General features: G+C 56.8%; 45 protein-coding genes, 1 tRNA gene and 1 pseudogene (1 of these 47 running past the window's edge). 26 read left to right on the top strand and 21 right to left on the bottom strand.

The features are described from left to right. The 3 genes in view from xylF to ACQY47_RS27165 are tightly spaced (at most 5 nt apart) and all read left to right on the top strand, a layout consistent with a single transcriptional unit that may run on beyond the window. Window positions 1-655, top strand: partial view of a D-xylose ABC transporter substrate-binding protein gene (gene xylF, locus ACQY47_RS27175; protein ID WP_428553482.1) — the 3' portion only. Its footprint begins 347 nt before the window's first position; the window shows 655 of its 1,002 coding nt (coding positions 348-1,002); the start codon falls outside the window, past its left edge; its stop codon occupies window positions 653-655. Between the two features lie 5 nt (window positions 656-660). Then, on the top strand, window positions 661-2,205 hold the full coding sequence (xylG, locus tag ACQY47_RS27170; RefSeq protein ID WP_428553479.1) for a D-xylose ABC transporter ATP-binding protein: 1,545 nt from the start codon (window positions 661-663) through the stop codon (window positions 2,203-2,205). Then, entirely contained in the window at window positions 2,206-3,342 is a 1,137-nt protein-coding gene (locus ACQY47_RS27165; protein ID WP_428553476.1) for a sugar ABC transporter permease, read from the top strand. A 197-nt stretch (window positions 3,343-3,539) separates the two neighbouring features. On the opposite strand, the gene ACQY47_RS27160 is transcribed toward ACQY47_RS27165, so the two are convergent. Next, the gene (locus tag ACQY47_RS27160; protein WP_186617603.1) at window positions 3,540-6,104 is read right to left on the bottom strand and encodes a hypothetical protein; all 2,565 of its coding nucleotides are present in this window, start codon (window positions 6,102-6,104) and stop codon (window positions 3,540-3,542) included. Between the two features lie 337 nt (window positions 6,105-6,441). On the opposite strand from ACQY47_RS27160, the gene ACQY47_RS27155 reads away from it, so the two are divergent. Continuing rightward, entirely contained in the window at window positions 6,442-6,753 is a 312-nt protein-coding gene (locus ACQY47_RS27155) for a DUF6124 family protein (protein WP_428553472.1), read from the top strand. A 123-nt stretch (window positions 6,754-6,876) separates the two neighbouring features. Here the strand turns inward: ACQY47_RS27155 and ACQY47_RS27150 are convergent, their stop codons facing one another. After that, window positions 6,877-8,376 (bottom strand): CoA-acylating methylmalonate-semialdehyde dehydrogenase, encoded by a 1,500-nt coding sequence (locus ACQY47_RS27150; RefSeq protein ID WP_428553469.1) that lies wholly within the window; start codon window positions 8,374-8,376, stop codon window positions 6,877-6,879. A gap of 109 nt (window positions 8,377-8,485) precedes the next feature. Here ACQY47_RS27150 and ACQY47_RS27145 point away from each other — a divergent pair, with 109 nt between their 5' ends. The 16 genes and pseudogenes from ACQY47_RS27145 (at window position 8,486) to ACQY47_RS27070 (ending at window position 26,898) form a co-directional block, all read left to right on the top strand. Next, entirely contained in the window at window positions 8,486-9,424 is a 939-nt protein-coding gene (locus ACQY47_RS27145; protein WP_428553466.1) for a LysR family transcriptional regulator, read from the top strand. Between the two features lie 152 nt (window positions 9,425-9,576). Further along, window positions 9,577-9,843: an acyl-CoA-binding protein gene (locus tag ACQY47_RS27140; RefSeq protein ID WP_428553463.1), complete on the top strand. Its 267-nt coding sequence runs from the start codon at window positions 9,577-9,579 to the stop codon at window positions 9,841-9,843. Between the two features lie 3 nt (window positions 9,844-9,846). Then, a pseudogene (locus ACQY47_RS27135) lies at window positions 9,847-9,990 on the top strand (DUF6124 family protein); the annotation flags it as partial. A gap of 461 nt (window positions 9,991-10,451) precedes the next feature. After that, window positions 10,452-10,760 carry a DUF6124 family protein gene (locus tag ACQY47_RS27130; RefSeq protein ID WP_056861838.1) on the top strand — a complete coding sequence of 103 codons (309 nt, stop codon included), beginning with the start codon at window positions 10,452-10,454 and terminating at the stop codon, window positions 10,758-10,760. Window positions 10,761-11,271: 511 nt separating this feature from the next. Continuing rightward, entirely contained in the window at window positions 11,272-13,137 is a 1,866-nt protein-coding gene (locus ACQY47_RS27125) for a 3-dehydroquinate synthase (protein WP_428553460.1), read from the top strand. Window positions 13,138-13,142: 5 nt separating this feature from the next. Further along, window positions 13,143-14,012 (top strand): UbiA family prenyltransferase, encoded by an 870-nt coding sequence (locus ACQY47_RS27120; RefSeq protein WP_186617701.1) that lies wholly within the window; start codon window positions 13,143-13,145, stop codon window positions 14,010-14,012. Further along, window positions 14,009-14,692: an EboA domain-containing protein gene (locus tag ACQY47_RS27115; protein ID WP_428553457.1), complete on the top strand. Its 684-nt coding sequence runs from the start codon at window positions 14,009-14,011 to the stop codon at window positions 14,690-14,692. The genes ACQY47_RS27120 and ACQY47_RS27115 overlap by 4 nt, the downstream gene beginning before the upstream one ends. 32 nt (window positions 14,693-14,724) lie before the next feature. After that, window positions 14,725-15,609 (top strand): TatD family hydrolase, encoded by an 885-nt coding sequence (locus tag ACQY47_RS27110; RefSeq protein ID WP_099547919.1) that lies wholly within the window; start codon window positions 14,725-14,727, stop codon window positions 15,607-15,609. Further along, window positions 15,606-16,826 carry a metabolite traffic protein EboE gene (gene eboE / locus ACQY47_RS27105; RefSeq protein ID WP_428553453.1) on the top strand — a complete coding sequence of 407 codons (1,221 nt, stop codon included), beginning with the start codon at window positions 15,606-15,608 and terminating at the stop codon, window positions 16,824-16,826. Before ACQY47_RS27110 ends, eboE begins: the two co-directional genes overlap by 4 nt. Beyond that, a complete protein-coding gene (locus ACQY47_RS27100) occupies window positions 16,816-18,252 on the top strand; it encodes an alkaline phosphatase family protein (RefSeq protein WP_428557398.1) in 1,437 nt (478 codons plus the stop codon). Before eboE ends, ACQY47_RS27100 begins: the two co-directional genes overlap by 11 nt. Continuing rightward, window positions 18,231-19,370, top strand: a complete 1,140-nt coding sequence (locus ACQY47_RS27095) for a hypothetical protein (RefSeq protein ID WP_428553450.1) — start codon at window positions 18,231-18,233, stop codon at window positions 19,368-19,370. Before ACQY47_RS27100 ends, ACQY47_RS27095 begins: the two co-directional genes overlap by 22 nt. Window positions 19,371-19,380: 10 nt before the next feature. Further along, the gene (locus ACQY47_RS27090; RefSeq protein ID WP_428553447.1) at window positions 19,381-21,744 is read left to right on the top strand and encodes a hypothetical protein; all 2,364 of its coding nucleotides are present in this window, start codon (window positions 19,381-19,383) and stop codon (window positions 21,742-21,744) included. Window positions 21,745-21,803: 59 nt separating this feature from the next. Beyond that, window positions 21,804-22,727, top strand: a complete 924-nt coding sequence (locus tag ACQY47_RS27085) for a hypothetical protein (protein WP_017136544.1) — start codon at window positions 21,804-21,806, stop codon at window positions 22,725-22,727. An 11-nt stretch (window positions 22,728-22,738) separates the two neighbouring features. Next, entirely contained in the window at window positions 22,739-24,025 is a 1,287-nt protein-coding gene (locus ACQY47_RS27080; protein ID WP_428553444.1) for a hypothetical protein, read from the top strand. A 3-nt stretch (window positions 24,026-24,028) separates the two neighbouring features. After that, the gene (locus tag ACQY47_RS27075; protein ID WP_428553441.1) at window positions 24,029-25,837 is read left to right on the top strand and encodes a hypothetical protein; all 1,809 of its coding nucleotides are present in this window, start codon (window positions 24,029-24,031) and stop codon (window positions 25,835-25,837) included. Between the two features lie 11 nt (window positions 25,838-25,848). Further along, entirely contained in the window at window positions 25,849-26,898 is a 1,050-nt protein-coding gene (locus tag ACQY47_RS27070) for a hypothetical protein (protein WP_428553438.1), read from the top strand. A gap of 260 nt (window positions 26,899-27,158) precedes the next feature. On the opposite strand, the gene ACQY47_RS27065 is transcribed toward ACQY47_RS27070, so the two are convergent. Further along, the gene (locus tag ACQY47_RS27065; protein ID WP_428553435.1) at window positions 27,159-27,455 is read right to left on the bottom strand and encodes a putative quinol monooxygenase; all 297 of its coding nucleotides are present in this window, start codon (window positions 27,453-27,455) and stop codon (window positions 27,159-27,161) included. Between the two features lie 547 nt (window positions 27,456-28,002). Between ACQY47_RS27065 and ACQY47_RS27060 the strand changes: the two genes are divergently transcribed. After that, window positions 28,003-28,527: a hypothetical protein gene (locus ACQY47_RS27060; protein ID WP_428553433.1), complete on the top strand. Its 525-nt coding sequence runs from the start codon at window positions 28,003-28,005 to the stop codon at window positions 28,525-28,527. 49 nt (window positions 28,528-28,576) lie between these two features. Here ACQY47_RS27060 and ACQY47_RS27055 read toward each other — a convergent pair whose 3' ends face one another. The 10 genes from ACQY47_RS27055 to ACQY47_RS27010 all read right to left on the bottom strand — a co-directional run bounded on the left by ACQY47_RS27055 (window position 28,577) and on the right by ACQY47_RS27010 (window position 46,071). After that, on the bottom strand, window positions 28,577-29,851 hold the full coding sequence (locus ACQY47_RS27055) for a histidine--tRNA ligase (protein WP_428553430.1): 1,275 nt from the start codon (window positions 29,849-29,851) through the stop codon (window positions 28,577-28,579). 3 nt (window positions 29,852-29,854) lie between these two features. After that, window positions 29,855-30,202 (bottom strand): DUF1330 domain-containing protein, encoded by a 348-nt coding sequence (locus ACQY47_RS27050; protein ID WP_428553427.1) that lies wholly within the window; start codon window positions 30,200-30,202, stop codon window positions 29,855-29,857. A 76-nt stretch (window positions 30,203-30,278) separates the two neighbouring features. Next, a complete protein-coding gene (locus tag ACQY47_RS27045; protein WP_428553424.1) occupies window positions 30,279-30,938 on the bottom strand; it encodes an RraA family protein in 660 nt (219 codons plus the stop codon). Between the two features lie 62 nt (window positions 30,939-31,000). Continuing rightward, window positions 31,001-33,640: an amino acid adenylation domain-containing protein gene (locus tag ACQY47_RS27040; RefSeq protein WP_428553421.1), complete on the bottom strand. Its 2,640-nt coding sequence runs from the start codon at window positions 33,638-33,640 to the stop codon at window positions 31,001-31,003. A gap of 16 nt (window positions 33,641-33,656) precedes the next feature. Next, window positions 33,657-38,246, bottom strand: coding sequence for an amino acid adenylation domain-containing protein (locus ACQY47_RS27035; RefSeq protein ID WP_428553418.1), 4,590 nt, complete (start codon window positions 38,244-38,246; stop codon window positions 33,657-33,659). Between the two features lie 56 nt (window positions 38,247-38,302). Beyond that, entirely contained in the window at window positions 38,303-40,636 is a 2,334-nt protein-coding gene (locus tag ACQY47_RS27030) for a non-ribosomal peptide synthetase (RefSeq protein ID WP_428553415.1), read from the bottom strand. A gap of 26 nt (window positions 40,637-40,662) precedes the next feature. Beyond that, entirely contained in the window at window positions 40,663-41,883 is a 1,221-nt protein-coding gene (locus tag ACQY47_RS27025; RefSeq protein WP_428553412.1) for an MFS transporter, read from the bottom strand. 39 nt (window positions 41,884-41,922) lie between these two features. Continuing rightward, entirely contained in the window at window positions 41,923-43,506 is a 1,584-nt protein-coding gene (locus ACQY47_RS27020) for an MBL fold metallo-hydrolase (RefSeq protein ID WP_428553409.1), read from the bottom strand. Between the two features lie 78 nt (window positions 43,507-43,584). After that, window positions 43,585-43,776 (bottom strand): MbtH family protein, encoded by a 192-nt coding sequence (locus ACQY47_RS27015; RefSeq protein ID WP_428553406.1) that lies wholly within the window; start codon window positions 43,774-43,776, stop codon window positions 43,585-43,587. A 9-nt stretch (window positions 43,777-43,785) separates the two neighbouring features. Next, window positions 43,786-46,071, bottom strand: coding sequence for a PhpK family radical SAM P-methyltransferase (locus ACQY47_RS27010; protein WP_428553403.1), 2,286 nt, complete (start codon window positions 46,069-46,071; stop codon window positions 43,786-43,788). A 424-nt stretch (window positions 46,072-46,495) separates the two neighbouring features. On the opposite strand from ACQY47_RS27010, the gene ACQY47_RS27005 reads away from it, so the two are divergent. From ACQY47_RS27005 to ACQY47_RS26990, 4 genes are all read left to right on the top strand, one after another. Beyond that, window positions 46,496-47,482: an NADPH:quinone reductase gene (locus tag ACQY47_RS27005; protein WP_428553400.1), complete on the top strand. Its 987-nt coding sequence runs from the start codon at window positions 46,496-46,498 to the stop codon at window positions 47,480-47,482. Window positions 47,483-48,259: 777 nt separating this feature from the next. Further along, complete coding sequence (locus tag ACQY47_RS27000) at window positions 48,260-49,705, top strand: serralysin family metalloprotease (RefSeq protein WP_428553397.1); 1,446 nt, start codon at window positions 48,260-48,262, stop codon at window positions 49,703-49,705. A gap of 1,008 nt (window positions 49,706-50,713) precedes the next feature. After that, on the top strand, window positions 50,714-51,145 hold the full coding sequence (locus tag ACQY47_RS26995) for a hypothetical protein (protein ID WP_428553394.1): 432 nt from the start codon (window positions 50,714-50,716) through the stop codon (window positions 51,143-51,145). Window positions 51,146-51,493: 348 nt separating this feature from the next. Continuing rightward, the gene (locus ACQY47_RS26990) at window positions 51,494-51,904 is read left to right on the top strand and encodes a VOC family protein (protein ID WP_428553391.1); all 411 of its coding nucleotides are present in this window, start codon (window positions 51,494-51,496) and stop codon (window positions 51,902-51,904) included. Between the two features lie 197 nt (window positions 51,905-52,101). Here the strand turns inward: ACQY47_RS26990 and ACQY47_RS26985 are convergent. Then, window positions 52,102-52,192: transfer RNA gene (locus tag ACQY47_RS26985), tRNA-Ser, on the bottom strand. Window positions 52,193-52,344: 152 nt separating this feature from the next. On the opposite strand from ACQY47_RS26985, the gene ACQY47_RS26980 reads away from it, so the two are divergent. Next, window positions 52,345-53,016, top strand: coding sequence for a Bax inhibitor-1/YccA family protein (locus tag ACQY47_RS26980; protein ID WP_058419884.1), 672 nt, complete (start codon window positions 52,345-52,347; stop codon window positions 53,014-53,016). A gap of 72 nt (window positions 53,017-53,088) precedes the next feature. Here ACQY47_RS26980 and murB read toward each other — a convergent pair whose 3' ends face one another. The 7 genes from murB to ACQY47_RS26945 are packed head-to-tail and all read right to left on the bottom strand — an operon-like array spanning window position 53,089 to window position 57,609. Then, window positions 53,089-54,108, bottom strand: coding sequence for a UDP-N-acetylmuramate dehydrogenase (murB, locus tag ACQY47_RS26975; protein ID WP_428553387.1), 1,020 nt, complete (start codon window positions 54,106-54,108; stop codon window positions 53,089-53,091). Further along, entirely contained in the window at window positions 54,105-54,569 is a 465-nt protein-coding gene (locus tag ACQY47_RS26970) for a low molecular weight protein-tyrosine-phosphatase (protein ID WP_428553384.1), read from the bottom strand. The genes murB and ACQY47_RS26970 overlap by 4 nt, the downstream gene beginning before the upstream one ends. Continuing rightward, complete coding sequence (kdsB, locus tag ACQY47_RS26965; RefSeq protein ID WP_200431806.1) at window positions 54,569-55,333, bottom strand: 3-deoxy-manno-octulosonate cytidylyltransferase; 765 nt, start codon at window positions 55,331-55,333, stop codon at window positions 54,569-54,571. The genes ACQY47_RS26970 and kdsB overlap by 1 nt, the downstream gene beginning before the upstream one ends. Continuing rightward, a complete protein-coding gene (locus tag ACQY47_RS26960; RefSeq protein ID WP_003174668.1) occupies window positions 55,330-55,515 on the bottom strand; it encodes a Trm112 family protein in 186 nt (61 codons plus the stop codon). Before ACQY47_RS26960 ends, kdsB begins: the two co-directional genes overlap by 4 nt. Window positions 55,516-55,538: 23 nt before the next feature. Continuing rightward, a complete protein-coding gene (lpxK, locus tag ACQY47_RS26955; protein ID WP_099548010.1) occupies window positions 55,539-56,549 on the bottom strand; it encodes a tetraacyldisaccharide 4'-kinase in 1,011 nt (336 codons plus the stop codon). Then, complete coding sequence (locus tag ACQY47_RS26950) at window positions 56,549-56,977, bottom strand: ExbD/TolR family protein (protein WP_017136564.1); 429 nt, start codon at window positions 56,975-56,977, stop codon at window positions 56,549-56,551. The genes lpxK and ACQY47_RS26950 overlap by 1 nt, the downstream gene beginning before the upstream one ends. Further along, the gene (locus ACQY47_RS26945; protein ID WP_016969293.1) at window positions 56,974-57,609 is read right to left on the bottom strand and encodes a MotA/TolQ/ExbB proton channel family protein; all 636 of its coding nucleotides are present in this window, start codon (window positions 57,607-57,609) and stop codon (window positions 56,974-56,976) included. The genes ACQY47_RS26950 and ACQY47_RS26945 overlap by 4 nt, the downstream gene beginning before the upstream one ends. Window positions 57,610-57,671 lie beyond the last annotated feature (62 nt).

Here is a 57,671-nt window from a genome sequence, read left to right as displayed (position 1 = left end):
GATCCTCAACGCCGACATTGACGCCTACATTTCCTTCGATAACGAAAAAGTCGGCGAGATGCAGGCCAACGGCGTGCTGCAAGCGGCGCCCAAGGGCAACTACTTTTTGCTCGGCGGCGCGCCCACCGACAACAACGCCAAGGTGCTGCGCGAAGGCCAGATGAAGGTGCTGCAACCGGCCATCGACAAGGGCGATATCAAGATTGTCGGCCAGCAATGGGTCAAGGAATGGAACCCCACCGAAGCCCTGAGCATCGTCGAAAACGCCCTGACCCGAAACGACAATAAGATCGATGCCATTGTGGCCTCCAACGACGCCACCGCCGGCGGCGCGATCCAGGCCCTGGCCGCGCAGAAGCTGGCGGGCAAGGTGCCGATTTCCGGCCAGGACGCCGACCTCGCCGCCGTCAAGCGCGTGATCGACGGCACTCAGACCATGACCGTGTACAAGCCTCTCAAGCTGATCGCCACCGAAGCCGCCAAGCTCTCGGTACAGCTTGCGCGTAATGAAAAACCTACCTACAGCTCGCAATACGATAATGGCAGCAAAAAAGTCGACACCATCCTGCTCACGCCAACCCCGCTGACCAAGGCCAATATCGACCTGTTGGAGAAGGACGGTTTCTATACCAAAGAGCAGATTGCCGGGCAGTGACTGCCATGGCCGACTACTTGCTGCAAATGAACGGCATCGTCAAAACGTTTGGCGGTGTCAACGCTCTGAACGGCATCGATATCAAGGTACGGCCGGGGGAATGCGTCGGCCTGTGCGGTGAAAACGGTGCCGGCAAATCCACCTTGATGAAGGTGCTGTCGGCGGTCTACCCGTATGGCACCTGGGAAGGGGAAATACTCTGGGACGGGCAGCCGCTTAAAGCCCATTCCATCAGCGAAACCGAGGCCGCCGGCATCGTTATCATTCACCAGGAACTGACCCTGGTGCCGGACTTGTCGGTGGCCGAAAACATCTTCATGGGCCACGAATTGACCCTGCCCGGCGGGCGCATGAACTACCCGGCCATGCTGCAGCGCGCCGAAGCGCTGATGCGCGAACTCAAGGTGCCGGACATGAATGTGGCGCTGCCGGTGTCGCAGTATGGCGGCGGTTACCAGCAACTGGTGGAAATCGCCAAGGCGCTGAACAAACAGGCGCGACTGTTGATTCTTGACGAGCCCTCCTCGGCACTGACTCGTTCGGAAATCGAGGTACTGCTCGACATTATCCGAGGCCTCAAGGCCAAGGGCGTGGCCTGCGTATACATCTCCCACAAGCTCGATGAAGTGGCGGCCGTGTGCGACACCATCGCAGTGATTCGCGATGGCAAGCACATCGCGACCACGGCCATGGCCGACATGGATATCGCGCAGATCATCACGCAGATGGTCGGCCGCGAGATGAGCAACCTTTACCCCACCGAGCCCCATGCAGTTGGCGAGGTGATTTTCGAGGCACGCAACGTCACTTGCTATGACGTCGACAACCCCAAGCGCAAACGCGTGGACGATGTTTCTTTCGTGCTCAAGCGCGGGGAAATTCTCGGCATTGCCGGGCTGGTCGGTGCCGGGCGCACGGAACTGGTGTCGGCCTTGTTCGGCGCCTACCCCGGCCGCTACAGCGCCGAGGTGTGGCTGAACGGCCAACTGATCGACACGCGCACGCCGCTCAAATCGATCCGCGCCGGGCTGTGCATGGTGCCCGAGGACCGCAAGCGCCAAGGCATCATCCCCGACTTCGGCGTGGGCCAGAACATCACCCTGGCGGTGCTCGACCGCTACGCGCATATGACCCGCATCGACGCCGAGGCCGAGCTTGGCAGCATCGACCAGCAAATCGCGCGCCTGCACCTCAAGACCGCCAGCCCGTTTTTGCCGATCACCAGCCTGTCCGGTGGCAACCAGCAAAAGGCCGTGCTGGCGAAAATGCTCATGGCCAAGCCACGGGTGCTGATCCTCGACGAGCCCACACGCGGCGTGGATGTGGGCGCCAAGTATGAGATCTACAAACTGATGGGCGCGCTGGCCGCCGAGGGTGTATCGATCATCATGGTCTCCTCGGAACTGGCCGAAGTGCTGGGGGTTTCCAACCGCGTGCTGGTGATTGGCGACGGCCAGTTGCGTGGAGACTTCATCAACCAGGGGCTCACCCAGGAACAGGTGCTCGCCGCTGCGCTCAGCCAACACAATAAGAATGGGAAAACCGCGTAGATGAACCAGGTCAAACACCTTTTTACCCGCTACAAAATGCTCGCCCTGGTGATCGCAGTGGCGATCATCTGGGTGTTTTTCAGTTGGCAGACCGAAGGCGGCTTTCTCACGCCGCGCAACCTGTCCAACCTGCTGCGGCAGATGTCGATCACCGGGATCCTGGCGTGCGGCATGGTGCTGGTGATCATCAGCGGCGAGATCGATTTGTCGGTGGGTTCACTGCTGGGGTTACTGGGCGGGCTGGCGGCGATTCTGGACGTGGTCTACCACATTCCGCTGCTCGCCAACCTCAGCCTGGTGGCGCTGTGCGGTTTGATGATCGGCCTGGCCAACGGCTACATGACCGCCTACCTGCGCATCCCCTCGTTCATTGTCGGCCTGGGCGGTATGTTGGCGTTTCGCGGGATTTTGCTCGGCATTACCGGCGGCACCACCATTGCGCCGGTGTCGCCGTCGCTGGTGTATGTGGGCCAGGGGTATTTGCCGCATGCCGTCGGTGTGGGGCTGGGCGTGTTGCTGTTCGCGCTGACCTTGTTGCTGACCTGGAAACAACGGCGCAACCGTGCACTGCATGGCCTGGCGGCGCATTCGTTGGTGCGTGACCTGTTACGCGTGGCTGTGATCGGCGCAGTGCTGGCCGGGTTCGTCACCACCCTCAACAGCTACGACGGCATCCCCGTGCCGGTGTTGCTGTTGCTGGTGCTGCTCGGCGTGTTCAGCTACGTCACCAGCCAGACCGTGTTCGGCCGCCGCGTGTACGCAGTGGGCAGCAATATGGAAGCCACACGCCTGTCGGGCATCAATGTGCAGGCGGTAAAGCTGTGGATCTTCGGCATCATGGGCGTGATGTGCGCCCTCGCCGGCCTCGTCAACACCGCGCGCCTGGCTGCGGGTTCCCCGTCGGCGGGCAATATGGGCGAACTGGATGCGATTGCCGCGTGTTTTATCGGCGGCACCTCCATGCGCGGCGGCTCAGGCACGGTGTATGGCGCGTTGCTCGGCGCGCTGGTGATTACCAGCCTGGATAACGGCATGTCGATGCTGGACGTGGACAGCTACTGGCAGATGATTGTGAAGGGCAGCATTCTGGTGCTGGCGGTGTGGGTGGATGTGAGTACGCGGGCGGGGCGCCGCTGAGGGGCTCGCAAGTACGGGCAAACGCCAATGTGGGAGCTGGCTTGCCTGCGATGGCGGTGTAAAAGTGCCAGCCAGTTAGCTGACACTCCGCTATCGCAAGCAAGCCAGTGACCTTTATGGATCGACGGCTTACTTGAGTGACGTGAACACAGGCACCGACGCCGCCGCAGTGTGCGTGGCTACTGCGCTGTTAGCGTTCAAGCAATGCTGCTCCCGTCAAAAAGGCTATACGTATACTCGGGAACCTTCGAGGGCTTGGACAGGTAGACAAATAACTTATTGTCCGCCTCTTGGACAGCCAGGACTTGCATAGGCTCACCTGGTGCTACGGCGACATGGTCAGGCAAAAAGCTGGTGGATAAGTTCTTTTTGGGTAGCGACTCATCAAACACATACACAACCTGTTGAGTGGCGTTACCGCGCTCCTCTGCTTCCTCCGTGGCCCAACTTTCCCATTCAGTGGCATTACGGACGGTCGCCGAAGCAGACTGTACACCCGAGTCTTTAAACACCTGACCTACGCCATTCTTGATCTTTTCAGCGCCCTCTGGCGTGACGAAAGCAGAACGATAGGCTTTGCCTTCGAAACTGTTTAACTCATCGAATTCTTCAAGGAACATATCCAGCTCAACGGTGCGTTCACCCGTTCGCAACGATTCATTGATAGCATTGCTATCCTTATCTATATATTCCCCCACCTCGTCATAATCTTCTGCGTTACTTTCGCTAATGAGCTTCGTCAGTGTGTCTGCAAAGGTTTGGCGTTGTGCTTGGGTAACGGGTGCTGCTGCGTTGCTTTGCTCAGTAATAACAGCGTCCAGCGCTTCACTTGCCTGGGCATATTCCAATGGAATGAACGCTGACTCGACGCCACCACCCACAACGCTCCTGAGTTGCCAAACGCCCGCCTCATCGGGCTTCGCGATAATGCCACTGCTCACCCACTTCGATGGATCAACCGGGTCTGGATTACGCAACAAATAATGCACGCCATCCCCACCATCAGGCGTGTCAGCGACAAAGTACTTTTGCCCTCTAAACTCAATTTCGCGCATCTGCGCAAAGGTTGCAGGTGCGTCAGTAGTTGGGTTTACTGTCGGCGGTGATTCAACAACTACTTCAGCGGTATTTTGCGAAGCGCTGGGGGTTCGCATCAGTTCCAAGTCGCTTTCCGAAGAGTCCGGACTCCATGTGTAATTTTTGCCGGGCGCTGAGACCTCAGAGACGTTGGCTACCCCACGCAGTCCCTCACTCAGCGCAACCTCGTGCGCCAGTTGTAAGCTTGAAATCACCGCTGCGGCAGTGCCGCCAAGGCGATCGGATGACGTCTTGCCATAGATGGAGTCATGGATACCAAAGACGATATTGCCCGCGTTACCGACACCAGGCAGATAACCGAAGGTATTGCCCCAAAGGTCTTTTGCGGCCTTCCAGTTTTGCTGCGAGGAACCAAACACTTGAGTTTGGTCGGACCACACCGCGTTTTTAGCATTCACCTCCTGGTAGTGAGCGGCAATACCGGTATCCAGGTTGCCGTATTTCAACCGATATCCGCTGTCGCGCGACTCGGTGTAATTAAATGTCTCCCACACGGGCACAGCCTCATCTTTAACGAGGCTTCGATAGCCAGGGTAGGTGGCATGGTTGCCTGCAATTAAATTATCCAGCACATCGCCCGCCTTGGGCCAATGCGCATCTTGGGTGCCTTGCCTGTCGCCGGCATTGAAACTGCGCAGCAAATGATTACGGTTTTTTTTAGCCCAACCGGCAAAGTCCCGATCGTCCCATATTTCGGTGACCCCGCCATTCTTCAAATCGATCATCACACCCTTATGGGGTCTGCTTTCCACATTGCCTTTAAACTCTAAGAATGGAACAAAGGCATACCCTGCCAATGGGTAGCCATAAATATTCGGCACAATGACCTGCCCGTTCCTGCGTAACGTGCGCCCCACGGCCGTTTGAGCGGCTTCGCTTAACTGCTCGAAACCTTCCTTGTCATTGGCCAGGCTTTGCAAGGTGCCCCGTACGGCATAGGCGTCAGCTTTGCCTGAACGCTGCGCCAATGCTCCCGTCGTGTCGCGCATGGGCTGGGATATCTCAAGCTCCCAATGACGCTGAAGTTTGTTGCCCATCGACTCCAGATCCGCGACCTTGCTTCTGTCCTGGGGCTCAATATGCATAGATTGGACGTTGACCGTGCCGCCTCGCTCGACTTTATCGTGCGCAAGCGCACCGGCGGCAATTTCCCACGCAAAGTAGGTACGTATATTTTGATTGGTCACATGGGAGGCCCCGTTAAGCTCCCTTACTGACGAGGTGAACGTTACGTTGATTTTTTCATGAGGGTCATAGCCTGCGGCCAGCAACCCACCACTGAAGTAGCCCGCCGGTTCGAGAAATTGGCGAGCCTGCTGGAATTTGACGTTGCGTTCGCCATCGCTGCCATTTTCTATATTGTTGATCGCCGCAACGACACGATCAGCATAGGCATCGATTCGCCGCATACGCTCAGGTAGCTTATAGGCCGCAGTGGGCGCAGTGGGCGCAGTAACGTGGGTTGCACCATAAATGAGCGACTTGTTAAAAATATCTTGTGACAGGGGAGCAGCGGTCGTTTCTGGCTTAAAACTGAGAGAGATACCAATGCCGCCTGCTGTGAAACCAACTGTTTGAACATTACCAGAGCCCTGCGTACCGGCCTCTGGTTCAAGAGCAACCGTTATCGCAGATTGTATAAGTGGAAACATATTTAAACTCATATCAGGATACTCCTTTCAGAATATTTACCCCCCCCAAAACATTGAGCATGAACGTGAATTAAACAACTATCACTCTCTGTTCAAATCATATGAAGTTGGGAGCCAGTCCCGGGTGTACTTTTGCCCCTTTGGCATTATTTCCACACCAGCAATCAGATGAGTCGTACCGAAGAATGAACGAGTTCCTTCGATAGAAGTCACGTTTGTTACCTGCTGTTTTTGCACCGCACAGCTTGGAAGTTGAACAGGACAGGCTATCGGTGCACTTGACTGTTGAACGCTCGGTGGGTGGCCTGTCGTCATGCTTTGTAAAGGGCCAGCAAGACGTGTCGGTTCCTTGATCAGACAGGTACTAAACGATGAAAAAATTGTCCCCGACCCACCTGACAATTCCGCCAAAGACCGCGCCGCCTTCAACCGCGCCATCGACCATTACCTACCCACCCCCGGCGTTCGCAGTGTTATCGAAGACCTGAGCTTCGAAGATGCCCTGCTCGACAGCGCTTCGGCCACCACGCTCAATTGCAGTGAAATGCTCGCCAGCCCCGAACGGGCGAAGATTCTGGCGGTGTGGCATTTGCTCGAGCTGGCGAGGACTACGGTGGATCGCTCCATTGAGTGCCTGAAGCCCGCCAAGGCTATGGCTTAAATGCGGTAAAAAAATGTGGGAGCTGGCTTGCCAGCGATGGCGGTGTATCAGCCAGACCATCTGGTGCTGATATCGCTATCGCAGGCAAGCCAGCTCCCACATGTGAACTACGGTGTATTTAAGTTACTTGGACACCGGCATCGCAAACTCCGCGCCTTGCTCGATGCTCTCCGACCAGCGCTGCATGATCGACTTCTGCTTGGTGTAAAAACGCACACCTTCCGTGCCGTAGGCATGCATGTCGCCAAACAGACTCTTCTTCCAGCCACCAAAGCCGTGCCAGGCCATCGGCACCGGAATCGGCACGTTGATGCCGACCATGCCCACTTCGATGCGCCGGGCGAATTCGCGGGCGATGTTGCCGTCGCGGGTAAAGCAGCTGACGCCGTTGCCGAATTCGTGGTCGTTGACCAGCTTGATCGCCTCGGCAAAGTCATTCACGCGCACGCAGGCCAGCACCGGGCCGAAGATTTCCTCGCGGTAGATGCTCATGTCTTTCGTCACGTGGTCGAACAAGGTCGCGCCGAGCCAGAAGCCGTTTTCCAAGCCTGCCTCGGTTGGCACGTAATCACGCCCGTCGAGCAGCAATTGCGCGCCGGCTTGCACGCCTTGTTCGATGTAGCCACTGATACGCTCCAGCGCAGCACGCGACACGATCGGGCCCATTTCAGCCTTCAAATCGCGGCCGTCGGTGATGCGCAATTGCTTGGCACGCTCGGTCAAGGAAGCGATGACTTTGTCACCCACATCGCCTACCAACACGGCGACGGAAATCGCCATGCAGCGCTCGCCGGCACTGCCGTAGGCGGCACCCATCAGCGCATCCACGGTTTTTTCGATATCGGCGTCGGGCATCACCACCATGTGGTTTTTCGCGCCGCCCAGGCCTTGTACGCGCTTGCCGTTGCGCGCGCCGGTTTCGTAGATGTATTGCGCAATCGGCGTGGAGCCGACAAAGCTCACGGCCCTGACGTCCGGGTGTTCGAGCAGTGCATCCACCGATTCTTTATCGCCCTGCACCACGTTGAACACGCCTTTGGGCAGGCCGGCTTCACGCAGCAACTCGGCCATGAACAGCGAGGCGCTCGGGTCGGTCGGGCTTGGCTTGAGGATAAAGGTGTTGCCCGCCGCAATGGCAATCGGGTACATCCACATCGGCACCATCACCGGGAAGTTAAACGGCGTGACGCCCGCTACAACACCCAAGGGTTGGCGCATCGTCCAGTTGTCCATACCACGGGAAACCTGGTCGGAATGCTCGCCCTTGAGCAGGTTGGGAATGCCGCAGGCGAATTCCAGAATATCGATGCCACGGTCAACTTCACCCTGGGCATCGGTGAAGACTTTGCCGTGCTCGGCGACGATGATGCGCGCCAGGTCGTCCTTGCGTTCACGCAGCAAGTGCAGGTACTCGAACAAGACGCGAGCGCGGCGGATCGGCGGTGTGTCGGCCCAACTGGCGAACGCGGCCTGGGCAGCGGCGACGGCTTCACCGACGGTCTGGCGGCTGGCCAGGGCGACGCGGCCGGTGATTTCGCCGGTGGCTGGGTTGTAGACGTCTTGATAGCGATCATCGCGGCTCGCGCGTTGGTCGTTGATGTAGTGCTCGATCGTACTGGTCATGGCAGGTGATCCCAGGTGGGTAGCGTTGAGGCACACGATAGGCTTTCAGTTTGTTCCAAACCAGAGCAGAATCCTGAACTTATTGTCCTTTTGAGCGAACAATAGAACCATGGAAAAATCCGAGATCGAAGGGCTGTGGACCCATATTCACTGGTTGTCGGTGCTCGAAGAGCAAGGCACCTACACCGCCGCCGCCGCGCGTCTGGGGGTGAGCAAGTCGGCGGTCAGCCAGCGCATCTCGGACCTGGAAAAGGCCACCGGCACCCGCCTGGTCACCCGCACCACGCGCAGTGTGCGGCTTACCGATGCGGGGCTGTCGTTGACCCGCGAAGTGCGCAGCGCCTACGAACATATCGCCCGCAGTTTCTCGTCGGTGCGCGACTCGGCCGGAGAGATTCGCGGGCTGGTGCGCCTCACCGCGCCGGTGGCGTTTGCCCGGCAGCAGTTGGTGCCGCATCTGTCGGAATTCCTGCAGCAATACCCGCAAGTGCGTATTCAACTGGACGTGTCGGATGCCCTGAGTTCACTGACAGCCGAAGGTTACGACCTGGCGGTGCGCCACGGTTTCCAGGTGCCAGAAACCCACGTGGCCTGGAAGTTGTGCGACACCGGCTCGGTGCTGGTCGCCACCCAGGACTACCTGCAGCGTCATGGCGAACCCCGCGAGCCCAACGACCTCAGTGCCCACAACTGCCTCTACTACCCACGCGGCGCCGACCAGCCGGCCTGGACATTCGAGCGCGGCGGCAAAAAAGTCGAACGCGTCACCGTGCCCATCGCCGGCAGTTTTTCCACCAACAACAGCGAAGCCCTGCGCGACTCTGCGCTCAACCACCTGGGCATCGCCCTGCTCCCGGATTTCAGCGCACAAGCGGCGCTGGCCAGCGGCACGTTGGTGCAAGTGCTCAAGGGCTGGACACTCAAGGGCGCATTTGCCGATGAGATCTACTTGATCCGCCCGTATTCACCGCATGTGCCGAAGTCAGTGAGTGCGTTGGTAGGGTACCTGAAGGACAAACTGTCGGATGGGTTTAGGTTTGTGGGATGAGGCGAGGTTGCGCGAATAAATCAGCGCCATTAAGCGTGGCGCTTATAGCCAACAGGTATTGATAACTGTGAATTATACCAGGCGTATTGTTTATGCCTGGCACTTACTATTTGTAGCGCACACCTAACCCGGTTTAATACCTTGAAGGCACCATGAGCATTATAGATTTCGACTCAGCAGTGGAAGGGGTCAAACAATTATTAAATCGTCCAGCCAACGATGAACTTCTTGAACTGTATGGGTTATACAAACAATCCACAGCGGGTGACAATGACTCTACAAGGCCTGGCTTCACTGATTTTGCAGGAAAAGCTAAATGGGATGCTTGGAACAAACTAAAAGGTACCCCACAACGTGAGGCCCAAGAAAAGTATATCGAATTAGCGAATAGCCTGATCAACCGAGAGCGCACCTCATAAGGGTCGGCCACCACGCTCAATTGCAGTGAAATGCTCACCAACCCCGAACGGGCGAAGATCCTGGCGGTGTGGCATTTGCTGGAGCTGGCCCGCACCACGATGGATCGCTCTATCGAGTGCCTGAAACCCGCAAAAGCAATGGCTTAAACACGGTCAAAAATGTGGGAGCTGGCTTGCCTGCGATGGCGGTATATCTGTACCTGATTTTCTAACTGATACACCGTTATCGCAGGCAAGCCAGCTCCCACATTAGATCTGTGGCTGCTGCTCCAGGTGGCTGATCAGTCGGTGGCCTTTCGACATGGTTTGTAAAGGGCCAGCAAGGCGCGTCCCTTTTAATTGCAGGACGTTTCCTAGACAATCCCTGCCGCCTTGTGCCTGTTGGAATCGATGGCTAGTCTGCGATCCGTCACTGCTCATCAGTGATCGGGTTTAGTCGCCCGGTTTCAGAACAGGCGCATCGTCCTCCGAAGTTTATGGTGGCTGTGCGCAGGGCGCCTTCGGGCGCGCCGGGTTCCTGTTCTGACCGGTCGACTAACCTGCGTACAGCCGCCACCCTCGTTTAGTCGCGAAGCGTGTCGGCTCCTTGACCAGACAGGTACTAAACGATGAAGAAAATTGTTCCCGACCCACCCCGCAATTGCGCCAAAGACCGCGCCGCCTTCAACCGCGCCCTCGACCATTACCTGCCCACCCCCGGCGTTCACAGCGTGATCGAAGACCTGAGCTTTGAAGACGCCTTGCTCTACACCGCCAGCCTGCTCGACAGCGCTTCGGCCACCACGCTCAATTGCAGTGAAATGCTCGCCAGCCCCGAACGCGCGAAGATCCTGGCGGTGTGGCATTTGCTGGAGCTTGCCCGCACCACGGTGGATCGCTCTATCGAGTGCCTGAAACCTGCAAAAGCAATGGCTTAAACACGGTCAAAAATGTGGAAGCTGGCTTGCCTGCGATGGCGGTGTATCTGTACCTGATTTTCTAACTTATACACCGCTATCGCAGGCAAGCCAGCTCCCACAATTGACCATCGTCGCACCCACTAAACGGAATAGTTCTCGACAACTACGCGCGCATAAACTTGTTATAGCCAGCCGCAATAATTCACATAACAAACCTCACGATTTTGTAATCAACTTGTTACTTGCAGCGCTCATCACCAACAGCTTCTTGACGCCGACAAAAAAGCCATACAACTAATTGTAAATATTGGAAAATTATCGCCATCCACTCTCCACCCAAACGCCATTTTTTAACGCCCTCTCGCACAAACTTGCAAATCAACCACAACCGGCTAAGTTCATGAATACCGTGAAAGCCATCAGCCATTACGCACAAAACCTGCCAGCCAGGTGAGGGGTTTTATTGCTCTAAAAACGGCGCAAACACAGACACGGAACTTAAGTCTCAATACTCAAAAGGGATGCTTTGATGAAGCGCAGCCGGTGGTATCGTGCATGCTCGAAAAAGGCGCCAGCCGAACATTTTTGGCTGTCATTGGTGTGCTTTTCTGCGCTGGTGATTGCCAGCTTTCTGTTGTTTGAACAACAGATCCAAGACTTCCTGATTCACCTCAACCTGTACCAACCGTCCTCGCCTGCCCAGGCGTTCAACCTGGCACTGCTGCTGGTCGCCCTGCTCGCGCTGGACGTGGTGCTGCCGGTGCCGTCGAGCATGGTGGCGTTGCTGGCGGTGGCCATGCTCGGCAGCATTGGCGGTTACCTGGTGATTTTTATCGGTCTGTGCCTGGGTGCAGGCTTGGGGTATGTGTTGGGCGCCGGTTATTTTCGTTTGCTGTCCGGCCGCCTTGGCTTGCATCAGCGCTCGCCCGAGCAGTTGGCGTACCGCTTGGGCACGCTGTCGTTGATTTGCCTGCGCGGTGTACCGGTGCTGGCGGAAACCTCGGTGGTGGCCGCCGGGATGCAGCGCTACCCGCTGCGGGCCTTTTTGCTGATCACCACTTTGGCCAATGCCGGCCTGGCGCTGGCCTATACGGCCATCGGCACCTTCCTGATCGAGCAGAATTCATTGCTGGTCACGGTGCTGGCCAGCATGGTGTTGCCGCTGGCGTTTGTGGCGATTTACAGCCTGCTCAAACGCAAGCCAAGTGGGGATCAGCCTCTGCGTGGGCGGTTCACGGTCGCTTATGACTACCCGGTGATCTTCACCGACCACCTGTTCGACCCGCACAACCCATGCTTGCACCAGCAACTCACCGCAGCGCACAGCGGCCAGGTGACAGTGATGGTGTTCGCCGACGAGCAACTACTGCACAGCGCGCCCGCGTTGCGCGACCAGATCGACGCCTACTTCGCGGCCCATGCCGATCTGCAGTTGCTCGCCGCGCCCATCGCCGTACCGGCCGGTGAATTGAGTAAAACCTCAGAGGTGTTGCAGCAGCTCTACAGCGACATGCTGCAACACGGCCTGGACCGGCATTGCTACGTGCTCGCCCTGGGCGGCGGCGCGGTGCTGGATTCGGTGGGTTACGCCTGCGCGACCTTCCACCGCGGCATCCGGCTGATCCGCATCCCCAGCACAGTGCTGGCCCAGAACGATGCCGGTATCGGCGTCAAAAACGGCATCAATGCCTTTGGCCAGAAGAACCTGCTCGGCGCGTTCTACCCCGCCACCGCAGTGATCAACGACTTCCAGTTGCTCACCAGCCTCACCCGCCGCGACCAGATCGCCGGGCTGGCCGAGGCGGTGAAAGTGGCGCTGATCAAGGACGCCGCGTTCTTCGAGTGGATGGAAGCCAATGCCAGCGCCCTCGCCCACTTCGACCACGCGGCCAGCCGCTACGCGATTCGCCGTTGCGCCGAGCTGCACCTGGGGCATATCACCGGCGCCGGTGACCCGTTCGAGCGCGGTAACGGCCGCCCGCTGGATTATGGGCATTGGGCCGCGCACAAACTGGAAAACCTTAGCCACCACCGGCTGCGCCATGGCGAAGCAGTAGCCGTGGGCATGGCGCTGGATGGGCTTTACGCGAACGCACTGGGTCTGTTGAGCGATTCCGAAACTGAGCGGGTGATGAGCCTGCTGCACACGTTGGGCTTCAACCTGTGCCCGCCGGAACTGAGTGTGACCGACGCACAGGGCCGCTCACCGCTGTTGCTCGGCCTGGAGGAATTTCGCCAGCACTTGGGCGGGCAACTGTCGATCCCCATGCTCACCTGCATCGGCCAATCGGTGGACCTGCATGCAATCGACAGCGCAAAAATGCAAACGGCGCTGCAACGGCTGGCGGCCCACAGCAGCCCGGCACTGGCGGCCACCGAGGGCTACGCGCGATGAGCCCGATGAAAACCTGGATGACCCTCGGCCGCGTGTCCAACCTGCCGACGGTGTGGACCAACACCCTGGCCGCCGCCCTGCTCGCCAGCAGTGCCGGGGCCCTGGCGCCGCCCTCCTCGCTGGTGTGGGTGCTGCTGTTGACCACCTTGTCGCTGCTGTACCTGGCCGGCATGTTCTTGAATGACCTGCTGGATGCCGACTGGGACGAGCAACACCACAACCCGCGCCCCATTACCCTGGGACTTGCCAGCCGTCAGCAAGTCGGCCTGGCCACAACCTTGCTGCTGGTACTCGCGGCAGCGGCGGTGCTGGGCCTGAGCCGCTTGATCGACACGCCGCATTGGTTGCTCGGCGGCGTGGTGCTGCTGGTGGGCTGCATCTTCGGCTACAACCTGCTGCACAAAAAATATGCGCACAGCGTGTGGCTGATGGGCGCCTGCCGCTCGGCGCTGTACCTCACCGCCGCCGCCAGCCTGGCGGTGCCGCCGGAGCCGATCTGGCTGTGCGCGATGCTGCTTGGCGTGTACATCAGCGGCCTGACCTACCTGGCCCGCCAGGAGCACCGCAACCAACTGATCAGCCGCCTGCCGCTGCTGTTGATGCTCAGCCCGCTGGCCCTGGCGCTCTACTCCAACAACCTGTGGTTCTGGCCGGTATTGCTGCTGTGGCTGGGCTGGTTGGGCTGGCATTACTGGAAACACCTGGCCCACCCGCAACAGCGCCAGGTGCGCGCGTTTATCGGCGCAGGTTTGGCCGCGCTGCCGTTGTTCGATGCACTGGTGCTGGCGGTGGCCAATCAGCCATTGGGCAGCCTGGTGTGTGTGCTGGTGTTTTTCCTGCTTCCCCACTTTCAGCGTTGGATCAAGCCGACATGAACATGCGCCCGGATAACCTCGCCGACCTTCGCTTGAGCCTCACTCAACAGCTGGATGCCACGCAACTGCATTGGTGGTTGCAGGCACATGCACAGCTTGAAGAACAACCGCATGCCGCCACCGCGGCGCTGCTGAGCGGCCAGTGCAAACGCCAGTTGCCTGCCGCCGTTGTCGCGCCAGCCCGGGCACTGGTGATAGCCAAGGCGCTGGAACACACGCCGGCAGACGATCAACTGCCGCTGCTGCGCCAACTGTTCCTGTGGGGCGATGACCAGGAAAAAATCGCCCTGCTCAGCGCCCTCGACTGGCTCGACCGCGACGGGATGTGCCTGGAACTGGCGTTGCAGGCCGGACGCACCAGTAACCCGCAGGTGTTTGCCGCGCTCGCTCTCGACACCGCCTACCCATCACGTCATTACCCGGAACGCGCCTTTCACCAGTTGGTGCTCAAGGCGCTCGGCATGGGCCTCGACATCGGGCGCCTGGTGAACCTGGCGCAACACCACAGCGTGACCCTCAACCAGCTCGCCCTCGACCTGCTCGACGAACAGCTCGCGGCCTCGCGCACCGTCTCCCCTGGTTTGCCCAAAGCCATCGCCTTTGACCTGCTCAGCCCGGCGCAACTACAGCGCTTGCGCGGCCTGCGCCTGCCGCCCGAATGGCACGCCTACCTGAACTGATGCACATCGCCTTCCCTTGACGAGGATTCACCATGCTCAAGTACTTCGATCCGCATATCCATATGGTCAGCCGCACCACCGACGACTACCAGAACATGGCCGCCGCCGGCATCACCGGGGTCATCGAACCGGCGTTCTGGCAGGGCCAGGCGCGCACCAGCCTGGGCAGTTTCGTCGACTATTTCGACACGCTGCTGGGTTGGGAACGCTTTCGCGCGAGCATGTTCGGCATCCACCACTTCTGCACCATCGGCCTGAACCCCAAGGAGGCCAATGACCTGTCGATTGCCAATGAAGTGCTGGAGATTCTGCCGCGTTACCTGGTCAAGGATGGTGTGGTGGCGGTGGGTGAAATCGGCTACGACGACATCACCCCCGAAGAGGACCGCTTCCTCGCCGCGCAACTGGAACTGGCCAAGCAATTCAACCTGCCGGTGCTGGTGCACACGCCGCACCGTGACAAGATCGGCGGCACCAAACGCACCCTCGCCGTGATCCGCGAAGTGGGGATTGCCGAACACCTGGTGATCATCGACCACCTCAACGAACTGACCTTGCCGCTGGTGCTCGACAGCGACTGCTGGCGCGGCCATTCGATCTACCCCAACACCAAGATGTCGGAGCAGCGCATGGTCGCGTTGCTGCAGGAATACGGCACCGAAAAAATGGTGGTCAACAGCGCGGCGGACTGGGGCATCAGCGACCCGCTCAAGGTGCCCAAGACCGGCCAGGCGATGCTCGCGGCCGGCTTCAGTGCAGCCCAGGTGGAACAGGTGCTGTTCCATAACCCGGTGGATTTTTTTGCCCAGAGCGGCCAACTCGACAAGGCCCTGGTGAGCACGCCGCTGCCCATCGACCAACGCAAGCAATGGCAAGAAAACTCGGCCCTGCGTGGCCAGGACCCGGTGGTCAAATGAACGCCGCCAAGGGCTGGGCGGCCAGCCAGATCGGCTATTGCAGCAATGTACACCCGGCACGCGACCTGGCCGGGCTGCGCGCCTCCATCACCGAGCATTTTCAGGGCGTGCGCACCTTGCGCGGGCTGGCCCAACAAGACAGCGGCCTGTGGATCTGCGCCCAGGCGGCGGCGCAATTACAGCACGCCCCGGCGCGCACGCAGTTTGTGCAGTTACTCAAGCAAAGCGGCGTGCGCCTGACCTCACTGAACGGTTTTCCCTATGGCGACTTCCACCAGGGCGCGGTGAAGGCCCAGGTGTATTTGCCCAGTTGGGCCGACCCGCAACGGCTGGCTTACAGCCTGGACCTGGCGCGCATCCTTGCCCACGCCCTGCCCGACGATTGCCGCCAAGGGGTAATTTCCACGGTGCCGCTGGGCTATGCCGCAACCTGGAGCAAAGCGCGGCAACTGCGCGCCGATGAACACCTCAGCCAACTCACAGCCGCACTTGCCACGCTGCACCACAAAACCGGCAAGAAAATTGTGTTCTGCCTGGAGATGGAGCCCGACTGTGTGCTGGAAAACACCGAGCAGACCCTCGCATTCTTCCAGCACCGGCAGGCCATGGACCCGAACCATGCCTACCTGGCGCTGTGTTTTGATGTGTGCCACCAAGCGGTGATGTTCGAGGATTGTTATCAATCCCTGGAACGGCTGCGTGCCGCCGGCGTGCCGGTGGGCAAGGTCCAGCTGTCCAATGCGATGATCTGCCACTTGCCGCCCGACGATGCCGTTCGTCGCGAAGCCGTGCTCGACACCCTCGCAAGCTTTGCCGAAGCCACCTACCTGCACCAGGTCAAGGCACTCGATGCACAGGGCCGTCGCGTGGCCTGGGCCGATCTGCCGGCGGCATTGCAAGGTTGCACCGGGTTCAACGAACTGCGCATTCACTTCCATATCCCGCTGTTCAGCGAACACTTGCTGTTGCCCGAGCTGCGCGGCAGCCAGGCGGCCCTGGCCCAGACCTTCGACTACCTGGCCGCCCACACTGAGTTCCGCCCGGTGCTCGAGGTGGAAACCTACAGCTGGGGCGTGTTGCCCGCGCAACTGCGGCCCACCACGCAACAGGCGCAGCTGGAAGGCATCGCCGCCGAGCTGCGTTGGGTCGAGAGCCAATTGCGCCAGCGCAACCTGCTGCAAACCCTGATGCAGGAGGCGTATGCCGATGCGCTCTGAGCAACCGCTGCTGCTGATCAATGTGGTCGGGCTGACGCCGTCGCTGCTGGGCGAGGCGACGCCGCAGATCAACGCGCTGCTCAAGACCGCCAAGATGGCCAGCCTGCAACCGGTGTTCCCTGCCGTGACGTCCACGGTGCAGGCCTCGATCCTCACCGGCGCGCCGCCGTCGCAGCATGGGATCGTCGGCAATGGCTGGTACTTTCGCGACCAGGCCGAAGTGCGTTTCTGGCTGCAACCCAATGCGCTGATCCAGGGCGAAAAGGTCTGGCACACCCTCAAGCGTGAAATGCCGGGCTTTCGCTGCAGCCAGTTGTTCTGGTGGTACAACATGTACGCCGATGTGGACGCCTCCATCACACCGCGCCCGCATTACCCGGCCGACGGGCGCAAGCAATTTGGCCTGTATTCGTCGCCGCCCGGTTTGCATGAGCAGATCGAGGCGCAGATTGGCGAGTTCCCGTTCCATGGTTTTTGGGGGCCGGCAGCGAGCATCGCGTCGAGCCGCTGGATTGTCGAGTGCGCCATGGCCGAGTTCCAGATCAGCCGGCCGCACCTGCAATTGATCTACCTGCCGCACCTTGATTACAGCTTGCAGCGCGTGGGGCCTGAGCACCCGTCGATTGCTGATGAAGTGCGCGCCATCGACCACGAAGTCGGGCGTTTGCTGGCCTTCGCCGAGGCCCAGGGCGCGGCGGTGATGCTGCTGTCTGAGTATGGCATCGAAGCCGTCGCGCAGTCGGTGTCGATCAACCGCGTGCTGCGCGCCGAAGGCCTGTTGCAGGTGCGCCAATCCTTGAGCTGGGAACTGCTCGACCCCGGCGCCAGCGCGGCATTTGCGGTGGCGGACCATCAGGTTGCGCATGTCTACGTAAAGCACGCGCAAGACATCCCGCGGGTCAAAGCCCTGTTGCAGCGCCAGCCCGGCATCGAGCAGGTGCTGGACAAAGCCGAACAACGCGTTTGGCAGCTCGACCATCCACGCAGCGGCGAGCTGGTGGCCGTGGCCGCCGCCGGGTTCTGGTTCGATTACTACTACTGGCTGGACGAACGCAAAGCGCCGGATTTTGCGCGCACCGTGGACATTCACCGCAAGCCCGGCTACGACCCGGTCGAGTTGTTTATCGACCCGGCCATTCGCTTGCCCAAGCTCAAAGTGGCGCGCCGCCTGCTGCAAAAAAAACTCGGTTTTCGCTACTACATGGACCTGATCCCACTGGACACAGGGTTAGTCCGTGGCAGCCATGGTCGTCTGCCCGGCAGTGCGCAGACCGGCCCGCTGCTGATCACCAATTGCGACCTGGCGTTGCCGCAACAACTGGCGGCGACGGCAGTCAAGCAACTGCTCCTGGAGCACTTCCTGGGGCGCCCTCACCTCGAACTGGCGAATGCCAAGGAGCTTTCATGCGGCGAGCCTTATCTATAACGGTCCTGAGCGCACTGGCCGGATTGGCCCAGGCACAGGACACCACCCCCTTCGATTGCAGCAACTTTCTGCAGTTTGGAGGCAATCTCGACGCCACCCGGGCCGCCTTCACCCAAGGCCCCGACACCCTCGCCTGGAACTGGTTTGCCTGCCTGAACCAGCCTGCCGGCGCGCAAAGCCCTGACCGGGTCTGGGAAACCCTCAAACCGTCGGACCAGGTCTACCTGCCTAACGGCGCCCAACCGCTGCCGTATGGCCAAAGCGTGCCGCCACCCGCCGCCGTGCTGAGCCAGGCCCAGGCGATGGGCATGAACCCCAACCGAATCTTGCATAACCTCAACGCCACGCAACAGGTGGACGGGCTGATCCTGCAAATGGGCGGCCAGGTGCCGGCAGCCGAGAAAGGCCAGCCGGTGCGCTTCCAACTGCTGATGGGCCAGGACACGTTCGAATACATCGTGCAGCAGAAGGTCTACAACGTGAACGGCCAGGCCGCACTCACCAGCGACCTGAACTTCCCCTCCACCGCCTGGGAGCTGAAAGCCGCGTGGCTGTGGATCGGTAACGACACGGCCTACCAGCAACAACTGGCCAGCCAGGGTTACTACATTGCCCAGGCCTACTACCAGCAGGGCAAGCAGTATCAGGTTGGCTATGCCGCGCTGAGCGGCTTGCATGTGATCAACAAGCTGAACCCCGATTGGGTGTGGACCACCTTCGAAAACCGTAACAACAGCCAGTACACGGTGACCAACGCCGCACCCGCCGCGCCGATGACCAACAGCACCGGGCCAACAGCGGCGGCGCAGCCGGTGAACGCCACCTTCCAGGCTCAATACCCGGCATTGGCGCAGTACGAGCTGATCGGCGTGCAATCCAACACCACGCCAACGTTACTGGCCAACTCCCAACTGGAATCGGCGTTCCAAAGTGAATCTTCCTGCTTTGCCTGCCATGGCACCGCGGCCTATTCGCCCAAGCAGGGCTACTTCAATTTCGCCTTGAACAAAGACGGCGGCATCGTCTACCCCACCGCACCGCTGCCCGCCTCCGACTTTGTCGGCTACCACAAACTGGACTTTGTCTGGTCGCTCAAACGCGCCCAGTGGCAACGTTAAGGAGCCTCACATGAGCGTCTTGAATTTCCCGCGTATCTACCTGGGCGGCCATATGTTCTGGAACCCGCCGACGGCCAACAACAACGACATGTACCCGCTGTACGATGCGGTAAAAATGCAGATGAACTGGCCGTTCTTGAAGGCCTTCGACATCACGCCACTGAATGCCGCCAGCACCTTGCTGCCCTGGACCATCGCCCCGCTGCCGCCCGCCAGCGTGCCCGACTACGTGATGCAGGTGCCAGGCAATGCCGGGCAGTTGACCACGCCAATGATCCCTGGCGAGTGGAACCTGTTCGGCGACAATGCCTGCGGCACCGTGAGCTACAACCAGACCCAGTCGGTGATCACCGGCGGCGAGTTGCCCGACGGTGGCTACGTGGACCAGGACCCGCTGATCAACCAGAGCTTCCAGTTGCTCGGCAACCCCTTCGGCGGTGCCCCCAGCTCGCCGGCGCGCTTTGTCGACGTGAGCCCCTGGCAGAACACTTTTACCACGCTGTACTTCGACAAGCTGGTGCTGGGCAATGCCGAGTGCGGCCTGACGCTCAATCGCCAGTTCCGCATGCTCGACCGTTTCCTCAACTTCAACTGGGCCAACCTCGGTGGCCTGGCCTACGTGACCACCACCTGGCAAACCTGTTTCCCCAAAGAGAACCTGGAATGGGTGATCGGCAATTCCGCCTTGCTGCAAAACCTGCAGACCCAGATGGCGCAACAAAATGCCAAGGGGCTGATGTTTCGTTTTTCGACCTACCTGACGTGCTACGACAAGAACGGCATCCTCAACAACTACCCGCCGATCGACACCCACTCCTCCAGCGCGGCGGCCCAGGCCCAGGTGCAGGCCATGTACCAACAGGGGCTGGATAACGTCGGCGATATCTTCTTCAACCCGGCCTATAGCCGCACGGTCGGCACCCTGGGCCTGTGGCTCGACGATGAGTTCCCCACCGCCCCCGCCGGCCGGCGCCTGGTACCGACCGGTGCAGTGCCCATCTACAAGACCTCGCCGGGCACGGCCACCCAGGCGCAGCTCGGGGTGATCTCGGCGCAGGCCCACGACAACACCCTGTCGCTGGACCTGGGCAATGCCTTCCCGTTCTACCCGATCGACAAGACGGCCGACATCCCGGTCGCGGCCAAATTCCAGGCCGGCAATTACCAGATCGGCATCCGCCAGGGCACGCAATTCAGCCCGCTGGCCAGTTTTGGTTATGACGATTATCAACAGGCGGCCTTCGACAAACGCTCGGGCATCCTCGACCTGCCGCTGGGCGTGGACGCCCAGGCACTCCTGCAAACCGGCACCCTGGAACTGCAACAGCCCGGCACCACGCCCGTGATCGCCGCGACCCAGCAGATGTGGACCGCCGAAGTCGTCGAGAGCGCGAGCTTTATCGACGTGGGCGACACCAAAACCCTGCAGGTGATGGTGCAATACGACGGCCTCCCCGCGCCTGCCGGCACCACGTTGTGGGTGGCCGAATACGGCAATGCCTACATGCTGTGTACCACCGACTACTACCTGGCCTTCAGCAACGCGGCGAACTTCACGCTGTTCAACAACGACCCGGCCAACCCGGCGAATAACAGCGCCAATTGGCCGCAATTTCAAGGCGCAACCACGCTGCGCAGCCACGTGACCGAGGGCACCGGCCGCCAATTGATGGCCACGCGGCTGGCGGTGTCGGCCGATCAAATGACGCCGGTGACCTACCAGGAATTTTTACCGACGCCTGCCGCCGTCGCCTTAAGCCCGACGCTCACGTTCGCCAACCCGATCGCCATGCAAGGCACCTTGCAAGACCCGCTCAACAGTACGGTGCAATACAGCCTGGCGAAGATCCAGACCGACGCCAACGGCATCGCCAACCTGACCGTCACCGCCCAGGCGCCGGGTTTTCCGACCTTGCGTTTCTTTGTGCAGGAAGGTCAGCAGGCACCGGCGATCCCGTTCAGCTTCCCGCTGCCCACGGCCTTCACCGACTTCCTCGCGCCGCTGCGGGTGCTGCCGCTGGAACCGCAGTTGCAGCAGAACTTCGTCAACGCCTGGAACCTGATTTATCAGCGCGAAAACGCCGGCCAGCTGATCTGGGAGACCTTCATCTACCCCTTCATCCTGCAGCCGTTTTATTACCTGTACCCGATCATGAGCAAGTTCATGCCGCTCAACTCCTTGTCGCGCATTGAGGGCGCGGTGGACCAACTGATTGTGTTGATCAGCAAGCCCTATCAGGAAGAAAGCACCCTGGCGATGCCCATTACGCGAGACATGCCGCAAAGCCGTCGAGCCGTACTGGAGTTGTGGGCGCAAGCCTTGGTGAAACGCAACTACCCGCCCGTGCAATTGAGCATGAGCGACTACCACTAAGCCACACGCAGGAGCGCCGGGTGGCCTGACGGCTGCCCGGCACCTCACAGGAGTGTCCTATGAACACCAGCCTTTTGAGCCGACTGTTGCTGCTGCTTGTGCTGCTCAGCCCCGCCGCGTTTGCCGCCGACGACAGCGGCGCCGTGTACTTCACCAATGGTGTACACAACAGCGAAGGGTGCAACGAGCAGAACGGCAACTGCATCGCCAAACGCGCGCCAGGCGAGCCGTCCGATCCGTTTTTCCCGGCGCAATGGATCAGCGACTGGACGATGTACCGGGTCATGAACAACTACGCGAAAAACCCGCCGCCCTATAGCAATCCACCCTCGACCCTCACACCTGCCGACTACACGGTCTCGCGCGGGACGAGCTACTACGACACCACGTATATCCCGCCGGATGGCGACGGCTTCGGCGCGATGATGGAGCACTACGAGAAGTACTGCCTGCCGATCTTCCCGATCAAGAACAACAACTACACCTGCTCGTTCGTGTCCCTGGGCAACAAGGCGTACTTTTTGACTTACCCGCAGGACCGCCCGAAAGACATGCCGGCCTGCTGCATGTTTTCGCCGATGAACCACCCACCGCGCCAGGACTTTATCGAGCACCTGCCCTACAGCGCCGAGCGCAGCAAAAACCTCAACGCCAGCGTGCAGGCCTATGCCCTGGACCTGCAATCACCGTCGGGGCCGATCCTGTTTGGTTATGCCTTCAACAAGCGCCAGACAGGCGCACCACCCTACCGTTCGCCGCAGTCGTTCTTCTTTTCCGGGGACACCAGCGTGGCCAATGCGCCGATCGTGAGCCAGAACTACACCAACTTCCGTATCGCCAAACCCGACCCCAGACAGACCTGGGACCAAGTGGCTGCGATGTGCCCGTCCAACCCGCCGCCTTGCCAGCTGTTCGAGCCGCCGGCGTCCCAGAGCAACGGCCATAAGGCGCAATGGAACCAGTTGATGCAGCGTAAGCCTTGAGGAAAATCATCATGAAAACACTACTGAGTGTGATGCTGCTGGGGCTGGTCAGCCTGCCGGCCCTGGCGCGCGAAGCACCGCAGCCGTCGACGCTGGCCACGCAGCTCAACTGCCAGCCACCCACCAGCGCACCCGCCGCGAATGCGCCGCAGGACCAGTTCGATCAATACAGCTGGCAGATGTTCGTCGCCCTGAACTGGCCGGCCCAGGACGGGCAGCGTGGCACGCCCAACTGCAACAAACAGCCTGGGGATTCTGGCTACACCGTGTGGCAGACCTACAAGACCGTCAGTGAGATCTTCCTGCCGGGCGCCGCCAACCCTGGGCCGTGGAACAGCCCGCTGACGGCCCGCAGCCTGGGCATCATTAATATCGCTGCGTTGAAGAACAGTTCGCTGGTCAACTCCATCGACCAGGCGGTCGGTGGCTGGCTGATCGACCAGGCGGGCAACCCGACCTACTACGATATCTCGGCCAACCAGGCGTCCTATAACTACATTGTCGGCAACCGCTTCTACAACGCGAATGTGGTGTCCAAAGCCAATAACATCAGCTTCCCCAATGGGGTGATCGAGATCAAATCGAGCTGGCGTATCCTCACGCCCAGGGACAACGCCAGCCATTACCTGACGCAGATTGCGCGCGTGGCCACCTTCAACAGCCAGGGCCAACGCACCGGGGTGACCGAGGCGTATCTGGGGCTGGTGGGCCTGCATATCATTACCAAGGTCAATGGCTACCCGCAGTGGATCTGGTCGACCTTCGAGCAGATCGAAAACGTGCCGCCCAAGGCCAAGGTCAATGGCCAGTGGGTCGATCAGCCGGTGTCCGGTACGGCGTATTCCTACTACACCCCGTTGGCCCCGGCCGCCACGCTCAACCAGTCGCCGTGCAACTGGCAGACCCAGGGCACGCAACTGGTCTGTGTGCCCAAGCCCGGCACCACATTCAAGACGCCGAACCCGCTTAACCGCGTAACGCCGATTGCCGACGCCACAGGCTGGGTGAATGCCAGTTACCAGGCCAACCCCGGCCTGCAACGCAGCGTTTTGAAGTACTACCAGTTGATCACCACCCAGCGCCCGCTGATGCCCAACAACCCGAGCAACCCACTGGGCCAGCCGACACCGTCGCTCTCGGCCAACGTGACCATGGAGAGTTATATCCAGCCCAACAGCAGCTGCATGAATTGCCATTCCATGGCCACGCCGGTGAAGAGCCCGTTCAAGTCTGACTTCTCGTACCTGTTCAAATTTGCCAACCCGCCCGTCACCCCACACGCCACGGACAAGGAATAGACCATGAGCATCCTCAATGGACCACGACTGAATTTCTGGGGCGGCATCCGCACCGACGTGAGCTTGCCGAACAACTCACCGACCATCCCGTTCAATGGCAACCCGAAATGGCCGCTGTTCGACCTGACCACCTCGACCCTGGCGCCGGGTGCGCAGTCTTATACCGATGACCAACTGAACAACATGATCAACGCGCCGGCCGGCAACTACTACACCGCCGGCGGCTGGAACCACTATGGTCAGCATGTGGTGGACATGCAGAACGCCTTGATCAGTTCCCAAGGTGTGCCGGGCAACATAAGCACCACCGGCGACCTGATTGGCCAGCCGGTGTACCTGCTCGGTTCGGTAGACCCCGTGACCGGCCAAGGCCCGGTCTCCGGCCCGATGATGGTGGACCTGGACCCCAGCGCCTCGACTACCACGCAGATCTTTGTCGGTGGCCTGCAAATTGGTGGCAACAACAATATCCAGCTGCTGATCCGCAACAATGCGGTGTGCAGCAGTTACGACGTGACCGGCCGCGTGCTCGACCCGGCAAAAATGGACGCACCGGGCTCGTTCCATGCCAGTGGCACGTTCCAGTTGACCTTCCCGCTGAGCAGTATTGTCAGCTGGAACCAGAACAGCGCCGGCCTCAAGGCGATTATCCAGGCGCCGGGGGCGACGGGCATTGTCTTGCGGTTTGTGATGTTCGAGATGTGCCCGCAGATGACCACGGCGCAGTTGGACGCCGATTACGCCGCCGGTAAATACACGCCTAACCCGAGCATCGGCCGGGTGATCGGCACCCTGGCCCCGGCGTTTGCCGGCGAACTGCCGGGCTGCCAGCCGGGCCGCCAGATAGTCAACCAGGCCACGGGCAACGCCGCCTATGCGGCGCTGGGCAACAACGGTTTGCTGAGCCTCGATATGGTCAACGTCATCCCCAAGCAAACCTTCCGCGCCGTGCGCGATGACATCACCAGCCCCATCGGGCCGAATGCCAATTACGGGCCGGTGACCATTGCCACCGGTGCCGCGCCGCTGACGACACTCAATCCCACCGCCAGCCCGCTGGTCAATTACTACGTGTATGGCGGTATCGTTGACCTGCCCCTGAATACCAGCCAACAGCAAGCCGTGAGGACCACGGCGCTGAACATCACCGCCCCCAATGCAGTGAACGGTAAAAAACTCAACGCCACCGAAGCGACGTACCGGGTGTATGCCGACCAGCGCAATGTGTACCTGGAGGACTACCCCACTGGTTTGACCATCACCTTGCGCGTCAGCTACCTGGGCGGACCAGTGCCCAACGCCACCAAGGTGAGCCTCGCAGCCAGCGCGCCGGGGGCTTACGATCAAAAGCAGTATTTTGACTTCCTTAACTTCCCCACGTCTCTGACCGTGAATGCCGGGCAACAGACGGTGAGCTTCCCGGTCACGCTCAAAAGCGGCAGTGCCGGCCAGGCCGGTTTTGTCGCGCTGACCTGCACGGCCAACGGCGTGGACGATGGCGCCTTCTTCACCAACTTGCGCAAATACGCCCAGACTGATTTCGGCATAGCCAAGGGCAGCACCATCACCTGGGCACAGGTTTACCCGAACGTGTTGCGCTTTCACTACCTGGCCTTCCCCGCCATGTCGCGCTACGTACCGCTCAACCAGCCCGACGCGATCATGGGCGCCAAAAACGCGATTTTGGCGCGCACCTCGGACGCCTACAAAGGCACCACGCTGTTCATGCCGGTCGTGCGCTCGATGTCGCCGGCCCAGCGTGCGTTGCTGCGCGCCTACCTCACTGGCAGCCCATGGCAGCCGCCGCAATAGGAGCACACCCGATGACCTTGCATATCCCGGCGCAGCCCATTGAGGCGCTGCACCCCAGCACACTGATTGCCGATGGCCTGCTCAACCCGCGCGGCCTGTGCCTGCAAGACGATGACAGCCTGTTGTTGGTCGAAGCTGGCTCCGGCCTGGCGGACCAACCTTTCAGCGGCCGCATCAGCCGCTTGCAACCCGACCCTGCGCGGCCTGGCGAATATTTGCCCGGCGAAGTCATTGCCCAAGGCTTTCGCAGCATGAACATGCAGGCGCGCATGCTGCGCGATGAAATCATGGGCGTATCGGACATCGCCTGCGGTGAGGGGCGTTGCCTGGCCAGCCTCACCGATTATGTGGGTGGCTCGCAACTGCTCGACCTGCAATACAACCCGCCTGAGCCGGTGTTCCACAGTCGGGGCAATTTGAATGCGCTGTGCTACCACCCCACCCGCCACAGCTGGCTGGCGGTAAAACCTGATACCAATCAACTGGTGGAGTTCACACAAGGCAGGGACGAACGGGTGCTTGCGCAACTGCCGGAACTCGATCAGGGCCAGGAAGCCGTGCCCGTGACCCTGGTGTACGAACCGCAGACGGATGCAGTGTTGATCAGCCTGTTCTCTGGCGAGCTGCACGGCGACCCGGCGCGCAAGGGCATCGACTTTGCCGACTTTGCCGGCCAAGTGATCCGCGTGCACCCGGCCACCGGGCAGATGGAAGTGGTGATACGCGGCCTGCAATTGCCCACGGGCCTGGCGTTGTGCCCGCGCGGCAGGCTGCTGGTGCTGGAGCTGTGCAGCCACCTGCAACAACCGCTGCTGCCGGACTGGAGCGGCGAGCCGCTGCACGGCGGTTTTACCCGATTCAGTGGGCGTTTGCTGCGTTGCAACCTGCACACCCGGGAAGTCGAAGTACTGGTGCGCGGCCTGGATACGCCGTCCAACTTATGTGTGGTACAGGACGCCGTGCTGATCAGCGAAGGCATGGGCCTGGCCGGGCGGCCAATCCCCACGCCCTACAACACAGTGGTGCCATTGAGCGGCAAGATAAGGCGGGTGCCGCTTTGAAACCATGCCCTACGCAGTCAAGCAAGTCGAATCAGAAATCGAGCTGAAGAAAAGCAACCCGTGGCGAGCAGGCTTGCCCTGCGTTGGGCTGCGCAGCAGCCCCAGCCCGCTGTAACTGGCTCACCGAGTCGCCTGATTTGGGGCGGCTTCGCCACCCAACGCAGGGCAAGCCTGCTCGCCACAGTGACAGTGTTCGTCCTTGATTAAAGGGTATCGCGGGTTATTCAAAGACCTTGAAAGCGCTGGCTCTGAAAGCGGCTTTATACCGCGTCCTCCAACAGCAAAACGGTCGCAGGCCCGGCACGAAACGACGGATTGTGTTGGGCCGCTGCGACCATATGAGGGGCGACATGGTGGGCGTCCAATGCAGCCTTTGAAGCCCATTTTTCGATGAGGACAAAGCTGTCGGGGTTGCCCACCACGGGATGCAAATCATAGTTCAGGCACCCGTGCTCGGCCCGCACCTTAGGTGCCAGCGCCTGAAACGCTGCCAACTGCTGCAAGCCCTTGCCGGGCTGGGTATTGATCATCACGACAAGCCGCACTTCATTTGGCATGAACACACCGTCACTTAGGCTGGATAAGGAAGCAGCACAGTACTTGAGCGTGATGCCTGGGTGCAAAAAACATAATTCACATGCAGATTTCACGCGGTTTTCACAGTGGCGCGCCTAGCCTGAACTCAGCTCCTAAGTGAACACCTTTTAAGCCCGCGCCCCCATCGTGGGCTTTTCTTTGTCTGGTGTGCTGAGACAACCCTGCGCGCTTATGGGCCAGACAAAGTGGCGTAGTGTGTGACGGGTCAGCGCGTACCCCCACTACCCTGCATTAGCTGGCGCAGCCCGATACCCGGTGAACGTACATCCTTAGCGAATAACGACCGGCCAGCCTGCAATTTCAATATCAAGCAAGCCGTCACGCCATCGGTGCTTTTCCAGCCGGCCGAGGATAGGCTTCGCGCAGAGAATAGTGCGCAAACCAAGATCGCCGACAGCCGCTTTAAAAATGCAATACCTAAATTCTAAATAAAGTATTTCAAGACTTTACAAGGCCCGCAGGCTTTGTTAAAACATTGGAAATTAATTAACTTGAAGGGAGTCAAGTATGCAAACTGATACTTTGAGAACAATTGAAGTCATCCACACACTTGGTCCCGCCGGCACCAATTGTGAAAAAGCCGCCAAGGAGTGGTATAAGCGCCAAGGTAGAGCGGGAACGGTTAAGCTCTATCAAACACTGGAACAAGCACTGGAAGAAATGCCAAGAACCCCTGCCAATGCGTTACTCGGCTGCATTGTTTATCCAGAACTGCACACATTGGTGTTCTCTAATTTAAACACCCTGACACTCTCCGATTGTTTTATTATGCCGACCTTCAACATGGTATTGGCGGCCAGACACCAAGGGCCGATCTGCTCAGTTGCAACCCATCCAGCCCCGCAACTGCTAGCCTCCGATGAATACGAGAAAACGATCGTAACCAGCAACTCGGAAGCCGCCATACAATGTTCCGCCGGTGCTGTAGATGCCTGCATTACGACACTGCCTTCCGCCACCCACTACAACCTGCATATCAAGGAAGACTTTGGTGAAGTGCCGATGGGCTTTTCAATACACACCGTCAAATAATTAATAGGTTCATGCTTTCGAAGGTGTTCGAAAGCATGAATGACGGCCGTCAGACTTTCTCAAACTCCACACTGCGTTTCTGATAAGCAGTGCCGGTGTAATAATAGAATGCAGCGTAACCTTCGGTGTGAAGACCTTCTAACTGGCGACGATGATTTTTTTGCTTTCTCAGTACGTTGACGACCGCGTACTGCTGTGCGGCCTGCGCGGCGAAACCATAAGCAGCCAGCGACTGAGCATTATCTTCAACGAAAACAATTGCACGCGCCTCGCCCTCCCCACCATTCAGATTTTCGGCTTCCAGGACCTCGCACAAGCGCTCAAAGCCGATGGAAAACCCGCAGGCAGCCACGTCGCGCCCCATCAGCCGGCCAATGACCCCGTCGTAGCGCCCGCCACCGGCAATAGAGAACGGAAAGTCCTTATAGGAAATTTCAAAGATCTGCCCGGTGTAATAACCCATGCCCCTGATTAGCGAAGGATCAAACAGTATTTGAAAATCCCCCTTCGACAACGCCCGCACGGTATCCATTACCACATTCAGCTCGTCTATCAGCCCGATAACATTTTCGGGCGGCGTACCCTTGAACACAGAGGTCATACCTTGGGGCGTTTCAATTTTCTGATTTAGAAAATCAATCAGGCGCTGAACCGCCACCGCGGAGTATCCGTTAAGTTCGGCCTGTACCCCCTCAATGCCGATTTTGTCCTGTTTATCCAGCGCTATCATAATGCTGGCAAAGTCACCGGGTGCAAATCCACACTCAACCAACAACGCCTCGATCAATTGGCGGTTATTGATACGAATAATAAAGTCCCGCAGCCCCACGCCGTTCAAACACCGCGCAGTGGTTCTGATCAAGTCAATTTCGGCGTTAATAGAAGGCTCGCCAATCACATCTATGTCGCATTGTACAAATTGACGGTAGCGACCTCGCTGAGGCCGCTCCGCACGCCAGACCGGCCCCGCCTGTATCGATTTGAAAGGCGTCGGCAGTTGCGAAATGTTGTTGGCATAAAACCGTGAAAGCGGAATCGTCAAATCAAACCGCATACCATACTCAGCGATATCCGATTCTTCCTGTGCATTAGCCACATCGAGTTTTTCGCCACGTTTCATCACTTTGAAGATGAGCTTTTCATTTTCCCCGCCCTGCCCTGCGAGCAACAGATCAAGGCTTTCGAGTACGGGCGTTTCTATCCGACGAAAACCACAGGCTTGATAAGCACCCAGGATCTTGTGAAGGGCAATGTCACGAAGCTGTGCCGCCGCGGGTAATATATCCCGCGTTCCACGCACCGGGTTAACGTTGACTTTCTTCATGATTCATCCTTTGTCCGTTACCAGGCCCGGCATCAAGGCTGCCAGGCTGTGGTCGTAACCGTTCAGAATAAAAAAATGGGTAGACGCCGACTTTCGACGAAAATTCGCGGCTTCCTGATACTCAGGTGAATCGTAAAAGTCCCGCGCAACTTGATAAGACTCAAATTCTAGAAGCACAATACGTGCAGGCGCGCTTTCACCTTCGTGAATTGTGTAATCCGTGCCCCTGGACAAAAATGTTCCACGGTATTTCTCCACGGCCTTTGGGGTGCGCGCGACATACTGCTTGAAGGTTTCCGGGTCATCGACGCTGATGATAGCCAGTACATAACCTTTTTGAACTTTAGCCATGAGTTACTCCTGTAAAAACACGCCCAACACGCAACAGTGAAACGTTGATCAGCCCTGCAGCCCGCGAAAAGCTGAATCAAATCCGCCCCAGGTCATGAACTACATTCCAAAGCCTTTCACCCGACGAAACTCTATCGAATATCACTTTTTCTTTCTGTTCTATTTCAAAGGCTCGCGTCAACACATCATTTATCAAGTCTTGCGGTACCACCACACAACCCGATGCGTCCGCCACGATCAAATCACCGGTTCTTATAGTGACCCCCAAAATACTGCACGCCGTTCCTGCTTCAGCCACTTTAAAATTACCCTGGGTATCAGCCGGGGTGAAATTTGTCGCCCAAACCGGCAGCTCCAGCTGTTTGATAACATGAGCATCCCTGATCGCGCCACCCAGAATGACGCCTTCGAATCCGCGTAACTGGAAGTCCGAAGCACTGAAACCGCCGGCCAGTGCGAGTTCCGTCAATAGACCATTATCGACGCCGCCAACATAAATTTTTCCACGCCCGCACGTTATCTCCGGTGCCAGGAAATTCTTTACATCGTCCCAAGTGGACGGTTGCGCGGCCATGATATCCCGCGGTTTGCGCACAGGTGACCAGCGTACGGTATAGGCGCTGCCGAATATCGGGCCGCGTACGTCGTTCATAGGCACTACGCGCGTGTCAATTACCCCCCAGACACCGAAGGTGTCCAATACATCGGCCAAGGTTGGCGTGTGAAGAAGTTGCATGCGAGGATCGTTAATCACAGGTCATTCCTTTAACGAAGTGGAATAAGAAGGCATCAAAGTATTCAAGCGCGGTTACCAACGCATGAGCGTTGCAGGTCGTTAATAAAGCGGTCTGCCAAGGGTGGCAAATCCTCTGCGACCATGACTGAGTAATGATCGCCTGGCACAATACTGACCCGCAGAGGGTTGTTACAAAGCGCTTGCAAGCGGCTCATGCGTTCGGAGAACGAGAACGTTGACCGGCTGTCCTGGGCTGCATAAAAAAACAAGCCTGACACGGGGCGGCTAGGCTGATATCGGCATAGCGCAATCCAGTTGGCAATATACAGGCGACGCAAAAAATCCATATCAATTGCATGCTGGCTGAGTACCGTAGCGTGGGCCTGCATATGCTCTTCAAATGAAGCCAACACTGTTTGGTAACCCGTATGCTGGGTTAAATCGGTTGAAGCCAAATCGAGTTGTCGATGTTCGGATAACAACCATTGATCCTGAGAAACAACAAAGTGGGAGTCGATCAAACCCAGAAACTCTACAGCGAACCCTTGGGCTTCAAGCAGTGTTGCCATGTGAAAGGCAATGACCCCGCCCATTGACCAGCCACCAAGGCGGTACGGACCGCTGGCTTGTACCTTCAGTAATTCGGTCACATAGCGTTGAGCCAACTGCTCCACACTTATCAACGAAGGCAGCCCATCCCCAGCCAATTCCGGACGTTGAAAACCCAGCACCGTCCATTCAGCGGGTAACCTCTCAACCAGATGGCGATAGCAGGTTACGTCGCCACCGGCAGGATGAACCAACGCCAATAACTGCGACGCCCGCCCTTGCTTCAACATGATCGGCGCAAAGATCGAAGGTTGAACGTAGCCCGCTGACGCGGCTTCGGCCAACTCCCCGTGCGCCGACCGGGCCTGCTGATCGTATTGGCGCTGCAGATAGGAGGCCATATCAACCAGCCGCGTGTGTTCAAACAAAACATCTATGGGCACCGCGATTTCAAACTCGCGCTTGATATGGCCTGCGAGCTTGATCACAAGCAGGGAATGGCCACCTAACGAAAAAAAGTCATCTTCCGGGCCGATCTCCTCAACCAACAGAAGCTTGCGCCAGATGGCCAGCAATTGTTGATCGACTTGAGGCCCGGGTTCACCCGCGACCGTATCGCGCGTAATCACTTGCTGTAATAACCGTGCGCGGTCGACTTTTGTATTGACCGTCAGCGGAAATTCTTTCAGATAAACAAATACCGTCGGCACCATGTGAACAGGCAGATCCTTTAGAAGCGTGCGCCTGAGTAGTCCATCATCAAGAGAAGCGCCATTGTCGGTAACGATGAACGCAACGAGGTATTGGTTCTCTTGGTCAACGAGTTTGACCCCGACAACGACGTCCTTCACACCAGCAATTTTACTCAACTTCGCTTCTATTTCTGCCGATTCGAGGCGATAACCACGGAGTTTCACTTGGTCATCATTACGGCCCATAAACTCGATTTGCCCATCGACTAAGTACCGAGCCAGATCGCCCGTCTTGTACATTCTGGCTTGTGCGACAGCACTGAACGGATCAGGCAGAAAATGCCGGGCAGTTAAGGACGATTTATTCAGGTATCCATGCGCGACGCCGCTGCCGCCGACGTATAACTCACCCGTCACGCCGAGGCCGACAGGATCGAGAAACTCGTCGAGGATATACGCAGCAGCCCCGCCGATGGCCTCGCCAATGGGGATGCTATTGGCGGTCAGGTCAACGGTTCGTACCTCATACCCCGTAGAAAACGTGGTGCATTCTGTCGGCCCGTACATGTACATCAGTCGCTTGGGCGGCTCGCTGCGCAGAATCATATCGATGAACTTCTGGTCGATCTTCTCCCCACCGAACAACAACGTGTCCAAATGTTTGAACGCCGCAGGATCGTGCGCGGCCGCATGGGAAACAACCGCAGACGTCAATACCGCATGGGTGATTCCATGCATGGAAAGTTGACCCGGCAACGTGCACGGGTCGTAGGCTGCGGCACCGTTGATAATGATCAGGCACGCACCATTCAACAGCGCCCCCCACAACTCGAATGTGGTGGCATCAAAAGAACTATTGGACAGCTGGGCGATCCTGGACGCTGGGGTTATAGAGGTATAGCCGCCCGATAAAACCAGGTTGATGATATTGCCGTGGGTTACCGCCACCCCCTTCGGGTGGCCGGTTGAACCCGAGGTATACATAACGTAAGCCAGACTCGATTGCGTGGCCGTCGACGCAGTGGAATAGACAAAGCCATTGTGCGAAGGCGTAAAAGGGCTGTCCAGATCCAAAACGGCTGTACTGAACTGCGTGGCTTTGGCGCTATGTTTACGCTGCGTAATCAGCACTGAGCTATTCGAGTCCCGAAACATGTAACTCAAACGTTCGAGTGGGTAATCTGGATCCAGGGGTACATAGCTGGCACCCAACCGAATGATCGCGAGTATCGCCACGATCAACTGGTCAGACCTGTCGAGGTACACCCCTACACGTTCACCAGGCGTTACGCCAAACGAACGAGAAAGCTCAGACGCGACTTCATCAACCCGCTCTCTAAGCCCGCCGTAGGTTAGCGTGACCCCGTCATGGATGACTGCCGGACGTGAAGAAAACTGTTCAACCGTTGCTTCAAACAACTGGCCCAACGAACCACTTACATCATGCTGAAAACGTTCCATAGTGCCCTTCTCCTTATCACACATCAGCAACACACCTGCCTTGCACTCCAACGGGTTGTCTGGGCTTATCAGGCATTGCTGTAACGCTCAAAACGCGGTCTACCGACCCGTCGGCCACCGCCAATGTTTCCAACACCTGCTCGAACTGCCGGATGAGCGATTGAATGGTCGATGGTAAAAACAAGCCTTTTTTATATTCCACATAACCACACAGTTTGCCCGCGGACATAAACGTGTTAACGACCAGGTCAAACCTTGCCACTTCGCTGCTCTGATACGACACTTCAATATCAATGTCCGCCATTCGGCTGAGTTCCGGCTCTCTTGTCTGAAACCCGAACATTGCTTGAATCAACGGCGCACATCCCGGCACGCGTACCGGACTCAATGCCTGAACCAATACATTAAAGGGAAGCTCGGCATGATCAAATGACTCAGCGACATTTGAACTAACGGACTTGAAGTACTCCGCGTAGGTCATGCCTTCCTCGATTACCGTACGCAGCACAATGGTATTGACGAATAACCCGATTGTGTTTTCAAACTCCTCACGCGTGCGGTTTGTAACAGGTGTACCGATCACTATGTCCCGATCGCCCGTCCATTCACTGAGTACAATATTAAACGCGGCATAGAGCAGCATGAACATTGTCAATTGTTGGTTTTTGCAAATGTTCTGCAAAGGCCCAACCAGCGCATTCGATAAGTTGAACGTCTCAACTGCGCCGTGGTAGACGGCACTGAGTGGGCGCTTGAAGTCCAAAGGCATATTCAGCGAAGACGGCGCGTTGTGCAGATGTTTTTTCCAAAAAGCCAGCTGTACTGATGACTCTTCACTTTCGACCCATCGCCGTTGCCACAGGGCAAAATCGGTATATTGCGGCACGTGCAGGGGTACGTTTGCCTGGCGTTCGTCAGCGCGCGCCTCATAAATATCACGCAGTTGTCTCAGAAATAGACCTGTAGAAAGTCCATCAAAGATCATATGATGAAGATTGATCACTAGAACATGGCCTACATCACTCTGTTTGATCAGGTGCAAACGAAATAGCGGCACACTTGACATGTTGAAAGGCGTTCTCGCTTCTTGCTGGATTATTCTCGACGTTTCCTGCTGCCTTTTTTCCGCGTCGAGATGCTCCACCGACGTAACCATCATGCCTATATCAATGTGCGGCACGATATGTTGAATGAGTTGATCATCCACCAGACGGATCGCTGTGCGTAATATTTCGTGCCGTTGCGCCAAACGGTTAAAACTGTCACGCAGTCGCTGCTGATCCAAGGCGCCGTTGAGAGTAAGCACCATAGGTATATTATAAGACGCGGCCTCAGGGGTGAGCTGTTCCAATAACCAAAGCCGTTCTTGTGCAAAAGATAACGGAACCAACAGCGGTCGGGTGGCCGGTTCCAAGGGGACGCCGTCTGCCAAGCCCTGAGTGACATCAACTAGCGCTATATAGTCAGCCATGCGCTGAAGCGTTCTAAGGCTGAATACCTGCGCGACCGGGAGTTTTACTTGAAACGCCTTCGCGACATGGTTGGTCAACTTTATCGCCAGTAGCGAATGCCCGCCCAAATCAAAAAAGTCGTCGTCGGCCCTTACGCTATCGAGGCATAGCACCCTTTGCCAAATTTCAGCGAGTGGCTGGGCGATACCTGTCAGCTGGACCGGTTCAACCGGGGCTGCATGGCTATCCTGTCGTTGCGAGAGTGCAACCCGATCCGTTTTATTACTGACGTTAAGTGGCAAGGCCGGCAGCATGAACATTTGACTGGGTACCATATAAACAGGCAGCCATTCCAACAGCTGTTGCTTGACCAGCATAAGGTCCAACACAGCGCTATTCCTGGGCACTACATAGGCGACCATACGATCAATGCCGCCGTCCGTTTTAATGACGACAACGGCATCCATAATCCTGTCTATTTTCTTCAGGGCGGCTTCGACTTCGCCCAACTCAATTCGATACCCCCGCAATTTCACTTGCAGATCACTTCGACCGACGTACTCGATATGCCCGTCGCGATCGAATTTGGCCAAATCGCCCGTTTGATAAAGACGCGAACCTGCAACTGCAGAAAACGGATTCGGCAAGAACCGGCCGGCGGTCAACCCGGGCCGCTTCAGGTACCCATAGCTCAGCACTTGGCCGGCAATATATAACTCGCCCACTGCGCCAACCGGCAGATGATTCAAGTCTTCGTCCAGAATGTACACCTGAGCGTTGGCCGATGAGTTGCCAATGGAGGGCGCGCACGACTTTTGGATAGGACTGAAACAACAATGCACGGTTGCTTCAGTTGGCCCATACACATTAAAAGCCTTCAACCCGGGCGTCGACGCCAGCCGTTCCCACAGCACACTATCAATACGCTCCCCGCCTAATATCAGGACAGACGGCAAGCAAGCGGGTTCATCGGCCGCCTCCACCAGGTCCAGGTAAACCGAGCAGGTTGATGGCGTCAGATTGAATACGTCGAGTTGATAATCCCGTGTGAAATCGACCAATAACTGCATATTGGCGCGAACATCCTCGGGGATAATGCAACTGGTCGCGCCTTGGCACATGAACAGCAGTTGCCGCACAGAGGCATCAAAAGCAGGCGACGCCAATGACGCCATCCGCGATCCTGCAATGGGCGTACCGTCTAACAGTTGCGCCAATCCGGCGGAAAAACTCAGGACCTGCTTATGGCTGACCAAGACACCTTTGGGCTGCCCAGTGGAGCCGGAAGTGTAAATGCAGTAGGCAACCTGTCCCGGAGCGACATCGATATCAGGTGCTCCATACGTCCTGCTCAGGGCGAACAGGTCCTCATCCCCCAATACAAGTTTTGGCGTGTCAATATCCACCAAGGCGGGCAGATACATCTGTTGGGTGACAATCAGCCTGGGGCACGCATCTTCAAGGATGCTAGCAATCCTCCCGCCAGGTAAATTAATGTCGATAGGCAGGTAGCCGCTGCCGGTTTTCATTATGGCCAACTGGCAAAGCGGGACCTCAGGTGAGGACGCTAGAAAGAAGGCAACCAGGTCACCAGGTTTCACCCCGCTGTTAATCAGTCGTCTGGCAATCAAGTTCGAACCGTTGTCGAGCTGTGCAAAACTGATCGCTCTTTTTTTATACAACAGCGCCAGATGCTCCGGGTGGCGGTGCGCATAGCTGGCAAACAGTTCATGGACCGTCGCATCGCTAACTTGCGCGTATTGCGCCACAGGAACAATGACCGAAGGCTGCGCAAATAGCCCGGCTGAGCCTACAGCAACAGGCAACTGGGGAGCACTAGCCGCAAGGGACAGCAATGTAAAAAAATCACCGCCAATACGCTTAACAAAGCACTCAGTAAACAAGGCAGAGTTGTACTCGATCCACATTTTGTGCTTGCCGTCGCGCACGAAGATACCGAAATTCAAATCATTAAAATGTGCCGCGCGAGTATGGTATTCAGGATGAACGCTTACCGTGCCGACCACCCGCTGCTCGGGTTCGGCCTGATAGATCATCATTGCTCGATAAAAAGGTGACTGGCCTTCAATCCGTTCTGGACGCAACTGTTCGACCAGTTGGTCAAAAGGGTAATCCTGGTTCGAATAAGCCGCCATGACCTGCGCCCTGACTTCATTGATCAGTGTCAGAAATGACCAATCGCCGCGCAGCCTCAAACGGATAACCAATGTATTGACAAAACAACCTATGACACCTTCGTACTCTTCCCGATTTCTATTTGCCACCGGGGTACCAATACAAATATCTTTTTCGCCTGTGTATCGATACAAGATAATAAAAAACGTCGTCAGCAATACCACGAACGGGGTTATTTTATGTTGTCGACTAAACGCACTGACCGTATCCATAAGGCCCGCTGGAAACTCAACTTCCAGTGTATTGCCGTGCGGGCCGTTGTCGGCTGCGCCACTGTTGTCGGCAGGCAGATTCAACGTCGTCGGCGCCGCTTGCAGCGTGTGTCGCCAGAACGCCAGTTGCGCACGGGCCTCAGCACTGTTTAACCAGGCGCGCTGCTGCAGTGCAAACTCGGCGTATTGCAGGGGAAGCTCGGGGCTCGAGACCGAGGTAGCGCCTCGATGGTCGTGATAGTACGCCATCAAGTCCTCGACCAGTAGATTGCCCGACCAGCCATCGAATACCGCGTGATGAACATTGATAAGTAATTTGGATTGCGTGCTTGAATACTGAATCAATAGCGCTCGAAACAACGGAGGTTGCGCCAGGTCAAAGGGTGTGTCCACGTCAGCCTGGATGATTTTGCGGCCGATGGCTGGCCGGTCCTGTGGTGCAATCTCAGACAGGTCATGAAACTGCACCGGAACCTCGAATGGGGCATACACCACTTGAACCGGCTTATCGAGTTCAAATTTAATGGCGCTACGCAACACTTCATGTCGCTGGACGATCTCATTTAACGCGCACTGCAAAACAGTCAATTCAAGCGTGCCCTCAATGCTTAATACCAAGGGGATGTTTGACGAACAATCCAGTGGATTCAGCTTATGTGAAAACAAAAAGCGGTCTTGACTGTAAGAGGTTAGGGTCGTTTTTTCCACGACGAACGCCGCGTGCTGTTTATGGGTCTCATCGGTCATCAGCGTGTTCCCTCACTATTCGAATACGGGTAAACCTCATGCTCTGAATACACGGCTCAGACCTGCATGTTTGCTTCCACTAAGGCGTCGGAGAAGTTCGCCCTCAAGTAGTTTGCCATGCCGCTGATAGTCGGCTGCTCAAAGGTCGAACCTATATATAGCGTGCGGCCAATCTTCTTCTGGATTCGGTTGAGCACCATGATCGCTTTTATAGAGCTCCCGCCCAGTTCGAAAAAGTCCTGGGAGGGTTCGGTAATTTCAACCTTCAAAATGCTCTGCCAAAGCGTGGAGAGATAGGTTTCCAGTGATTCTTGTCGACTCTCGTCGCCATCCGCACTGGCTCGAGCAGCCTGCGCCACGGCCATTTGCGTCAGCGTTTGATAATCGATTTTACGATTGGGCAGCCGAGGGAGAACATCCATCAACATCACGGTCGAGGGTATGGCATGGGCCGGCATTATCAACTTGAGTGAGCGGATGAACTCAGCGACTGGATGATCTGCGCAAATAAATAATTGGATATTTCCAGCGCTTTTGTCGGCCACCACCGCTGCTGCTTCATGCACTCCCGCAATGCAAACAGCCTTATCTTCCAGCTCAGCCAAGGAGACTCGGTAGCCACTTATTTTCAGTTGACGATCAGACCGGCCTAGATAATCGAGTGCTCCCGATGCCGTGCGCGATACCCTGTCCCCTGTGCGATACAACCGGCTACCGTTTTCGGAAAATGGGTTGGGTATGAAACGAGTTGCCGTTTCACGTGCGTCATTGAGGTAGCCGATCGCCAACGTTTCCCCGCCGATATACAGCTCACCTTCGATTCCCGGCGGCAATTCATTCAGGTGCTCATCGAGGATGTACACACTGTTGTTGGCGTGCGCATACCCTATTGAAACATTGACCTCAGACTCTTCGGCATTGGCCCGGTTTACCGTGCTCCAGACGGTCCCTTCGGTTGGACCATACTCATTGAATACTGCTAACCCATCCCGTTGGTGACACAAGGCGTTCACCAAAGATTTTTCCAGCGTTTCCCCTGCACAGATTACACGCTGAAGACCTTTTGAACGGCGTGCAATGGAGTCGGCTTCAACCAAAAGTTTTACATAGGAGGGCAGTGTCAGCAGTGATGTAACAGCCTGCGCTTCAATGGCCTCCAGAGTAAGGTTGACGTCTTTCTCACTCCCTGCGACTGGGAGGAACAGCGCTTCACCCGCAAACAAACTGCCGTAGATGACGCCAATAGAACTATCAAAGCTGATAGAGGCAATCAGCATATTCCTGACGTTGTCCTGGGCTGCGCCGTAGTATTGGACTCGCCCGTGTGTGGACTTAAGCAGGGCCGAAACAGATACCCCTACCGCCTTTCGCTTGCCGGTACTCCCGGAGGTGAAAATCACATAGGCCATCCGGTCTTTTGTAACCGGCAAGAAGTCCCCCACACCGATGATTTTGCTGTCAAGCAGCTCTCGAATTTTCAGCAGAGTTTGAGTGTGAGATAACTGTTGCGCAGTGGGATAAGTCACGTCATCCGCGACGATATAACTGACGCCTGATTCAGTGAGATAGTCGCGCAGCACATCAAGTGGGTAGGCAGGATCGAGCGGCACGTAACAGGCGCCGGTACAGAGCGTCGCCAGCATTAACAACACCGGATCGATATCGCACTGGCAGTAGATCGCTACGACCGATCCGGGTCGCACCCCATGATGTTTCAGCGCATCCGCAAGGTGCATCACACTGTGCCACAGCTGTTCGTAGGTGAGCTGTCGGCTGACGTTGTATAGGGCTAGCCGAGGTGCATAAGTTGCGCACAAGCCGTAGAGTTCAGCCTTGAAATCCGGAACGTTTTGCAGGCCTCCTTTTTTTCCTGCGATCGTTTTCTGTGCATCAATGACAGGCAGGGAGTACAGCGGCGAATCCAGCTCGCTGAGCATCTTGCCCAAAAAGAAGTCGAATACGTCGCTGATGGCCTCCAACAGGTTTTCTTTGCCGGCGGCCTGTGCGCACTCGATGACAATCTCTTTGCCCGAACTCTCCAACGTGGCACATATAGACTCAGGCGCCTGCGATAAGTGGTTTGCCCCACTCTTGATCGCAAGAGTCGTCATGACGCTTGCAGGCACATCGTCGCGCTGGTGGTGGATCAGCTCTTTAAACGCGAAGAGCGCTGCCTTGACGGTAAGACCCGCTTGCACCGTCACGGCACGGCATTGGCTGCCCTTCGCATACACGCCGACGCAGGGGTTCTCATGCTCTGAAAAACGCCAATGTAACTGAGTTAACGCGACAGCCCCTACGCAGAGCATAAGCTCTTCATTGCCTTGGGTGATCAACACTAATCGATCGTAGGTTCCGGCACTGACGACAATCCGTTTTTTGAAAAACATCGGCTTATTCCCTTGGCAGACTCGGCTTAGTTATTACTGCGCTGCAATTGCGTCGTTGCGGAGAGAACAACGACAATCCCCAACAGCAAGAAACTGATAAGCAAGATCCCAACAAGCGCGAAAAGATCGTTTTTGAAGTGAAGCAACGACGCGCCCATGATTGAAGCAAACGGCATCACTCCCGACATCATTAGTCTCGATGCCGACTGGACCCTGCCCAATGCGAAAGACGGTGTTTGTATTTGTCGCTCACTCAGCGAGGAGATCATGTGTACGGAAGCGGCGTAATTCATCGACACAAACACTGCACACACCATGACAACCGGGTAGATGCCCGTGATATTGAGCGATATCAGCACCCCCCCCGCCACAACCGGGGCAAACATGCTGGCAATAATGGCGTGTTTGAATGAAACAAACTTGAGCATGTACCGTGAACTGAGCGATCCTGCCAGAAAGGCTGCTCCACCGGCTGACACACAACCGCCGACGTCAACAGCCGATAAAGACAAAACCTGAGTGGAATACACCAATACATAGCTGATGATTGTTTCGGCAATAAAATTCCATAGGCAAGCCGTCAGAATAAGCCAACGCAAATTTCTGTTAGAAAAAATCAGCAATATCCCCTCACGTACATCGCCGACCAAGGAGGCAGTCGAAACGGCTGCGGCTACGTTCGTCCCCCGTACCACACGCAGTCCCGAAAACAAGAGGACCGCCAGCAAGAATGCACCCGCCTGCAATAACATGCTGTAGCCTGCCCCCCACCAAGACAACGCTGTGCCTGCCATCAATGGCGCCAGCAATTTAGCCACTGACTGGCTGGAGATCAGCGTAGAGTTCAGGTTGAGAAAATGCTGCTTTTCGACCAACAACGGCACAATCGCTGCGCTGGCGGTATCGGTTACCAGTTTTATGGTGCCAATCATGAAGGTCAGTAACATCAACATTCCCACACCGGCATGCCCGCACAACATCAAAACAGCAAAAAGCACTGCACTTGCGAACCCCAGGAGGTTGAACAAACGAAGTATCAACGGCAGGTACACTCTGTCCAGAAGCGCACCGACAAATAAGCCGATGAGAAAGACTGGCAAAAACCGTGTGGCCAACACCATCCCGGTCTGCGTCGTGGTCAAGTTCAAATAAGCACTTGCCAACACCGGCACAGCGACCTGCATGAATTCCACGCCTAACGCTGTCGACGCGAAGCCTCCCACCAGACTGATATGACTCTTATTCAACAGCGGTTTCCCCTTTCAAACACGAATCAGCCTTAACCGTTAGCCTTGCAATTGGTCCATCCAATACAAAACTTTGGACTCAATACCCTCGGCAGCGCACATGCCTACAAAGTGGCGAGCCTCGCGGTTTTGCGCAGCATTCGGATCCGTATTTGAACCCGTGATATGCGAAATCCACGGCTCGGCGCCCATCGCGTAGACATACGCTGCTGTTGGGCGGATTCGCTTGACCAAGTCAAAGGCCTTATGTGAGTTGGAACCGTTTATGCGCCGATTCTTTCCGCGGGCATGATCCAGCGGCGTAGAGTACAGAGCGCCGTACAACCAACGATACGGAGCGCCGACTGAATCCATGCCAATGAACAGTGCGTCCACGTGGCCGATTTGTTTCAATGTCGCGTCATACAACTCAGGATTCAACACGTCGGAGTCAGCCAGGAACATTCCGCAAAACTGATTGACGTTGACGCAATAACCGAGTTTTGTCTGAATACTCAGGTCGCCGTGCTCGCCAAAAAAAGGTATGCCCATGATTCGCGCTGGACCATATTCGAAGTGCTCAAGTTCTCCAAGCTCACTGACATTGTCAAAGCCGATCGCTTCTAACATCAACTTCAATGACGGGTCCTGCAAAAAACCACCGCCACTTCTAGGTACAATAATCTTTTGTATCTTATGCCGTAACTGCAACAAGGTTTCGAAAACCACATGATCCTGATGCGCATGGGTGATCAAAACGATATCAATCACCTCCGGCAAGTCCGAAAAATCATAACGTTTTTGCGCCCCTTCTACATAGGGACTGACGCAGGGGTCTGTCATGATAGACACCCCCTGAGCCTGAATCAGTACCGTTGCATGCCCGAAATACCTGATGGTTAGACCTTCAGCTGATACAGCCTCGCCCGGGGGCGGCGGTTGCTCAGTAAAGCACTTTATAACCTCATTTTTTTTGACATCACCCCAACTGTCCCACGGCAGCGATGCGACCAGATGGTCCAGTTCAACCGCACGACTGCGGGCACCTGATAATGTGTCTATCAGCGTATCGGAGTGCGCCACGTTCAGATTCAACGTACCCTGATCCAACTTAGGCGTGTTCAGTGAAAACGGTTTAACTTCCTGCGTAACAGTGCCTAACTTCAGGCTTTGCAAGGCAGGGTCATAGAAGTCGCTTTTGTACATTAAGCGCTCTATGAACCTGATCGACGGACTGTGGTTGAGGTCATACACCAACTCCACCATGCCGCGAATGCCCGTCGGCAATTGATTGTAAAGGTTAACCAGTGTGTAGCCGTCCTGAACCTTCATCAACTGCTCAACCTGCTCGATCATTGCAGCCAGATTCAGCAACGGAGCCAGCGCGTCTTGCGACTCATTGTAAAAGCGCTCCAGCCGCGCATAGCCGCAACTACCATTTATAAATGGGCCGGCGCGCATGGCTGGGTTTTCAATGGCCGCAGCGTGCAGTTCAGGCTCTTCGAGAAATGAAGCAATCATCGGCAAATAATGATTTTTCAAATACAGTGCCGCGCTATGGGGTGGAATCAGCACGGGCCAGGAAAACCAACGATTGAACAACGGTTCAACGGTAATTGATGGCTTTAAATACACACGGGTCATTTTTCATCCTTGAATATACAGGGCACGCATCGCACTGCGGCACGCGTCATTCTCTGCACCTTTCAGTGCCAGCACGCATCAGGCGTTTCGAATGGAACGAGGAAGAATATCGACCCAAACGCCTTCTATATAATTGAGCGCGCTTTCCTTCGTGCCGCAGAACCCCGCCTTTCGCCACCCGGCCGGTAGTTCTTTTTCGACAAACCAGATTGAGTATTGATCTTCATCATTCACAACCACTTCGTATTGACGCTCATCTTGCGTTGACATAGACGCTCCTTACTCAAAGCTGAAACAGGGTGCAGCCATGGCCGCCACTGTCGATTCGGTGCTCAGCACGGGCATTTCCCGCCATTCTGTTAATGTCCGCCACTGGGGGTCATCAAGATAGAGTTTGGGCAGGTGCAATGTGACTCGCGCGTTACCTTGGTCAACCACAATAAGCCCCAACGACTTATGGTAAGCCGCGACATTATTGAGGTAGTACGTTTCAACATCCTCAGCACTTTGCTCTTCGCCTTGCATCAACATGACACAGCCCAGGGGGATCTCTGTCAGGCCGACACCGCACAAGTCCACACCGGCGTGGTAGTCACGAAGCAGATATAAACCTGGTAACGACGACAGTGCATCGAACTTTTGATCGGTCGAGGGCGCCTCTACGCCCTCCAGCATCGGGGCGCTCACGTAGGGGATGGGTACGCCGGCCTTTGGCTGACTTGTGCAATCGACGACTACATTGAGTCCATCGAAAGTGCCTGTAACGGCCATGCAATGTTCGAGCAGTTGTGCCAGCGAAACATCGGAAGAAGTCGAAAACACCCTGCTAAAGCTGGGAAGCTCGCGAGTGGTGTTCGCACCCCATGCGGTAGTGCGCTGGGAGAGACGCTTGAGATAGTTGGCCCATCGAACCAGCTCACTGTCCAGCGTCTGCGCCTCGAATCGCAATGACCCAATAGAAAGCGCATCACCCGTTAGAACACTGACCATGTTTTGATAGGCGGCTCGCCCTACATCCGGGGAGTTTTTACTCAATAGTTTTTGCTTCAAGCCGTCGTTGAAATATTCAAGGTAGGCATGGATTTTTCCGAGCGTCATGCCCTTTCGCTGCAAATAATAAAGGCTCCACGGTTCAAAGCCATTCTGTGGCAGCCAGGTACTGCCGGTGACACACAAGAACATTTTCTCGACATAATAGGCCGCTTCCATCGAATCCATAGTTCGGTGCTGCCATTGGAAGGCCTGGCCAGACAAGTCATAGTCCTGGCCTTTTTTATAAATAGGCGTAATGGGATCCGCATACCACACCTGAGCTCGAAAGAAGTCTGGTTTTGCGTCGTTCAAAAAGTCGATACTTTCTTGCACCGTTCTTCTGTCCTCACCCGGAAACCCGATGATGACCGAGGCATACGTCACGATGCCCAACTCCCGGCACTTCTTGATCACTCGCCGGTAGTGTTCTGGGCGACTATTTTTCGCCATATTGATCAATATATCGGTGCTGCCGGACTCCACCCCTAGAAATACGCCATCGCAGCCGCTAGCGGCCATCAACTCAAGCGCTTCATCATCCACATGGTCGCTGCGCAGGTAGCTATTCCATCGAAATTGATAGTTGTTTTTTATCATCATCCGCAGCATGTCTTTGAAGCGCCCTTTGGGCACATTGAACGTATCATCGATAAAGGTGATGGTGCTGACACCACCGATATCACGAATCGCGTTCAACTCTCTTTCCACGTACTCAACTGGCAAATACTTGTATTTACCCGCACGCTCCGGAAAACCACAAAAAGCACAAGCAAAGGGGCAGGACTTGGCCGTTCGTACCGTTACAAACTCGCCGATATCTTTTTTATCAAAGAGGCTGTAATCCACCATATTCTCTTCGAGGCTGTTACCTTCAGCAACAATAGTATTGACCTTGAACCCTGCGGCTGTCTGATAACCAATATTATCCAAGTGCTGATACTCGGCACCACTTTTAAGTGCCGAGATGAGTTTCACCAGTGTTTCTTCACCTTCAGCACCAAAGATGTAGATATCGGCACCTAACATCTCCAAATGCTCTGCGAGCGCCGCCTTGTCGAGAATTTTTGGCAAGTCTGCCAAGTAAGGCCCCCCAATGACGATCGTCGCCTTCGGATCATACCGCCTGACAAAGTCGACAATTTCCATGATCGGCTGGGGAGTGACGTACACCGTGGTGGTAATAGCCACCGTCCTGACGTCTTGTTGAATGAGACTCGCCTTAAGTTTTTCACGGTCTTGGTGAAACAATCGAACATAGTCAAAACTGATGCCGCGCTTGTTCAGGTAAGTGCCGAGGTAGGTAATAACGGGCCAGAGAAAGTCTGAGTTATTTAACTCGGCACCTTCAATTTTCAACGAGGCGGCATGCTTGTTCAGAACATCCAGTGCCCTGAGCCTTGTGCCTTCATAGGTGAGAAAGGACAGATTACTGTCTCGGTAGGAAACACCGGTTTTCCCCCCGACTTCAAGCGCTTCTATGTAATCATCAAAGCTATAATCATTAAAACCTACAATCATGCAATCCGTTGCCATCCGAACTCTCCGCCCGCGCTAACATCCATTTCATTACCAACTCATGCCAAAAACTTAACATATGTTTATCGACAGAAATACCCTTTTACAATTTTTTTATCGCACCAAAAAAGAGCAAAATATAACTTTTTTGCGCTGGAGGCGTAAGGGAAAACCGGAATGAAACGCTTGATAAATCACGCTAAATTATTGTTTTTTATAGAATTCACTGGACATAATGAGCCACGACCTTACCCTCGCCACATGATTTGCACTGTTTTGGTGCCATTCACAAATCGCATTATGCAAAATTTAAATACAACTTATTTGTTGCAAATAAAAATCAACAGAAAATCAAAAAATGGCGTTATACAGTTACTCTGGCGCAGAGGGATCAGCCCTCCAGAGCAAAGACAAGGACTGAACGCACACAATGGATAACCGAATGCCGCTATCGACGAGAAGGATTGAGTTCAAACAGCAGGGTCTACCCGAGGTATTGAACTATGTGGAGGCGCCTTGCGCGGCGCCGGAGCCCTATCAAGTGCAAGTGTGCAACAAGGCGATCGGTGTAAATTTTATCGACACCTACTTTCGCAGCGGGCTGTATAACGTTCCGGACTTCCCTTCGAGGCTGGGGTCTGAAGGAGCGGGTATAGTCCACTCGGTCGGGAAGGCAGTGACTCGTTTCAAACCGGGAGATCGTGTCGCCTATGCGACCGGCCCACTCGGAGCGTACAGCGAGTTACATACATTGCCCGAAGATAATCTGGTTCATTTGCCCGACTACATCAGTTTTGAAGACGCAGCTGCTGTTATGCTCAAGGGCCTTACCGTGCAATACCTATTCCGCCAGACCTATCGGCTCACGGCAGGGGAAGTTGTTTTATTTCATGCCGCTGCTGGGGGTGTCGGCGCAATTGCTTGCCAATGGGCCAACGCTTTGGGGGTTAAACTTATCGGAACTGTCAGTTCTCACAAGAAAGCCGACATCGCTCGGTCGGCAGGCGCTTGGGCAACGATTGTTTACCGAGAGCAAGACGTTGTCGCACGCGTATTGTCACTGACAGACGGCCGAAAATGCCCGGTTGTCTATGACGGCGTAGGCAAGGACACATGGGAAACGTCACTGTCTTGCCTGGCGCCGCGCGGCCTGTTGGTCAGCTTTGGCAATGCCTCTGGAGCCGTGGAGGGTGTTGCGCTGAGTTCGCTGGCTGAAAGAGGATCACTCTATGTGACGCGCCCAGGCCTGCCTGCTTACGCAAATAACGCCACAAACCTGCAAACAATGGCTGACGAGCTGTTTTCGATGATTCGCCAGGGCCATATCAAGGTGAATATTCACCAACGTTATACATTGAAGGATGCCCGCTTCGCACATGAGGCACTCAGCGCGCAATTGACCACCGGCTCGACGATATTGTTGCCGTAACCCTGGGTTTACTGCACGTGTGATGCGCACAAGACCCTGTCTGCATGCGGAGTCTTCAGAGGTCAAAGCGCCTAGGTCTCTCGAACCTGCCCGCATGCTCACGCCGCCATAAGTTTTACGCCGCTGTCCGATAATCTGAACAGGGTTTGCCTGCAGCCGCCGCCCCTGGAGAGGGGAAGGTACGCGTGGCGAGTAATATCCTGAGGCGCCTTTAAACCAAATCGTGCGACTTCGCTACTCGCTACACTTGCGACCAACTTGCCATCAATTAAAAAATCAATCGTGTGCAGACGCCCAAACCAGTCTTTACCTTCTGAAAACGCGGCTGGCGGGCAGAGGCTCAGCCTTGTCCGCCGATATTAGCGAGGTGGAACACCCCGCCAGCATCGCCACCGCTAGAGACGTTGTCAAAATCCGCATATTGACGCCTCTATCACTGGACCGCTAAAACTGAAAACCTGCATGATTTTTTCCGTGGCCCAACGCTCGCAACTCATGACTTGTTCATTCCAGACACCGGCATGAATACCGTAACTATAACGTAGCGACATGACGTGGATAACTCATTGGCTCGAACGATAACGAGCAACCGCCACTCACACGCTTGAACGCCCGCAGAATATTTAAGGTTATTTCAATACGTTATATATCATATTTAATTTTTAAATAATACTAAACGCATTACTCCTTTATAAAGATGAACACAACAAGAAAACAACGAACATGTGATAAGCCGATAGCACTCCACACTCAATGGATACGAAGGAATGTAAACTTATGACTGTCTCAACGAAAAATCTTGTTAATCCAACTACCTCTTCGGCAAGCTTCCAAACCAGTGATGACTTCCAAAGCCTCCTGAGTTTTTCACATGCGTATGATCGAGGAGGATTTTATATAAATGGCAAGCCGTCTTACACTGTTGCGCAGGCCGCTGATGAAATAACCCGAGGCGGTTACTATTGGGGCGACAATGACCATAACGGCAAATACAATTTCACCTACAGTTTTCTGGCCTCAGAAAGTAAATCTTACGCCGCCGAGAAAGTTTCTGGCTTCGTCGCTTTCAACGCACAACAGAAGTCCCAGGCAGCACTTTCGTTTCAATCCTGGTCGGATGTCGCCAACATTTCCTTCCGTGAGTCTACAAGCGGAGGCGACGCCCATATATCCTTGGGCAACTACAGCAATGATCTGCAGCATGGCGGTGCCCGGTCGGCGTTTGCGTTCTACCCAAACAATAGCGGAAACAGCGACGCATTATTTTATACCAATAAAAGCTACCAAGAGAACTTAACGCCAGCGAACGGCAATTACGGGCGTCAAACGTTAACCCATGAAATTGGTCACACGCTGGGACTGCAACACCCAGGCGCGTACGATGCCAGCGTGGGTCAGCCATCCTATTCGGATGCGAAATATGCCGAAGATACACACGGGTATTCCGTGATGAGTTACTGGAGCGAGAGCAACACCGGTCAAAACTTCAGTAAAGGCGCAGGCGAAGCCTATGCAGCCGGCCCACTGATCGACGACATTGCCGCGATCCAGAAGCTCTACGGCGCCAACTACGCCACCCGCGCCGGCGATACCACTTACGGGTTCAACTCCAATACCGGGCGTGATTTCTACAGCGCCACCTCCAATGCCGACAAGCTGGTGTTCTCGGTTTGGGACGGTGGCGGCAACGACACCCTGGACTTCTCCGGCTTCACCCAGAACCAGAAGATCAACCTCAATGAAGGCTCGTTCTCCGACGTTGGCGGACTAGTGGGCAACGTATCCATCGCCAAAGGCGTTACCCTCGAGAACGCTTTTGGTGGCGCAGGCAACGACCTGATCATTGGCAACAACGCCGCCAACATCATTAAAGGCGGTGCCGGCAACGACATCATCTACGGCGGTGGCGGTGCGGACCAACTGTGGGGCGGCGCCGGCAACGACACCTTTGTGTATGGCGCCAGTTCCGACTCCAAGCCGGGGGCGGCGGACAAGATTTTTGACTTCATCTCAGGATCCGACAAGATCGACCTGTCGGGCATTACCAAAGGTGCGGGCTTGAGCTTCGTCAATGCATTCACCGGGCATACCGGCGATGCTGTGCTGAGCTATGCCTCGGCTACCAACCTGGGCACCTTGGCGGTGGACTTCTCCGGGCACGGCGTGGCGGACTTCCTCGTCACCACCGTCGGCCAGGCAGCCATCAGCGACATCGTGGCGTGATGTAAAGCGCGGCGCTCTAGCGCCGCGCTCCATGACGGAGCAGAAGCTGCTGCGCCTCTCTCAATTGATCGCCGGTGGTTCACAGGTGTTGTTCGTGTTGGCAGGAGCCTACGTAATTGTGGGGCCAGACGTGATTCGGCCTTTAGACTAATTATCGTAGAAGTACCACATTACAGATACCACTGTGGCAACCCATCCTAGGGTAAGCAAAAATGATAGACCTGCGAGCCGCTTATCCATGGTGCCCTATCAAAAGTCAGATGAACGCAATACGAACGCCTCCCGTCAGAGTAGTTCAGTGTTCTCAGTGTGCGATGGCGCATGCCTGACACACCCGCTGGCAATCAGTCCCTGGTCAACAGCGTTGGTGATTACCATAGTTCAATAAGGGAGACCTTCAGGAACCTTTTGCACAATCTGGAATCAGTGCTGCTTGCTTTTACATCAATCAGTTAGCGAGCGCCCCGCATGATCCTGAGAAACACCTTACTGTGCATTGCGCTTGTCGCCGCCGGCTTCCTTACCGGGTATGCAGCGAAACCCACCCTTGAGCTTCAAGTAACAGCCGGCCAACTCATAGAGTGCGGCCGGGTAATCATGCCGACTCTTGGTATGTAAGTGTTATCTCTGCATCAGAAAACTTGACCTTATCCCCGACCATCGTCCAAGACCAGGCGGTCGAACTGCCGATAAGCCACGCTCCCGTTCCTCATGGTCATCCCAGGCGCTAGCAACAAAGGCTGGCTAGGTGGGGGCTCATCCAATCGCAAGCGGGTCTTCAGCCCTGGCTTGGTTACGCTGTGCGTTTTCGTGGCTTTGGTTGAGCTGGTATCGCTGAACCACTTCTATGGTGTGCGAGGATGAGGTGAAGGCGGTACGCTTATATCTTGTTACAACCATTCGCCCGCAGGCACCGCCCGCAAAGAACTTCAAACTTTTGGACGAGTCCCAATGCCAGGCGTGCTTTAAACCGTGAGCGCCTGCTGACAACCCATAGAGGTTCACAAAATGAAAATGACACTGCCCGCCCTATTGTTGGGCGTCCTCATTTCGCAAGGAGCGATGGCTGCCGGAGATGGCACAGCCGCCCTTGGAGGCGGCGTTGGTGGTGCACTTGGCAACATCGTAGGTCAACAGCTCGGCGGCTCAACGGGCGCGGCGGTAGGCGCAGGCGTAGGTGGCGCCGCCGGCAGTGCTGTCGGTGCTCAAAAAGGCAATAGGGCGGAAGCTGCATTGGGTGGAGGAATCGGCTCGGCGGGTGGCTCATTGATTGGTAATCGCCTCGGCGGTACAACCGGCTCGACTATCGGTGCAGGTCTCGGCGGCGCGGCAGGTGGCGCGCTGGGAAACAACCTGGCGGACGATGAGAGCAATCATCGATCAGATGGTAGAAAGCACAAAGGCAACAACAAGCATAAACACAAGAACAAGCATCGTTAGTTTCTGACGCTGTTATATCGAAGCCCGGCCCAGCGCCGGGTTTCTGGTTTCTGGCAATCACCTTACTGGCATTTGTCTGCACACAGGCTGTATCAGGCGAGAACGTCAAGGCAATCGCGACGTCCTACTGAGCGCAACCTTTCACATCCCTTTCACACTCGGGCGCTTATGGTTACCCCAGCTCCTAGAGAACATCCCTTTAAGCCCGCTACTCCCCATCGCGGGCTTTTCTTTGTCTGCGATTTGGAGGGCCGAGACTCGCCCTCGCCGCCTTAGCCGACGACCGCTATACACGCCCACCTTCAAAATGACACGATAACGCCTCGCCTTCGCAAGTAGGAATACGGGATGTTCAGTCACGTAACCGTTGGGACAAACGATCTTGATAAAGCGTCTACCTTCTATGACGCAGTGCTGATCCCCCTGGGGCTCTGCCGTAGGCCTGTAACCCCTGATGGCGGGCCACCTTCGGCATGCTGGATAAAACCAGATAGCGCTCTCCCGCGCTTTTATGTGTACAGCCCCTATGACCGTAATGAAGCCGGTGCAGGGAATGGCAGCATGGTGGCTTTCACTGCACCCTCTCCAAATGCGGTAGATACCGCCTATGCAGCTGGGCTTCTCGCGGGTGGATCTGATGAAGGTGAACCTGGCCAACGCCCTCACTATGGTGACGGTTACTATGGTGCGTACCTGCGTGATCCGGATGGCAACAAGGTGCATATCGCTCATCGTGGCGATTTGCATGTGGCGGGATAGGCGCAGCTCACAGTATTGGCTTGAAGCTCGCCATTGCGCGGGCTTTTGTTGTCCGTGCACCCTATCCCTCAGAGGTGGGCTGTAGGCCACGGATTGTCACAGAGGGTGTCCGACAGGTTATCAGACCCTAAGCTGGTGGCTGAACCAAACCCCAGAAACGCAAAAGCCCCGCTTTCGCGAGGCTTTCGTGTAAATCTTGGCGGGAAACCAGGGATTCGAACCCTGGAGACGCTATTAACGTCCGCCGGTTTTCAAGACCGGTGCATTCAACCACTCTGCCAATTTCCCTTTTGCTTCACAGGATTATGATAGCCCATCCCGTGTCAGCGGGCGCCATAATACCCGAATGAAACACACTGTCAAACTCTTGCCATGGCTTGTTACAGAGCGTCTGTTATGATCCTTGCGACTGAATGTTTCAAAACTGAAGGAGTGTCGCCATGCGCGAACAGAATTACGCACTGAATGGTAACGCGCAGGCTGAGCAGCTTGAAGTCAGCCGCGTGTTGCGCAACACCTACGGCTTGCTCGCCCTTACCCTCGCGTTCAGCGGCGTAATGGCGTATGTGGCGCAGCAGATGCGCGTTGGCTACCCGAATATCTTTGTCGTGCTGATTGGTTTCTACGGTCTGTTCTTCCTGACCAACAAGCTGCGCGACTCGGCCTGGGGCTTGGTGTCGGCGTTTGCCTTGACCGGTTTCATGGGCTTTATCCTTGGCCCGATCCTCAACCGTTACCTCGGCATGGCCGGCGGCGCGGAAGTGGTCAGTTCGGCATTTGCCATGACGGCCCTGGTATTTGGTGGTTTGTCGGCCTACGTGCTGATCAGCCGTAAGGACATGAGCTTCCTGGGTGGCTTCATTACCGCAGGCTTCTTCGTGTTGCTGGCGGCAGTGGTTGCCGGCATGTTCTTCCAGATCAGCGGCTTGCAGCTGGCGATCAGCGCGGGTTTTGTGCTGTTCTCCTCCGTGTGCATCCTGTTCCAGACCAGCGCCATCATCCACGGCGGTGAGCGCAACTACATCATGGCGACCATCAGCCTGTATGTATCGATCTACAACCTGTTCATCAGCCTGTTGCAGATCTTCGGCATCATGAGCCGCGATGACTGATTGCTAACGCAATAAAAAATGCCCCGTATCGAAAGATACGGGGCATTTTTGTTTTCACGGGATTGCAAACGCTCAGTACAGGTTGGGTTCCATTTCCAGATCGACCTTGAAACGCTCGGCAATATCACGCTGGATGCGCAGTGCCAGGTTGGCAATGTCATGCCCGGTGGCCGTGCCATAGTTGACCAGCACCAGTGCCTGCAATTTATGCACGCCGGCATCGCCGTCGCGAAAGCCCTTCCAGCCAGCTTTATCGATCAGCCAGCCAGCGGCGAGCTTCACTTGCCCATCGGCCTGCGGGTATGCCACCAGGTCCGGGTACTGCGCCTTCAGCTCAGCCGCTAACACGTGGGACACCAGTGGGTTTTTGAAGAAACTGCCGGCATTTCCCAGTTCTGCCGGGTCGGGCAGTTTTTCGCGGCGGATGCTGCAAATAGCACGGCTGACATCGCTCGGCGTCGCCTCGGTGATGCCCTGCCCGGCCAGGCGCTGCTGCACCGGGCCGTAGTCGAGCTTGAGGTGGCTGGCGCGGCTCAAGGCGAAACGCACGCGCAGGATCAACCAGCGCCCGGTTTCGTGCTTGAACAGGCTGTCGCGGTAGGCGAAGTTGCACTCTTGCAGGCTGAAGTCGCGCAACTCGCCGGTGTGGCGATCCAGCGCGGTGAGGCCGGCAAACACGTCTTTGATCTCCACGCCGTAGGCACCGATGTTCTGCATCGGCGCAGCACCGACGGTGCCGGGGATGAGGCTGAGGTTCTCCAGGCCGCAGAAACCGTGTTCCAACGTCCACAACACAAATGGGTGCCAGGCTTCGCCCGCTTCGGCCTCGACCACCACGCGTACACCGTCGTCCTGCAGCACCCGAATGCCCTGGGTGGCCATGCGCAACACCACAGCCTGGATATCCTGGGTCAACAGCAGGTTGCTGCCACCGCCGATCACCAACAGCGGTAATGACTGCGCCGTCGCATAGGCCAGGGCTTCACGTACATCCGCGTCGCTGCGGGCCTCGGCAAACCACTGGGCGCGCACGTCGATGCCGAAGCTGTTGAATGGCTTGAGCGATACCTGCGCAAGCACTTGCAAGGTCATAACCGCCCCTTCAATTCGATCACCAATAAATCACAGGCCCGTTCAATCAAGTCCAGGACCCGCTCGAAACCTTGCTCGCCTTCGTAGTAAGGGTCTGGCACTTCGTCCACTTCGGCTTCATAGCGGCGCAGGAACAAGTCCAGCTCGGCCTTGCCTTGGCCTGGGTGCAATGCCTTAAGGTTGCGCAGGTTGCTGTGGTCCATGGCCAGGATCAGGTCATACCGAGCAAAGTCTGCACGCGAAACCTGCTGGGCGCGCTGGGCCGACAAGTCGTAACCGCGTACCAGCGCCGCACGCTGGCTGCGCTGGTCCGGCGGGTTGCCGACATGCCATTCACCCGTGCCGGCAGACGCCACTTCAACCTGGCCGGCCAGCCCGGCTTCGCGCAATTTATGGCGCAGCACACCTTCGGCGGTGGGCGAGCGGCAGATATTGCCCAGGCAGACGAACAAAACCTCCATCAGGCCCCCAGCAGGCGGCGAACGCGCTCAAGGTCTTCCTGGGTGTCGACACCGGCCGGCGGCGCTTCCAGCGCGTCGCCCACGTGGATACGCACGCCGTGCCACAGGGCACGCAACTGTTCCAGGGACTCGGTGTTTTCCAGCCAGCACGGCCCCCAGCTGACGAAGTCATGCAGGAAACCGGCTCGGTAGGCATAGATGCCGATATGGCGACGGTACGGCACGCCCTGGGGCAATACGTCGGGCTGTTTGGCGAATGCATCCCGTGCCCACGGCAGGGTCGAGCGGCTGAAGGTCAGCGCCAGGCCATTGATATCGCTGACCACTTTGACCACGTTCGGGTTGAACAGGGTCTCGATGTCTTCGATGGGTTCGGCCAGGGTGGCCATGCGCGCCTCGCCATGGGCGGCCAGGTTGGCGGCGACCTGATCGATCACGCAGGGCGGGATCAGCGGTTCGTCACCTTGCACATTGACCACAATCGCATCAGGCGCCAGCCCCAGTTGCGTGGCGACTTCAGCCAGGCGGTCGGTGCCGGAGTTGTGGTCTTCACGGGTCAGCACCGCTTCAGCGCCGAAACCTTTGCAGGCCTCGATAATACGCGGGTCATCGGTGGCAACCACCACGCGTTCGGCGCTGCTTTTGCAGGCCTGCTCCCACACCAGCTGGATCATCGGCTTGTCGCCGATCAATTGCAGCGGCTTGCCCGGCAGGCGCGTGGAGGCGTAGCGCGAAGGAATGACAACGGTAAAGGCGGTGGTCATTTATCCAGGCGCTCATCGGTGGTCAGGGTACGAGCTTCGCTTTCCAGCATCACCGGGATGCCATCACGGATCGGATAAGCCAGGCCGGCGCCCTTGCTGATCAGCTCGGTTTTGTCGGCGCTGAGCTTGAGCGGGCCTTTGCAGATCGGGCAAGCGAGGATGTCGAGCAGTTTGGTGTCCATGAGTATTTCCTGGAAAAAGCGGTTTAAGGCAAAAGTCGGGCGGGCAGCAGGCGCATCAATTGCGTGTCGAACCAGGCCACAAACGCCGGTGACGGCAATGCATCCACTGCAAGGTACCACCAGTCGGGCTGGGCAAAGGCGCGGCACTTCACCGCGTCCTTTTCGGTCATCACCAACGGCAATGACGGTGTGAAATTCAACACCTCTGCGCTGTAGGGCGCATGGTCGGCAAACGCATGGGGAATCGGCTGCCAGTGTAGCGTTTCGAGGGTATTGAAGAAACGTTGCGGGTTACCGATACCTGCGACGGCATGGACCCGCTGGCCGGCGGCAAAATGCTCGACCGATTGTCGCTCACCGGTTTTCAAGTTGATCAACGCCGTGGGTTGCAGGCGAAAGGCAAACCCATCCTCGCGGTCGGCCCCGGCGCCGTTGTACAACAGCGCATCCACACTGTGCAGGCGCTCCACCGGCTCGCGCAAAGGCCCGGCAGGCAGGCAGCGGCGGTTGCCCAGGCCACGGGCGGCATCGATCAGCACCAATTCCAGGTCGCGGGCCAGGCGGTAATGCTGCAGGCCATCGTCGCTGAGGATCAGGTCTAGAGGTTCACTGGCCAGCAAGGCTTTGACGGCGCGGCTGCGGTCCGGGTCGATCATCAGGGGCACGCCGCAGCGCTGAACGATCAGCAACGGCTCATCGCCCGCCACTTCGGCGCTGTGGCTGGCCTCCACCCGCCAGGGTAACTGCGGCGGCTTGGCACCGTAGCCGCGGCTGACCACGCCGACCCGCAGGCCGCTGCGCCGGCAGTGTTCGATCAGCCACAGGATCAACGGCGTCTTGCCGGTGCCGCCGACGGTGATATTGCCCACCACCACCACAGGCACCGGCGGTTGGTAAATCTCACCCTCGCCCGCCAGGAAGCGCGCGCGTTTGCGCTGTACAACGTGACGGTACATAGATTCCAGCGGCCGCAACAGTACGAGTGCCGGATGGCCCTCGTACCACGCCTTGAGCAAACGATCGGACATGGCCATCAGGGCGGGCTCGCCGCCTCGACGGTGGTCATGCGCAGGTGGCTGAAGCCCAGCTTGCCGGCGGCGTCCATGGCGGTGATCACGGCTTGGTGCTGGGTTTTGCCGTCAGCGCTGATGGAAAGCGGCATATTGGTATCGCCACCGGACTCTTTCTGCAGGGCATCCATCAGGCTGGCAAGGTCATTTTTTTCGAGCAATTGGTTATTTACCGAAAACACCCCGTCGGCGCTGATGGCAATGTCCAGCTGCTTAATTTCCTGGTCTTCGGCCGGTGAGCCACTCACTGCTTCGGGTAAATCAACGCGCAGTTGGGTTTCGCGGGTGAAGGTGGTAGTCACGACAAAAAACAGCAGCAGGATAAAGACCACGTCGATCAGCGACGCCAGGTTGATATCAACATTCTCCCGTTGCTTGCGGCGAAATTTCACGCTCGACCCTCAACGAAATCGACATCACGATCGCCCTGCACCACTTCCACCAGCTTGATGGCTTCCTGTTCCATGCCGACCACCAGTTCATCGATGCGACGCTGCAGGAAGCGGTGGAAAAACACCGACGGAATACCGACCATCAGGCCGGCTGCCGTGGTGATCAAGGCCTTGGAAATACCACCGGCCAAGACGGCAGCGTTGGTGGTCATGCCTGAACCCATGAACGAGCTGAAAATGTCGATCATGCCCAGCACCGTGCCCAGCAAACCAAGCAACGGCGCCATGGCTGCGATGGTGCCGAGCGCATTGATATAGCGCTCCATTTCGTGGATGACGCGGGCAGCGGCCTCTTCGATGCACTCTTTCATGATCTCGCGACCATGCTTGGAATTGGCGAGGCCCGCTGCGAGGATTTCACCCAACGGCGAGTTGGCGCGTAACTCCTTGAGTTTTTCTTTATCCAGCTGTTTGTTCTTGATCCAGCCCCACACCTGCCCCAGCAGATGCTCGGGGGTTATGCGACTGGCGCGCAGGGTCCACAAACGTTCGGCAACGATGCCGAGTGCGGCGATGGAGCTCAAGATAATCGGCAACATCATCCAGCCGCCGGATTTGACCAATTCCCACACAGTGAATGTCCCCTCGAAAAAGTGCGCCACTTTACCATATAGGTTCACCCGCGTGGTTCGCA

It is taken from the genome of Pseudomonas edaphica (genome assembly GCF_965277385.1).
Taxonomy (GTDB): Bacteria; Pseudomonadota; Gammaproteobacteria; order Pseudomonadales; family Pseudomonadaceae; genus Aquipseudomonas; species Aquipseudomonas edaphica.
Note: the sequence above shows the minus strand (reverse complement) of the source record. Positions and strands in the feature narration are given on the sequence as shown.

Excerpts from the sequence above, each read along its gene's own strand:
- ACQY47_RS27060 (WP_428553433.1), top strand. The coding sequence starts at position 28,003 with ATGCAAACTGATACTTTGAGAACAATTGAAGTCATCCACACACTTGGT.
- ACQY47_RS26980 (WP_058419884.1), top strand. The coding sequence starts at position 52,345 with ATGCGCGAACAGAATTACGCACTGAATGGTAACGCGCAGGCTGAGCAG.
- ACQY47_RS27020 (WP_428553409.1), bottom strand. The coding sequence starts at position 43,506 with ATGACCCGTGTGTATTTAAAGCCATCAATTACCGTTGAACCGTTGTTC.
- ACQY47_RS27115 (WP_428553457.1), top strand. The coding sequence starts at position 14,009 with ATGAACATGCGCCCGGATAACCTCGCCGACCTTCGCTTGAGCCTCACT.
- ACQY47_RS27090 (WP_428553447.1), top strand. The coding sequence starts at position 19,381 with ATGAGCGTCTTGAATTTCCCGCGTATCTACCTGGGCGGCCATATGTTC.
- ACQY47_RS27120 (WP_186617701.1), top strand. The coding sequence starts at position 13,143 with ATGAAAACCTGGATGACCCTCGGCCGCGTGTCCAACCTGCCGACGGTG.
- ACQY47_RS27150 (WP_428553469.1), bottom strand. The coding sequence starts at position 8,376 with ATGACCAGTACGATCGAGCACTACATCAACGACCAACGCGCGAGCCGC.
- ACQY47_RS27040 (WP_428553421.1), bottom strand. The coding sequence starts at position 33,640 with ATGGAACGTTTTCAGCATGATGTAAGTGGTTCGTTGGGCCAGTTGTTT.
- ACQY47_RS27005 (WP_428553400.1), top strand. The coding sequence starts at position 46,496 with ATGCCGCTATCGACGAGAAGGATTGAGTTCAAACAGCAGGGTCTACCC.
- ACQY47_RS27075 (WP_428553441.1), top strand. The coding sequence starts at position 24,029 with ATGAGCATCCTCAATGGACCACGACTGAATTTCTGGGGCGGCATCCGC.
- ACQY47_RS27045 (WP_428553424.1), bottom strand. The coding sequence starts at position 30,938 with ATGCAACTTCTTCACACGCCAACCTTGGCCGATGTATTGGACACCTTC.
- ACQY47_RS27015 (WP_428553406.1), bottom strand. The coding sequence starts at position 43,776 with ATGTCAACGCAAGATGAGCGTCAATACGAAGTGGTTGTGAATGATGAA.
- xylG (WP_428553479.1), top strand. The coding sequence starts at position 661 with ATGGCCGACTACTTGCTGCAAATGAACGGCATCGTCAAAACGTTTGGC.
- ACQY47_RS27100 (WP_428557398.1), top strand. The coding sequence starts at position 16,816 with ATGCGCTCTGAGCAACCGCTGCTGCTGATCAATGTGGTCGGGCTGACG.
- ACQY47_RS26960 (WP_003174668.1), bottom strand. The coding sequence starts at position 55,515 with ATGGACACCAAACTGCTCGACATCCTCGCTTGCCCGATCTGCAAAGGC.
- ACQY47_RS27030 (WP_428553415.1), bottom strand. The coding sequence starts at position 40,636 with ATGTTTTTCAAAAAACGGATTGTCGTCAGTGCCGGAACCTACGATCGA.
- ACQY47_RS26995 (WP_428553394.1), top strand. The coding sequence starts at position 50,714 with ATGAAAATGACACTGCCCGCCCTATTGTTGGGCGTCCTCATTTCGCAA.
- ACQY47_RS27000 (WP_428553397.1), top strand. The coding sequence starts at position 48,260 with ATGACTGTCTCAACGAAAAATCTTGTTAATCCAACTACCTCTTCGGCA.
- ACQY47_RS26970 (WP_428553384.1), bottom strand. The coding sequence starts at position 54,569 with ATGGAGGTTTTGTTCGTCTGCCTGGGCAATATCTGCCGCTCGCCCACC.
- ACQY47_RS27140 (WP_428553463.1), top strand. The coding sequence starts at position 9,577 with ATGAGCATTATAGATTTCGACTCAGCAGTGGAAGGGGTCAAACAATTA.
- ACQY47_RS27130 (WP_056861838.1), top strand. The coding sequence starts at position 10,452 with ATGAAGAAAATTGTTCCCGACCCACCCCGCAATTGCGCCAAAGACCGC.
- ACQY47_RS27055 (WP_428553430.1), bottom strand. The coding sequence starts at position 29,851 with ATGAAGAAAGTCAACGTTAACCCGGTGCGTGGAACGCGGGATATATTA.
- eboE (WP_428553453.1), top strand. The coding sequence starts at position 15,606 with ATGAACGCCGCCAAGGGCTGGGCGGCCAGCCAGATCGGCTATTGCAGC.
- ACQY47_RS27145 (WP_428553466.1), top strand. The coding sequence starts at position 8,486 with ATGGAAAAATCCGAGATCGAAGGGCTGTGGACCCATATTCACTGGTTG.
- ACQY47_RS27035 (WP_428553418.1), bottom strand. The coding sequence starts at position 38,246 with ATGACCGATGAGACCCATAAACAGCACGCGGCGTTCGTCGTGGAAAAA.
- lpxK (WP_099548010.1), bottom strand. The coding sequence starts at position 56,549 with ATGGCCATGTCCGATCGTTTGCTCAAGGCGTGGTACGAGGGCCATCCG.
- ACQY47_RS27080 (WP_428553444.1), top strand. The coding sequence starts at position 22,739 with ATGAAAACACTACTGAGTGTGATGCTGCTGGGGCTGGTCAGCCTGCCG.
- kdsB (WP_200431806.1), bottom strand. The coding sequence starts at position 55,333 with ATGACCACCGCCTTTACCGTTGTCATTCCTTCGCGCTACGCCTCCACG.
- ACQY47_RS27110 (WP_099547919.1), top strand. The coding sequence starts at position 14,725 with ATGCTCAAGTACTTCGATCCGCATATCCATATGGTCAGCCGCACCACC.
- ACQY47_RS27065 (WP_428553435.1), bottom strand. The coding sequence starts at position 27,455 with ATGCCAAATGAAGTGCGGCTTGTCGTGATGATCAATACCCAGCCCGGC.
- ACQY47_RS27050 (WP_428553427.1), bottom strand. The coding sequence starts at position 30,202 with ATGGCTAAAGTTCAAAAAGGTTATGTACTGGCTATCATCAGCGTCGAT.
- ACQY47_RS27085 (WP_017136544.1), top strand. The coding sequence starts at position 21,804 with ATGAACACCAGCCTTTTGAGCCGACTGTTGCTGCTGCTTGTGCTGCTC.
- ACQY47_RS27010 (WP_428553403.1), bottom strand. The coding sequence starts at position 46,071 with ATGGCAACGGATTGCATGATTGTAGGTTTTAATGATTATAGCTTTGAT.
- murB (WP_428553387.1), bottom strand. The coding sequence starts at position 54,108 with ATGACCTTGCAAGTGCTTGCGCAGGTATCGCTCAAGCCATTCAACAGC.
- ACQY47_RS27070 (WP_428553438.1), top strand. The coding sequence starts at position 25,849 with ATGACCTTGCATATCCCGGCGCAGCCCATTGAGGCGCTGCACCCCAGC.
- ACQY47_RS27165 (WP_428553476.1), top strand. The coding sequence starts at position 2,206 with ATGAACCAGGTCAAACACCTTTTTACCCGCTACAAAATGCTCGCCCTG.
- ACQY47_RS27125 (WP_428553460.1), top strand. The coding sequence starts at position 11,272 with ATGAAGCGCAGCCGGTGGTATCGTGCATGCTCGAAAAAGGCGCCAGCC.
- ACQY47_RS26990 (WP_428553391.1), top strand. The coding sequence starts at position 51,494 with ATGTTCAGTCACGTAACCGTTGGGACAAACGATCTTGATAAAGCGTCT.
- ACQY47_RS27160 (WP_186617603.1), bottom strand. The coding sequence starts at position 6,104 with ATGAGTTTAAATATGTTTCCACTTATACAATCTGCGATAACGGTTGCT.
- ACQY47_RS27095 (WP_428553450.1), top strand. The coding sequence starts at position 18,231 with ATGCGGCGAGCCTTATCTATAACGGTCCTGAGCGCACTGGCCGGATTG.